The organism is Streptomyces sp. NPDC021356 (genome assembly GCF_040641015.1).
GTDB lineage: Bacteria > Actinomycetota > Actinomycetes > Streptomycetales > Streptomycetaceae > Streptomyces.
Genome location: NZ_JBFACU010000014.1, coordinates 170,238 through 227,908, shown reverse-complemented (window position 1 = coordinate 227,908; position 57,671 = coordinate 170,238). Strand labels below are relative to the sequence as shown.

Genomic DNA, 57,671 nt, shown 5'->3' with positions numbered 1-57,671 from the left:
CCGGAATCCGTACCGGCACCCGAACCGGTACCGGCCTCCGGGCCCCGTCGACCTCGTCCACCGGCGTCTACGCCGACCGGACGCGGGCAGGAGCAGGCGGCAGCGGGAGTGGAGGCGGAAACGGCGGACTCGGTGGAAACGGCGGCAACAGCGGCACTGGTGGAAACCGAACAGGAAACGGAAGAGGAAGCGGAATCGGGGTCGGCCGCGGGAGAGGGCGGGTGCGCCGGAGTGTGCGCGGGAGCGGGAAGGGTACGGGCGCGGGTGCGGCCCTGAGCGCCCTGAGGGCCCTGGGCGGTGGTGCGCGAGGGCTGCGGACGCCGGGCTCCGCAGGCGGCCCCCCTGCCTCTGCCGCGTCCGGCGCGCGGGGGTCCCGGTCCTCGGTGTCCTCGATGCCCTCGGCCTCCGCTTCCTTTGACGATGGCCTTCGCACCTCGGCGGCCGGTCTCCGCGGCCCGCGGACGGCGGCGGCCGACCTCCCGGCCGGCGTGCGCAGCCCCCGGGGCTACGGGGACTACGGGGGATCCGGTGGATACGGGGACTACGGGGGCTTCCGGGACCCCGTCGACGTGCGTCCCACCGGCTCCCGGGGGCGGTACGGCCCCCCGGGGACCCCTCGCCCGTCACTCGGATATCCGCTTCCTCCGCCGCAGCAGAGCGCGTCGTCGCAGGTCAGAGAGGCATTGCGTGTAAGGGATGGATAAGAGTTGAGTCTCATCGGCTCAGGTCTGTTGACCCGGACGCGGCCGTCGTGCACACTTGAGTCCGTTGCACTCAAGTCAGCTGGAGGAATTCACCATGGCACGTGCGGTCGGCATCGACCTGGGCACGACTAACTCCGTCGTCAGCGTTCTGGAGGGCGGCGAGCCCACCGTCATCACCAACGCCGAGGGTGCCAGGACCACGCCGTCCGTCGTCGCCTTCGCCAAGAACGGTGAGGTGCTGGTCGGCGAGGTGGCCAAGCGTCAGGCAGTCACCAACGTCGACAGGACCATCCGGTCGGTCAAGCGCCACATGGGCACCGACTGGAAGATCAACCTGGACGGCAAGGACTTCAACCCGCAGCAGATCAGCGCCTTCGTGCTGCAGAAGCTGAAGCGGGACGCCGAGGCCTACCTGGGCGAGAAGGTGACCGACGCGGTCATCACCGTCCCGGCGTACTTCAACGACGCCGAGCGCCAGGCCACCAAGGAGGCCGGTGAGATCGCCGGTCTGAACGTCCTGCGCATCGTCAACGAGCCGACCGCCGCCGCCCTGGCGTACGGCCTCGACAAGGACGACCAGACCATCCTCGTCTTCGACCTCGGTGGCGGCACCTTCGACGTCTCGCTGCTCGAGATCGGCGACGGCGTCGTCGAGGTGAAGGCCACCAACGGCGACAACCACCTCGGTGGTGACGACTGGGACCAGCGTGTCGTCGACTACCTGGTCAAGCAGTTCCAGTCCGGTCACGGTGTGGACCTGGCCAAGGACAAGATGGCCCTCCAGCGCCTGCGCGAGGCGGCGGAGAAGGCCAAGATCGAGCTGTCCTCGTCCACCGAGACCTCGATCAACCTGCCCTACATCACCGCGTCCGCCGAGGGCCCGCTGCACCTGGACGAGAAGCTCACCCGCGCCCAGTTCCAGCAGCTGACCGCGGACCTGCTGGAGCGCTGCAAGACGCCGTTCCACAACGTCATCAAGGACGCCGGCATCTCGATCAAGGAGATCGACCACGTCGTCCTGGTCGGCGGCTCCACCCGTATGCCCGCCGTCGCCGAGCTGGTCAAGGAGCTGACCGGCGGCAACGAGGCCAACAAGGGCGTGAACCCGGACGAGGTCGTCGCCATCGGCGCCGCTCTCCAGGCCGGTGTCCTCAAGGGCGAGGTCAAGGACGTCCTGCTGCTCGACGTCACCCCGCTGTCCCTCGGTATCGAGACCAAGGGCGGCATCATGACCAAGCTGATCGAGCGCAACACGACCATCCCGACCAAGCGCTCGGAGATCTTCACCACGGCCGAGGACAACCAGCCGTCGGTGCAGATCCAGGTCTACCAGGGCGAGCGTGAGATCGCCGCGTACAACAAGAAGCTCGGCATGTTCGAGCTGACCGGTCTGCCGCCGGCGCCGCGCGGCGTCCCGCAGATCGAGGTCGCCTTCGACATCGACGCCAACGGCATCATGCACGTGACCGCGAAGGACCTGGGCACGGGCAAGGAGCAGAAGATGACCGTCACCGGTGGCTCCTCGCTGCCGAAGGACGAGGTCGACCGCATGCGCCAGGAGGCCGAGAAGTACGCGGAGGAGGACCACGCCCGCCGCGAGGCCGCCGAGACCCGCAACCAGGGCGAGCAGCTCGTCTACCAGACGGAGAAGTTCCTCAAGGACAACGAGGACAAGGTGCCCGGCGAGGTCAAGACCGAGGTCGAGGAGGCCGTCGCCGAGCTGAAGGAGAAGCTCAAGGGCGAGGACACCACCGAGATCCGCACCGCCACGGAGAAGGTCGCCGCCGTCTCCCAGAAGCTCGGCCAGGCGATGTACGCCGACGCCCAGGGCGCCCAGGCCGCGGGCGGTGCCGGTGAGGCCGGTGCCTCCCAGGCGAAGGCCGACGACGACGTGGTGGACGCCGAGATCGTCGACGACGAGCGCAAGGACGGTGCCGCGTGACGGAGGAGACCCCGGGCTTCGACGAGCAGCAGCCCGACGTCCCCTCCGGCGCCACCTCCGACGACGCCGAGCCGAAGGCCGCCTCCTCCGCCAAGGAGGAGGGGGCGGCCCCGGCCGGGGACGCCGCTCAGTCGGCCGGTCTGACGGCCCAGCTGGACCAGGTACGCACCGCGCTCGGTGAGCGCACCGCGGACCTCCAGCGGCTGCAGGCCGAGTACCAGAACTACCGGCGCCGGGTCGAACGGGACCGCGTCGCGGTCAAGGAGATCGCCATCGCGAACCTCCTGACCGAGCTGCTTCCCGTACTCGACGACATCGGGCGGGCACGGGAACACGGCGAACTGGTGGGCGGTTTCAAGTCCGTCGCCGAGTCGATGGAGACCGTGGCGGCCAAGATGGGACTGCAGCAGTTCGGCAAGGAGGGCGAGCCCTTCGACCCGACGATCCACGAAGCCCTGATGCACAGCTACGCGCCGGACGTCACCGAGACGACCTGCGTGGCGATCCTGCAGCCCGGGTACCGGATCGGCGAGCGCACCATCCGCCCCGCGCGGGTGGCGGTGGCCGAGCCGCAGCCGGGCGCGCAGACGGTCAAGGCGGCGGACGAGTCCGGCAAGGACAAGGCCGCCGAGCAGACCGACGACAAGGACAGCGGTGGCCCGGAGGAGGGCTGACGTAATAGGCATCGACGTACGAGAGGAGGGACGTCGGGGATGAGCACCAAGGACTTCATCGAGAAGGACTTCTACAAGGTCCTCGGCGTCCCCAAGGACGCCACCGAAGCCGAGATCAAGAAGGCGTACCGCAAGCTCGCCCGCGAGTACCACCCGGACGCCAACAAGGGCAACGTCAAGGCCGAGGAGCGCTTCAAGGAGATCTCCGAGGCGAACGACGTCCTCGGCGACCCCAAGAAGCGCAAGGAGTACGACGACGCCCGCGCCCTCTTCGGCAACGGCGGCTTCCGTCCCGGTCCCGGGGCGGGCGGCGGCTCCTTCAACTTCGACCTGGGCGACCTCTTCGGCGGGGGCGCCCCGGGGGGCGGCGCGTCGGGCGGCTTCGGCGGCGGGATCGGTGACGTCTTCGGGGGTCTGTTCAACCGGGGCGGCGCCGGGACCGGCACGCGGGCCCAGCCGAGGCGCGGCCAGGACATCGAGTCCGAGGTCACGCTGAGCTTCACGGAGGCCATCGAGGGCGCCACGGTCCCGCTGCGGATGTCGTCGCAGGCGCCGTGCAAGGCCTGTTCCGGCACCGGCGACAAGAACGGCACGCCGCGGGTGTGCCCGACCTGCGTCGGCACCGGGCAGGTGGCGCGCGGCTCCGGCGGCGGTTTCTCGCTGACCGACCCGTGCCCGGACTGCAAGGGCCGCGGTCTGATCGCGGAGAACCCGTGCGAGGTCTGCGCGGGCTCCGGGCGTGCCAAGTCGTCCCGGACGATGCAGGTCCGCATCCCCGCCGGGGTGTCGGACGGGCAGCGGATCCGGCTGCGCGGCAAGGGCACTCCGGGCGAGCGCGGCGGCCCGGCGGGCGACCTGTACGTGGTGGTCCACGTCGGGGACCACCCGGTCTTCGGACGCAAGGGCGACAACCTCACGCTCACCGTGCCGGTCACGTTCGACGAGGCCGCCCTCGGCGGCGAGGTCCGCGTGCCCACGCTCGGCGGGCCGCCGGTGACGCTGAAGCTGCCGCCGGGCACGCCCAACGGCCGGACGATGCGCGCCCGCGGCAAGGGCGCGGTCCGCAAGGACGGCACCCGCGGGGACCTGCTGGTCACCGTCGAGGTGAGTGTTCCCAAGGGCGTGGCGGGGAAGGCTCGTGACGCGCTGGAGGCGTATCGCGAGGCGACCGCGGGCGAGGACCCGCGGGCGGAGCTGTTCGAGGCCGCGAAGGGAGCATGAGGGAGATGGACGGCCGCCGACGCAACCCGTACGAACTGACGGAAGACACCCCGGTGTACGTCATCTCCGTGGCGGCGCAGCTGTCCGGACTGCACCCGCAGACCCTCCGCCAGTACGACCGGCTGGGCCTGGTGTCCCCGGACCGCACCGCGGGCCGGGGCCGGCGCTACTCGGCCCGCGACATCGAACTGCTCCGCCAGGTGCAGCAGTTGTCGCAGGACGAGGGCATCAACCTGGCCGGCATCAAGCGGATCATCGAACTGGAGAACCAGGTCGCGGCGTTGCAGTCCCGGGTCGCCGAACTCCAGGCGGCCCTGGAGGGCGCCGCGGCCACGATGCGCCAGCGCGAGGCCGCCGTCCACGCCTCCTACCGCCGGGATCTCGTCCCGTACCAGGAGGTGCAGCAGACCAGTGCGCTGGTGGTGTGGCGGCCCAAGCGGCAGCAGTCCTCGGACTGATGCGCACGGACACGGCTGACACGCACTGACCCGCACCGGCCCGCCGTTCGCACGGCGGGCCGCCCGCGCACGGCCGACAGGGGCCCGGAGAGATCCGGGCCCCTGTCGCTGTTCGCCGCAGGTCGGACGCGGGCCGCGCGGCGGCGGGAGCCGATCCAGGCGGCGGCGCCGCCGAGCGCGACGAGGACGCCGGCGAGGGCGCTGTAGAGCCCTGTGGAGGAGGCGCCGGTGTGGGCGAGCGAGCCGCCGCCGGCAGCGGTCGTGAGGGTGGTGCCGGCGCCACTGCCCGTGCCGCCGCCGGGGGCACCGGCCGGGGCCGTGGTGGAGGCGGTCGCGGTGGGCTCGGCGGAGGACGAGCCGGAGCCGGAGGGGGTCTTGGCCGGGGAGGCGGAGGGGGCGGGGGTGCTCGTGGCGGGGTTCTCGGGATTGGCCTTCACCTGGACTGCGGCGCCGTTCGTCACCGTTTCGCCACAGCGGGCGGAAGGGCAGGTTCGGCTCTGCCCGCTCAGTCCTCGCCCGCTACCCGGAGACCTTTGCCCTTCGATGGCCCTTCGATGGGCCGATCCTGGACCACCGTGCGCTCCGCACCGGGTGGAGGGTCCGTAAAGGGTGTCGCAAGGGGTTCCGCGAGCTTCCGCAAAGCCTCCACACAGAAAGCGGAGCGTGGTGTTGTCATCTCGTTAAGTGGTTCCGCTTGACGCCGATGGGCGCCGACGCGTTGGCTTTTGAGCCACCTGGGCCACAATGCTGCGCCCGCGTCCGGAAGGCACCAGAAGTGAGCACCTCGATGCGTCGTATCGCCATGGCCGTGGCCGCGTCCACGCTGACCTTCCCGCTGGCCGCCTGCGGGGCGCTCGGGGGGTCGGGGAGCAGCAGCAAGGCGAGCCCGACCAAGGGCAACGACCTGACGGTGGGTCTGCTGCTGCCCGAGACGGCGAACACGCGCTACGACCGCTTCGACGCGCCCGCCCTGAAGAACAAGGTCGCCGAACTGACCCGGAAGCAGGGCAAGGTCGAGTACGCGAACGCCGGGGCGAGTGCGAGCCGGCAGATGAGCCAGATGCAGAAGATGATCGACGACAAGGTCGACGTCATCGTGCTCGACGCCGTCGACGCGCACGGCATCGCCGGGCAGGTGAAGAAGGCCAAGGGCGCGGGCATCCCGGTCATCGCCTACGACCGGCTCGCCGAGGGCCCCATCGACGCGTACATCTCCTTCGACAACGACCTGGTCGGCGAGGTGCAGGGCCGTTCCCTGCTGGAGGCGATGGGTTCGCAGGCGTCCAGCTCCGCCAAGGTCGTCATGATGAACGGCTCGCCCACCGACCCGAACGCCAAGCAGTTCAAGGCGGGCGCCGTCGCCCAGCTGAACGGCAAGGTGACGATCGCCAAGTCCTACGACGTCAAGGACTGGAAGGCGGAGATCGCCCAGGCCGACATGGCCAAGGCGATCGAGTCGATCGGCAAGAGCGACGTCGCCGGCGTCTACGCGGCCAACGACGGCATGGCGGGCGGTGTCATCGCGGCGCTCAAGGACGCGGGCGTGACGAAGCTGCCGCCGGTCACCGGGCAGGACGCCGAACTCGCCGGGGTGCAGCGGATCGTGAGCGGCGAGCAGTACATGAGCGTGTACAAGTCCTACCCGACGGAGGCCGAGAACGCCGCCGAGATGGCCGTCGCCAAGGTCCAGGGCAAGGACATCCAGTTCGACTCGCTGACCCGGGACCGGGTCGACAGCCCGACCACCAGGAACATTCCGTCGCAGATGGTCTCCGTCGTCGCGCTGACCAGGAGCAACATCAAGGAGACCGTCATCGCCGACGGCATCTACAAGGCGTCCGACATCTGCACGGCCAAGTACAGCGCGGACTGCGCGGCGATCGGCCTCAAGTAGCCGCGCAGGCAACGGTGGTACGGGGGTCCCCCGTACGGGTCGCTCCGCGGTCGCACGGTGCCGCAGGCCCTGGTGCGGGCTCCGCGGTCGAGGCCCGTACATACCGGGCGTGAACGGTGTTTTCCGGGGGTCGTGCCGTTGGAAGCCGTGTTGCACAGCCGGTCCGGGCCGCGCATAGTTGCGCTGCGGAACCACGCGGAAACCGGGGGTGTGATGGGCCATGGCCGGGCACGGGGCGCAGGAGCATCCTCACGGCGCCGACCGACTGTGCGAGGCGGGGGACCGCGTGTACTCCCGGGCCGTACGGCGCGGCCGGGTGCCGCGCGGCGACGCCGATCCGGTGCCCTGCCTGCTTGAGCTGGCGCTGCTGCACCCGGACCCCGACGACATGGACTTCCTGGTGCCGACGGCGCCGCAGGAGGTCATGACGCGGCTGCTGCGCGGGATGTACGACGAGGTCAGCGAGAGCCACCGGCGGGTGGGCTCGGCGGTGGCCGCCTTCGAGCGGTACGCGGGCCTCGGCCGTCAGGTACGGGTGCCCGCCGCGGGCGCCGAGGGCAGTGCGATCCGGGTCCTGGACGGGCTGTCGCGCATCCAGGCGGCGATGGACGAGGCGACCCAGGTGTGCACGCGGGAGGTGCTGACCGTGCAGCCCGGCGGGATCCGCCGGGAGCACGAGCTGTCGGAGGGGCTGCCCAGGGCGCTGGCGCTGCGCGCCCGCGGGGTGCGGATGCGCGACCTGTACACGCATGTGGCCCGGCACGGGCAGGGCCTGCTCAACTACATGGAGCTGATGGGCGACGCGGCCGAGGCGCGCACGCTGGACGAGGTGATCGACCGGCTGATCCTCTTCGACCGCACGGTGGCCTTCATCCCCGCCAGCGCCGACCACACGATGGCGCTCGAGCTGCGCCACCCGGCGCTCGTGGAGTACCTGGTGACGGTCTTCGAGCGGCAGTGGCGGCTGGCGATCCCGCTCACCGCGCCGCTGCCGGACACCGGCATCGAGGGCATCTCCCACCGTGAGCAGTCGATCGCGGCGCTGCTGGCGGAGGGCCACCAGGACGCGGTGATCGCCGAGCGGCTGGGCATCAGCGTACGCACCTGCCGGGCCCACATCGCCCGCCTGTCGGAGACGCTGGGCGCGGCCAGCCGCACGCAGTTGGGGGTGCGGATCGCCCAGGCGGGGCTGGACGGGCCGCCGCGCGCGGTCGGCGCGGGCGCGGTCGGCGTTCCCGCGGCGCCGGGCCGGGGGTCCCCGACCGTCCGCTGAGGCGACCGCGCGTCCGACTGTGGTTCAGGGCTCCTGCTTGAGGATCCCGGACTGGGCGATGAGGAAGCCGAGTTGGGCGCGGCTGCCGCTGCCCAGGGCGGTGGCCAGCTTGGCGATGTGGGCGCGGCAGGTGCGGACGTTCATGCCGAGGCGGCGGGCGATGGCCTCGTCGACGTGGCCCTCGACGAGGAGTTTGGCGATGGAGTGCTGGATCTCGGTGATGCCGTCGGGCGCGGTCTCGTAGGGTGTTCCGGCGCTCAGCGGGACGGCGCGGCTCCACATGAACTCGAAGACCTTGATCAGGTAGCGGACCAGGCCGGGGTGGCGCAGTTCCAGCGCGACCTGCTGGTCGTCCCTGGTGGGGATGAAGGCGACCGTCTCGTCGCAGACGATGAGGCGCTCCACCAGTTCGTCGATGGAGCGGTACTCCACCTTGCCGTCGGCGAGCCGGGCGGCGTAGGCGAGCTTCTCCTGACTGTAGCGTGCGGTGTGCTGGTAGAGGGTGCGGATCCTGACGCCGCGCTCGATCAGGGGGCGGTCGCGTTCCAGGCCGCGCAGTACGCTGGCCTCGGAGACGCGATCGCTGGGCTGGACGGTGAGCATCTCGGTACGGCACTGGGCCGTGGCGAGGTTGAGCGCGGTGTTGATCCGCTCGCCGCCCTCCAGGACGGTGATCGAGTCGCCGCCGGAGGTGGCCTGGGCGCTCAGGGCCATGAACGGCTCAAAGACGTCTGCGAGGTCGCCGGCCGCCCGGCGGCGTTCGGTGATCTCCCGCTCGATGGGGTTGAGCCGCTGGGCGAGGGCGAGCGCCGGGGGCACGGGGCGCAGCCAGTCCGGGTCGTCCGGATCGGGATGGAGCAGGGCGAACTCGATCAGACAGGGTGCCGGTTCTATCTCCGTGCGGGCGATACGTCCCGCACGGAGGGCTGCCGCGTAGAGGCGGCTGCCGTCCCCGCACAGCTCGCTCATCGCATGGGGATGTGTCGGATTTATGTGATTCGTAGTCAAATCTCCACCCCCCAGGGTCCTGAACATGCAGGAACATGATGCACCGATTGTGTGGCCATGACGTGCCCGAATGAGCCATCGTCGTACGTGACGGGGGAAAAGGGGACCTTCAAGTGAGGACGAAGCCGATTATGGGTAACAGACTGCTTCGCTCGGTGCTTGTCGCCGCCTTCTCCGCCGTTGTGGCCCTCGGCGCGCTGAGTGGCATCCACGGTGCGAAGAGTGATGTTCAGGCGAACAGCACCTGGCCGTCGGTGGCCGTGAACTCCACCACCTCGGGCAATGGCGCCGCTGCGACAGATGGAGCCGGGAGTTGATGTGACCACACCACCCGACGACCGCTCCTTCCGCCGTGAAATGGCCACCGCCTACCGCTCCGGCTGGCACTTCATCGACCTGATCACCGCCATCCCCCACAGTGGTGACTCGCTGATGGTGACCGTCTTCGGAGAGCCGGTCGTCGTGACGCGGGACGAGGACGGTGACGTACGGGCCTTCCGGTGCCTGCGGCGTCCTCGGGGGGCGCCGCAGCCCGTACGGTGTGCCATCCGATACGGAATGATCTTCGTGAACCTGGACCAGCGGGACCACCGGCAGGTGGCGCCGGAGCCCGCCGGCATCAGGACCATCTCAGCCACCCCCCGCAGTGCCTGACGCGATTCCCCCGTCGTAACAGATCGCTCAGGTGCTTCCCCCCGCAGCGGCGTCACCGTGACCTGAACACGGTGACGCCGCTGCAGTTTTATGGGGATTTCCACGGATGCCGCCGTTTTTCTGCTCTGGCTGGAAAAGGCCGCTGGCCGCGCTCGCGCTCAGCCGCGGCCCAGCGCCCGGGTCAGCTCGATCTCGATCACCACGCGCAGCGGGTTGTGCCGCGGGGCGCGCTGGTAGCGCTCGGTGTAGCGGCGTTCCGCCTCGGCGATCCGCTCCGGTTCCGTGCGGACGCGGGCGCGTCCCTCCAGTGTGGCCCACCGCCGGCCGTCCACCTGGCACACGGCCACCGGGGTGCCGTCCTCCCCGGCCGCCAGCACGTTCCTCGCCTTGGCGCTCGTGCTGCTCGTGATCACCCGCGCCAGCCGCGCCTCGGGGTCGTACGTCACGCCGACCGGCACGACGTGCGGCGTGCCGTCGGGGCGCAGAGTGGTCAGGGTGCACACGTGCCGTTCCCGCCAGAAGGTGAGGTACGGCACGTCGGGAGCCCCCGGATCGAGGGTGTACGTAGTGGTGGCCATGGCAAGAATGTATGCGGCGAGCGCCTTGAGTGGAATAGACTCAACTTTGTGCACGTTGTTTGAGTCAGTACTGGGAGACGTGGCAGACCGCTGACGCCGAGGAGGAGAGAAGCGACCGTGGACGCCGAGCTGACCAACAGGAGCCGGGACGCCATTCAGGCGGCCGGCAACCGGGCCGTGTCCGGGGGACACCCGGACCTGACCCCCGCCCACCTGCTGCTCGCGCTGCTGGAGGGTCAGGACAACGAGAACATCGTCGACCTGTTGTCGGCCGTCGACGCCGACCAGGCGTCCCTGCGCGCGGGCGCCGAACGGGTCCTCGCGTCGCTGCCCAGCGTGACCGGGTCCACCGTCGCGCCGCCGCAGCCCAACCGCGAGCTGCTGGCCGTGATCGCGGACGCGCAGAACCGGGCGCGGGAGTTGGGCGACGACTACCTTTCCACCGAGCACCTGCTGATCGGCATCGCCGCGAAGGGCGGCGCGGTCGGCGAAGTGCTCACCGGTCAGGGCGCGAACGCGAAGAAGCTGCAAGAGGCGTTCCAGAAGGCGAGGGGAGGGCGCCGGGTGACCACACCCGACCCCGAGGGCCAGTACAAGGCCCTGGAGAAGTTCGGCACCGACTTCACCGCTGCGGCGCGTGAGGGCAAGCTGGACCCGGTCATCGGCCGGGACCAGGAGATCCGCCGCGTCGTGCAGGTGCTGTCGCGGCGCACGAAGAACAACCCGGTCCTCATCGGTGAGCCCGGCGTCGGCAAGACAGCCGTCGTGGAAGGGCTCGCCCAGCGGATCGTCAAGGGCGACGTGCCCGAGTCCCTGAAAGAAAAGCGGCTGGTCGCCCTCGACCTCGGGGCGATGGTCGCGGGCGCCAAGTACCGCGGCGAGTTCGAGGAGCGGCTGAAGACCGTCCTGGCCGAGATCAAGGACTCCGACGGTCAGATCATCACCTTCATCGACGAGCTGCACACCGTCGTCGGCGCGGGCGCCGGCGGCGACTCCGCCATGGACGCCGGCAACATGCTCAAGCCGATGCTGGCCCGCGGTGAGCTGCGCATGGTCGGCGCGACGACGCTCGACGAGTACCGCGAGCGGATCGAGAAGGACCCGGCCCTGGAGCGGCGCTTCCAGCAGGTGCTGGTCGCCGAGCCCAGCGTCGAGGACTCCATCGCGATCCTGCGCGGACTCAAGGGCCGCTACGAGGCCCACCACAAGGTGCAGATCAACGACTCCGCGCTGGTGGCCGCCGCGACCCTGTCCGACCGCTACATCACCTCCCGCTTCCTGCCCGACAAGGCCATCGACCTCGTCGACGAGGCCGCCTCCCGGCTCCGTATGGAGATCGACTCCTCGCCCGTGGAGATCGACGAACTCCAGCGCGTCGTCGACCGGCTGCGCATGGAGGAGCTGGCGCTCGACAAGGAGACCGACGCCGCCTCGCGCGACCGGCTGGAGAAGCTGCGCCGCGACCTCGCCGACAAGGAGGAGGAACTGCGCGGCCTGACCGCACGCTGGGAGAAGGAGAAGCAGTCCCTCAACCGGGTCGGCGAGCTGAAGGAGAAGCTGGACGACCTGCGCGGCCAGGCCGAGCGCGCCCAGCGCGACGGCGACTTCGACACCGCCTCCAAGCTGCTGTACGCCGAGATCCCGGAGCTGGAGAAGGAACTGGAGGCCGCCTCGCGCGCCGAGGAGGAGGCCGCCAAGGACACCATGGTCAAGGAGGAGGTCGGCCCCGACGACATCGCCGACGTGGTCGCCTCCTGGACCGGCATCCCGGCCGGCCGCCTGCTGGAGGGCGAGACGCAGAAGCTGCTGCGCATGGAGGACGAGATCGGCAGGCGGCTGATCGGGCAGACCGAGGCCGTGCGGGCCGTCTCCGACGCCGTACGCCGCAGCCGCGCCGGCATCGCCGACCCGGACCGGCCCACCGGCTCGTTCCTCTTCCTCGGCCCGACCGGTGTCGGCAAGACGGAACTGGCCAAGGCGCTCGCCGACTTCCTCTTCGACGACGAGCGGGCGATGGTCCGCATCGACATGTCGGAGTACAGCGAGAAGCACAGCGTGGCCCGGCTGGTCGGCGCCCCGCCCGGATACGTCGGCTACGAGGAGGGCGGCCAGCTCACGGAGGCGGTCCGCCGCCGCCCCTACAGCGTCGTCCTGCTCGACGAGGTGGAGAAGGCCCACCCGGAGGTCTTCGACATCCTCCTCCAGGTGCTCGACGACGGCCGCCTCACCGACGGCCAGGGGCGCACGGTCGACTTCCGCAACGCCATCCTGGTGCTGACCTCGAACCTGGGCAGCCAGTTCCTGGTCGACCCCGTGACGAGCGAGGCGGAGAAGAAGGAGCAGGTCCTGGAGGTGGTCCGCACCTCCTTCAAGCCGGAGTTCCTCAACCGCCTCGACGACCTGGTGGTCTTCTCCGCGCTCACCAAGGAGGAGCTGAGCCGGATCGCGAAGCTCGCCATCGAGCGCCTCGCCAAGCGGCTCTCGGAGCGGCGCCTGACCCTGGACGTCACCCCCGAGGCCCTGGCGTGGCTCGCCGACGAGGGCATGGACCCGGCCTACGGGGCCCGGCCGCTGCGCCGCCTGGTGCAGACCGCCATCGGCGACCGCCTCGCCAAGGAGATCCTGTCCGGCGAGATCAAGGACGGCGACACGGTGCGCGTCGACCGCTTCGGCGAGGGGCTGCTGGTGGGTCCCGCGACCGGCAAGACGCTGTAACCGGCCGACCGCGCGCGACGGCCCGCCACCCGCCCGGTGGCGGGCCGTCGCGCGCCATGCGGGCGTGCCCGTCCGCGTCTGTCCGGGGACGGTCCGGCCCGGAACGGTCCGGCCGGGCGGCCACCCGTCCGGCCGGATCGTGTCAGCCCAGGGCTGACAAGACCGCCGGGGCTTGCCACGCCCCGCCCCGCATGGTGGAGGATGGCAGGATCCGTACGAAGGGAAAAACACGGTGAGCATCGACCCGTCCTCGATTCCGAACTTCGGGGGCCAGCCCGAGCCGCAGTCCCAAGGACCGGCGGGCCCCGTCGTCCCGGATCAGGACCTCGTGAAGCAGCTCCTGGACCAGATGGAACTCAAGCACCTCGTCGACGAGGAGGGTGACCTCGTCGCGCCGTGGGAGCAGTTCCGCACGTACTTCATGTTCCGTGGCGAGGACGACCAGCAGGTCTTCTCGGTGCGGACGTTCTACGACCGGCCGCACAAGATCGACGAGAAGCCCCAGCTGCTGGAGGCCATCGACGACTGGAACCGGCGCACCCTGTGGCCCAAGGTCTACACCCACACCCACGACGACGGCACCGTCCGCCTCATCGGCGAGGCGCAGATGCTGATCGGCATGGGCGTGAGCATCGAGCACTTCGTCTCCTCGACGGTCAGCTGGGTGCGGGCCGCGCTGGAGTTCGACCGCTGGCTCATCGAGCAGCTCGGCCTGGAGGGCGAGGGCGGCGAGGCGGACGGGCCGGAGGACGGCGACGCCGAGGCCTGACAGCCGCCCAACCGCCTACAGCGGTGTGTGCGTGATCGCCAGCAGATACGCACCGTAAGCGAACGAGAGCCCGGTCAGGGCGCAGGCCGGAACGGCCGCGTGCCAGGGCCGGGCTCTCGCCGTGCGCACCAGGACCCGCGCGAGCGGGAGCAGGAGCGGGAAGGCGGGCAGCAGGAAGCGCGGCTTGCACTGGAAGAAGCCCGAGCCGCCGCAGGCCACCACCAGGAGCGCGCCGCTGTAGGCGACCAGGGGCAGGGGCGCGCGGTCCAGCACGAGCAGCGCGTACAGCAGCAGGCCCGCAGCGACGATCGTCAGCGCGCCGAAGAACAGGAACGCCTCCTTGTGCAGCAGCAGGTGCTTGACGAAGCGCAGGGCGCCCATCCCGAAGTCGAAGCGGGAGCCCCACAGCCGCTGCAGCCGCAGGTACCCGCCGAGCGGGTCACCGGTGCGGTGCCCCACCCACAGGACGTAGCCGGTCCAGCCCAGCGGGGCCAGCGCGGCGCCCGTCCACAGCCTGTGGGAAACACGACCCCGGCTTCGGTACACCGCCGCGCCAGCCGCGGCCAGCACCGCTACCGCCACGGCCAGCCCGTTGGGCCGGGCCAGGCCGGCCAGCGCGGCCAGCGCGCCGGCGCGCACCCAGTGCCCGGCGAGCACCGCGTACAGCGCCCAGGCGGCGCAGGCCGTGAGCACCGGCTCGCTGTAGCCCATGGACAGCACGACCGAGTGCGGCAGCAGCCCCCACAGCACGGCGAGGGCGGTGCCGACGGCGCGTCCGTGCAGCCGGGCACCGACCGCGTAGATCCCGCCGGCGGCCACCGCGGCGGCGCACCAGGCCACCACCAGCCCGGCGCCGCCCCCGCTGAGCGGGGTCAGCAGGCGCAGGGAGCGGATCAGCGTCGGGTACAGCGGGAAGAACGCCAGGTCGTCGTGGACGACGCCGGGCCGCGGGCGCTCGACGAAGCCGTAGCCGTGGGCGGCGATCCGCAGGTACCACGGGGAGTCCCAGGACCGGGCGAGCAGGGCGACGGGGTGCCTGCCGTGCGTCCATGCGGTCACGGCGACCACCGCCGCCCCGGCGACCCGGACCGCGGCGAACAGGGCGGCGGCCGTGACGGCGGGCCGGAGCAGGGCCTTCCGTGCGGTGTCCGGCTCGGCGACGGGCGGGAACGGTGGCAGGGTGCTGGCACTGGTCACATCGGCATACTGCGGGACGAAGCGGACGCAGGCTGCGGTTGTTCGGCCGGTCGGCGGAAGCCACCGTCCCCCGGACGTACGAACGCGACCGGGCGACGTGACCTTGACCGGGACGGAACCCGGGTCAGGACGCCAGGCCCTGGAGGCGGGCGGTGGCCTCCTGGAGGACTTCCTCCTTCTTGCAGAAGGCGAAGCGGACCTGGGCGCGGCCGGCGTCCGGGTCGTCGTAGAAGACGGAGTTCGGGATGGCGACCACGCCGCAGCGTTCGGGCAGGGCGCGGCAGAAGGCGTAGGCGTCCTTCTCCCCGAAGGGGGTGATGTCGGTGGTGATGAAGTACGTGCCCTGCGGCTGGTAGACCTGGAAGCCGGCGGCGCGCAGGCCCTCGCCGAGCAGGTCGCGCTTGCGGTGCAGGTCGGCGCGGAAGCCGTCGAAGTAGGAGTCCGGCAGGCGCAGCGCCTCGGCGATCGCGTACTGGAACGGGCCCGCGCTGACGTACGTGAGGAACTGCTTGGCGCTGCGGACGGCGGCGACGAGCGGTGCGGCGGCCGTGACCCAGCCGACCTTCCAGCCGGTGAACGAGAAGGTCTTCCCTGCCGAGGAGATCGAGACGGTGCGCTCGCGCATGCCGGGCAGGGTCGCCAGCGGGTGGTGGGCGCCGTCGTAGACCAGGTGTTCGTACACCTCGTCCGTGATCACCAACAGGTCGCGTTCGACGGCGAGTTCGGCGACGGCCGTCAGCTCCTCGCGGGTGAGGACCGTGCCGGTCGGGTTGTGCGGGGTGTTGATCAGCAGCAGCCGGGTCCGGTCGGTCACGGCCGCGCGCAGCTCGTCGAGGTCCAGCCGGAACGCGCCGTCGTGCGGGCGCAGCGTCACCGGCACCCGGCGTCCGCCCGCCATCGCGATGCAGGCCGCGTAGGAGTCGTAGTACGGCTCCAGGGCGACCACCTCGTCCCCGGGTTCCAGCAGGCCCAGCAGGGCCGCCGCGATGGCCTCGGTGGCACCCGCCGTGACCAGGACCTCCGTGTCCGGGTCCCAGGAGAGGCCGTAACGCCGCTGCTGGTGGTCGGCGACGGCCGTGCGCAGCTCGGGGACGCCTGGGCCCGGCGGGTACTGGTTGCCGCGTCCCTCGCGCAGCGCCCGCACGGCGGCCTCGCGGATCTCCTCGGGGCCGTCGGTGTCGGGGAAGCCCTGTCCCAGGTTGATGGACCCGGTCGAGGCGGCCAGGGCGGACATCTCGGCGAAGATCGTCGTCCCGAACTCGGCGAGCCTGCGGTTGAGGAACGGGCGTGCGCTGGAGGTCATGCGGGACATCCTGCGCTCAAGCTCTGGAGTTCCTCAAGTGTGCTTTGGCCGAGGCGGTGCCCGGGCATCTCCCGGTCACGCAACGAGCGAGACGCCCACGGGGGGCCGTTTCGGGGGACCTCCGGGGGACCGTCCCGGGGGATCGGAAGGAGGGTGACGCCATGGTCTTCGCAGTCCTCATGGCGCTGGTCGCGATGGCGGTGGCCGGCTGCCTGGTCTCCGCCGGGCGCCGCAGGCGCCGGGGCGCGGGCCGGGTCCGGCCGGCCAAGCGCGGTCGGGCGGGGTCGTACAGCGCGGGCGGCGGGAGCGCCGGGGGTGCCGGCTGGTGGGCGTCGTCGGACAGCTCGTCGGGCGGCGGTTCGTCGGGGCACCACTCCGGTGGACACCACTCCGGGGGGCATCACTCCTGCGGGGGGAACTCGTGCGGCGGGGGTTCGTCGTGCGGCGGCGGGTCCTCGTGCGGCGGGGGCTCGTCGTGCGGCGGCGGGTGCGGGGGCGGCTGACCCGGGGCGGCGGCGCCTGGTGGTGAGCGGGATGTGCCGTTCCGGTGGGCGGTCCGGCGCACCGAGACGCGCGCCCCTCTGTGCGCCGTGGCGTACGCCGTGGTTGAACAGTTGAGCAGGTAGGCCCTCTGAGGGATGGAAACCCTACGAAGTTGGGTAAAAAGGCTGTGGCGGCGCCGCCGTTCATGATTCGCTCTACCTCGCCGACGCAGCCCCCAGGACATCCTCCACACCTCTTCCGAACTGGTTCTGAACCGGGTTCCGAACCGGGGTGACGGGCCGTCCTCCCCGTGTCGACCGGGGTGCGCCGGGTCCCGACCCTCCTCTCTTCTGCGTGCTAGCGGAGCCGATCCATGCTCACCACCCTGAACACCTCCTACACCGATACGCGCGCGGCCGACCTCGCCTGGGCCCTGGGGCGCGAGCCGCTGCCCGCCCTGGCCGTGCTCGACCTCGAAATGTCCGGGGTGAAACTCCAGTTGAGACTGCTCGGCGCCTCCCACCAGGTTCTCGTGGAGGAGGAGCGGGGCGCCTGTTCGGAGACGGTCGCATGCATCGCCGGCTCCAGCACACCCCTTCCCCTCGGAGTCGCCAAGCGGGTCGGCGACTGGGAGTACGAGTTCGCCGCGCGCGTCGAGGAACTCACTCCCGGCTCCTTCGCGGGCCGCGCCCAGGAGTTGCTCGCCCTCGTCTCCGACCACCCGCACGGCCTCGCCGGTGTCTTCCCGGGCAGCCCGCACGCGTTCACCGCGATGCTGGCCCAGCGGCAGGACGGCCAGGTGCACTGGCGCACCTGGCACGCCTACCCGCAGGACGGCCAGTTGGTGGCGACCCGCACCCGGGTCGGCGCACGCCGGCCGGCCCCGGCCGCCGTCGACTGAACGCGGCCGAACCCCACCGGGCGGGCAACTCCCGTTTCCACACGTGTGGGTGACGCTGCGTACCGCACCCGTGACGTAACGTCGCAGTCGTGATCGAACCGCACGCCCCGGCCCCGCCCCGCCCGGCCCCGCCCTGTCCGGTGTCGTCCCGGAGCGGCCCCGTCCGGTTGCCCGTCCGGCCGGGGACCGGCCGGTTCCTCGTCCTCGCGGGCGTCTTCGTCTGCGCGGCCTGCGGCCTGGTGTACGAACTCGAACTGGTCGCCCTGGCCTCGTACCTGATCGGCGACTCGGTCACCCAGGCCTCCGTCGTGCTGTCCGTCATGGTGTTCGCCATGGGCATCGGCTCGCTCGCCGCGAAGCGGCTGCGCCGGCACGCCGCCATCGGCTTCGGCGCGATCGAGGCGACCCTCGCCCTCGTCGGCGGCCTGAGCGCCATGGCGCTCTACGCCGTCTTCGCCTGGACCGGCGCCTGGGGCGGCCTGTGGGCGAACGGCCCGCGCTGCCTGCTCGTCGGTTTCTCGCTCGCCATGGGGCTGCTGATCGGCGCCGAGGTGCCGCTGCTCATGGAGCTGATCCAGCGGATCCGCCGCCAGGACGCGGGCGGCGCGGTCGCCGACCTGTTCGCCGCGGACTACGTCGGCGCGCTCGTCGGCGGCCTCGCCTTCCCCTTCCTGCTGCTCCCGCTGCTGGGCCAGCTGACGGGCGCGCTGCTCACCGGTGCGGTCAACGTGGTGGCCGGCGGCAGCCTCGTCCTCGGGCTGTTCCGCCGGGATCTGACCCGGCGCGCCCGCTGGCTGCTGCTCCTCGCCAACCTCGCCGTGCTCGGCCTGCTGGCGTCGGCCGCCGTCATGGTCGGCGACTTCGAACGGGCCGCGCGGCACGCGGTGTACGGCGGCGACGTGCGGGTGGCCGTGCAGACCGGCGTCCAGGAGGTCGTCCTCACCGGCGGCACCCCGGGCCGTCCGCTGGACCTGTTCCTGGACGGGCGGCTGCGGGTCGGTCAGGACGAGCGCCGCTACCACGAGGCGCTCGTCCACCCCGCGATGACCGGCCCGCACGCGCGCGTGCTCATCCTCGGCGGCGGCGACGGCCTCGCCGCGCGCGAGGTGCTGCGCCACCCCGGTGTCCAGCGGGTGGACCTGGTCGAACTCGACCCCGCGGTCGTCCGCCTCGCCCGTACCGACCCGGCGCTGTCCCGGCTGAACGGCCACGTGTACGGCGACCGGCGCGTCCACGTGAGCACCGCCGACGCCTTCGGCTGGCTGCGCCGGGCACCGGCGTCGGCGTACGACGTCGTGATCGAGGACCTGCCGGACCCGGGCATCACGGCGAGCACGAAGCTGTACGCACAGGAGTTCTACGGCCTGGCGCGGCGTGCGCTGGCGCGCGGCGGACGGCTGGCGGTGCACGCGGGGCCGTTCTCCGCGCGCCCGCGCGTGTTCTGGACGGTGGAGGCGACCGTGCGCGCGGCCGGCCTGCGGACGGTTCCCTACCGGGTGAGCGGCCGTGACTCGGGCTTCGCCGCGGGCCCCGACCGCACGACCGGCGCGGCCCGCGCGCCCCGCGACTGGGGCTTCGTCCTGGCCGCCCGCACACCACCTGCCCTGGCCCTGGACCGCCGGGCCCCGCGCCCGCGCACCCTCAGCGCGGCCACCCTCGCGGCGGACGCCCGCGCCGCGGCCCGCACCCGCGTCCCCGGCCTGCCGCCCTCGACCCTCGTCCATCCGCGGTACGCGGGCTGACGCAACGTTCCTGCGCGGCGGGAACGGGAGGCGAGGCGGGAGGGAAGCGGACGGGCGGGGCGCGGGGGCGGGCGGCCGGTCCCCCTCTCCCCCCGGGAGCGGGACCGGCCGCCCGCACCTCCAGGCGTCCCCCGTCGGGCGGCCCCCCGTCCGGTCCCCCGCGCCGCCGTCGCCGCACGAACCTATGGGCGCCCGGAGCGCTGTGGAATCCCGCGGCGGGTGGATCCCGCCGTCAACCTGTGCGGTAGCCGCGCCCGGCCCCTACAACTTTCGCGGTACGGCGAAAGAGGGACGCGGTGGCCAGGGCCCGGGGACTACGCTCCGGCGATGCGGACCCACCCCCGCGCCGTCGGCGGTCTGACGGCCCTGGTGCCGACGGCCGTCGCGTGTCTGCTCGGCGCCGAGGCGGCCGCGCAGGGATGGCCACCGCTCGACCCCCTCGCCTGGACCCTCGTCGCCCTCGCGAACCTGCCGCTGGCCCTGCGCGGCCGGGCCCCCGTCACCGTCCTCCTCCTCGTCCACCTGAGCTGGATCGTCTACGTCGGCCTCGGCCACTGGCCGGTCGTGGACTCGCCCGCCGCCATGGCCGCCCTCTACACGGTGGCCGCCACCCGTCCCACCCGTACCGCCGCCGCCTGCGCCGTCCTGCTGGGCGGGACCTGGGTCTACGCGGGAGTGGTCAGCGGATCCGACACGATGGTGTCGGTCGTCGGCCAGGCCGTCGGCTACCCCCTCGTCCTGTGGCGGTTCGGCCACGTCGCCCGCAGGAGTGCCGAGCTGACCGTGCGGCTGCGCGCCGAACAGGCCCGGCGGGCCCGGCGCGAGGTCGCCGTCGAACGGGTGCGGATCGCGCGCGAACTGCACGACGTGGTCGCCCACCACATGGCCGTCATCAACATCCAGGCCGGCCTGGCCCGCTTCGTCTTCGACACCGACGCCCGCACGGCGCGCGAAGCGCTCACCGCCATCGGCAGCGCGGGCGGCGAGGCGCTGGCGGAGCTGAGACGCATGCTCGGCCTGCTGCGCGCGGACGGTGTGGACGGCACGGAGGAGGACCGCGCCGCCACCGAGCCGGCCCCCGGCCTCGACCGCCTGGAGGAGATGGTGGAGCGGGTCAGGGCCGGTGGCGTCGGGGTCGAGGTGCGGGTGCGCGGCATTCCCAGGGCCCTGTCACCGGGCGTGCAGCTGTGCGTCTACCGCGTGGTCCAGGAGGCCCTGACGAACGTGCTGAAGCACGCCCGGGGCGCGCACGCCGTCGTCGAACTCGGCTACCTCCCGGGCGAGCTGGACGTATCGGTCACCGACGACGGATCGGATCCGGCCACAATCCCCGGACCCGGGGGCCACGGCTTGATCGGTATGCGCGAGCGCGCCAAGCTCTACGGTGGGTCGATCGTCGTCGGCCCGCGACGCGAGGGGGGATACGGCGTGCATCTGACCCTTCCGACGCCGCCGCCGGAACAGAGCGCACGCCGGGGAGACGCCGTCGCCGAATGATCGACGTGCTCGTGGTGGACGACCAGTTCCTCGTACGGAGCGGACTGGCCGCGCTGTTGCGCGCCGCCCCCGGCATGCGGGTCGTCGGGGAGGCCGCCGACGGGGCGGAGGCGGTGGCGGCGACCGCGCGGACCCGGCCGGACGTGGTCCTCATGGACATCCGCATGCCCGGGATGACGGGCATCGAGGCGACCCGGCGGATCCTCGCCGGGGCGCCGGACCCGGCGCCGCGCATCCTGATCCTGACCACCTTCGACCTCGACGAGTACGTGTACGGCGCCCTGCGGGCCGGCGCGGCGGGGTTCCTGCTCAAGGACGCCGGGCCGGAGCGCCTGCTCGCCGCGGTGACCGCCGTGCACGGCGGGGACTCCCTGTTCGCGCCCGTGGTCACCCGGCGGCTGGTGGAGGCGTTCACGGAGCGGACGGACAGCCCGCCCGCGCCCGCCGACACCCCGGCCGGGCTGGGCTCGCTGACCTCCCGGGAGGTCGAGGTCCTCCGGCTGGTCGCCCGCGGCCTGACCAACGCCGAGGCCGCCGAGCGCCTCTTCATCAGCGAGGCCACGGTCAAGACCCACCTCAACCGCACGATGACCAAACTCGGCCTGGCCAGCCGTGCGCAGGCAGTGGTACTGGCCTACGAGACGGGCCTGGTCCGCCCGGGGGACGGGAGCTGACTTCCCGGCGAGGGGCCCGGGGGAGGGTAATCCTGCGCGGCACTGGGTAGTCTCGGCTGACATGGAGCACGAGGTGTTCGTTCCGGTTCCGGCCCGGCGGCTGCGGGCGGCGCTCGCCGACCCCGCGCAGGTGGCCCGGGCGGTCCCCGGCCTCCAGCAGGAGGCGGCCAGCGAGCCCGTCGCCGGACGCCTGAAGGTGCGGATCGGCGGCCACTCCATCACCTACCGCGGCACCCTGCGCGTCCTGGCCCGTGACGACGGCGGTTACGCCGTCGAGGGCGAGGCGGCCGAGGCGCGCGGCACCGGCTCGGTGAAACTCGCGCTCACCCTCCGCCTGCGTGACACCGACGAGGGCACGGCCCTCGTCTTCGGCGGCACCGCGTCGGGCGGGGGCCGGGTCGCCGAGTTGGACGCGCAGGCCGTACGGACGGCGGTGAACCGGCTCCTGAACCGCTTCGCGGAGAACCTGGCGACGGCCACCGCCGAGACGGCGCAGTCCACGGCGCAGTCCCTCGCGACGGAGGACTTCGCCCCGTCTGCCACGGGCGACTTCGAGGCCACCCCGGACGCCGAGGACTCCCCGGCCCCACCACCCGGCCCCGCCGAGGCTCCCGGCACAAAGGCCGCGCGGACGGAGGCCGGCGGCACACAGACCCCGGGCGAAGAGGACGCGGACACGGAGCCCCCGGGCCCCCGCGCCGCCGACGCCCCCGCCCCGCCCCCGGCCGGGCACGCCTCCGTCTTCGACACGGAAATCCCTCCGCCCTCCCTGGACCCGCTCACCGAGGACGAGGACGAGGACGAGGAGGAGGGGGCGGAGGAGAGCGAGGAGGGCGCCGAACCGGCCGGCGAGGCGGGGAGCGGGCGCGCCGCCCCCGCCGCCGAGGGCCCCACCGAGGACTTCACCGAGGCCACCGAGCCTCCGGCCGAGGCGGCGCACGCCCGGCGGACGATGATCGGACGCAGCGCGGAGGAGGTCGACCACGCGCCTCCGCGCGGCCGGTACGCCCCCGTCCCCGCCCCGCTCACCGTCTCCGCGGGCCCCACCCTGCGCTGGGCGGCCCCCGCCGCCGCCCTGGTCGTGGCCTCGGCGATCGTCGTGGGCCGCGCCCTGCGCCGCCGCCGCTGAACCGGGCCGCGCGCGGCGGACCGGACCGGGGCACCCGCCGCGGGTGAGCGGGGCCGCCCCCCCACCACACTCCCGGCCGACCCGCACTGGAGCGCGCCCCCTGATCGGGCACCTGGGCCTGGTCGGACCAGTAGCCTCGTCGCGTGAGTGACGAAGACATCACGCTGACCGCGGGTGACGCGGAAGCGACCGTACGGCCGGGCCACGGGGGCCGCATCGGGGGGCTCCGGGTGGGCGGGCTCGAACTGCTCCGCCAGGGGGACCGGTTCGGGTGTTTCCCGATGGTTCCCTGGTGCGGCCGGATCCGCGAGGGCAGGTTCCGGGACGGTGCCACCGTCCACCAGATGCCGCTCAACTCCCCGCCGCACGCCATTCACGGCACCGCCCGCGACGGCGCCTGGCGCACGGCCCGCACCTCGGCGGACGAGGCGGTGCTGACGTACGACCTCGTCGGCCCCTGGCCCTACCCCGGCCGTGTCACCCAGGTGGTCGCGCTGACCGAGGACGCCCTGACGCTGTCGATGTCCGTGGAGACGTACGACTCCTCCTTCCCGGCGCAGATCGGCTGGCACCCGTGGTTCCGGCGCAACCTGGGCGGGCAGGACGCGCGCCTCGCGTTCGAGCCGGCCTGGCAGGAGGAGCGCGGCGACGACCACCTGCCCACCGGCCGCCGTATCGACCCGCGGCCGGGCCCCTGGGACGACTGCTTCGGCATGCCGGGCGGCGTCGACGTCACCCTCACCTGGCCGGGGCAGCTGGAGCTGAAGGTGACCAGCCCCGAGGAGTGGGTCGTCGTCTACGACGAGCAGGAGGCCGCGGTGTGCGTGGAGCCGCAGACCGGGCCACCCGACGGGCTCAACACCCACCCGCGCCTGGTCACCCCCCTGGAACCGCTGGAGGCCACGACCACCTGGGCCTGGCGCCGCGCTTAAGCTGACTGCCATGAGCGACGTACGCGGCGAGCTGCTGCAGCAGATCAAGGACAAGGCCGTGGTGCACGGCAAGGTGACCCTGTCGTCGGGGAAGGAGGCCGACTACTACGTCGACCTCCGCCGCATCACCCTCGACGGCGTGGCCGCCCCGCTGGTCGGTCAGGTCATGCTCGACCTGACCGCCCACCTCGACTACGAGGCGGTCGGCGGCCTCACCCTGGGCGCCGACCCGGTGGCCACCGCGATGCTGCACGCCTCCGCCGCGCGCGGGAAGACGCTGGACGCGTTCGTCGTGCGCAAGGCGGGCAAGGCGCACGGTCTCCAGCGCCGTATCGAGGGCACCGAGGTCGCGGGCCGCCGCGTGCTCGCCGTCGAGGACACCTCCACCACCGGCGGCTCGGTGCTGACCGCGGTGGAGGCGCTGCGGGAGGCCGGCGCGGAGGTCGTCGCGGTGGCCACGATCGTCGACCGGGCCACGGGCGCGGCCGAGGCGATCGCCGAGCGGGCGGGCGTGCCGTACGTGTTCGCGTACTCGAAGGACGACCTCGGCCTGGACTGAGCCGCGTCCGCCGCCGCGGCGCGGGCGGGGTGCGGGCCGCGCGACCCGGAGTTCACAGGCTGGACAGGGTGTCCGAAGCATTCGGCTCCGTCTGCGAAGATGGGGCCGACGATGACGTCACTCCCTAGGTCAGGGCCGTAAGTACGCAGAACGCACCCCGCACATACAAGGAGCGGACAGATGCCCATCGCAACCCCCGAGGTCTACAACGAGATGCTCGACCGGGCGAAGGCAGGCAAGTTCGCCTACCCGGCCATCAACGTGACGTCCTCGCAGACCCTGAACGCGGCCCTGCGCGGTTTCGCCGAGGCGGAGAGCGACGGCATCGTCCAGATCTCCACGGGTGGTGCCGAGTTCCTGGGCGGCCAGTACAGCAAGGACATGGTCACCGGTGCCGTGGCCCTGGCCGAGTACGCGCACATCATCGCCGAGAAGTACCCGGTCAACGTCGCGCTGCACACCGACCACTGCCCCAAGGACAAGCTCGACGGGTACGTGCGTCCGCTGCTCGCGCTGTCCAAGAAGCGCGTCGAGGCCGGTCTCGACCCGCTGTTCCAGTCCCACATGTGGGACGGTTCCGCGGAGACCCTCGCCGACAACCTGTCGATCGCGCAGGAGCTGCTGGAGCAGGCCCGCGCCGCCAAGATCATCCTTGAGGTCGAGATCACCCCGACCGGCGGCGAGGAGGACGGCGTCTCCCACGAGATCAACGACTCCCTGTACACGACCGTCGACGACGCGATCCGCACCGCCGAGGCGCTGGGCCTGGGCGACAAGGGCCGCTACCTGCTGGCCGCCTCCTTCGGCAACGTCCACGGCGTCTACAAGCCGGGCAACGTCGTCCTCCGCCCCGACCTGCTGAAGGACCTCAACGAAGGCGTCGCGGCGAAGTACGGCCGCCCGGCCGGCAGCCAGCCGTTCGACTTCGTCTTCCACGGCGGCTCCGGCTCCACGGAGGACGAGATCCGCACCGCCCTGGAGAACGGCGTGGTGAAGATGAACATCGACACGGACACCCAGTACGCCTTCACGCGTCCCGTCGTCGACCACATGTTCAAGAACTACGACGGTGTCCTGAAGGTCGACGGCGAGGTCGGCTCCAAGAAGACCTACGACCCGCGCACCTGGGGCAAGCTGGCCGAGGCCGGCATGGCCACGCGCGTGGTCGAGGCCTGCGGCAACCTGCGCTCCACGGGCACCAAGATCAAGTAACCCGCGTTCCACGCGCCGCCGCGTCCTACGCTTTGTCGCGCTCCGCGGCGTGCTGCGTTCCGCGTGCCGAGTACCGAGTGCCGTGACGCACCAGCGAGCCCGCGCCTTTCGGCGACGGGCTCGCTGTGTTGTCGGTGCTTCATCCGGCTCGCGGCGTCAGCGCTTGAGTTCGGCGTACGCCTCCGCGCTGCTGTCCTGAAGGAACTGCCAGCAGCGCGCCGCCTCCTCCTTCTCGTCGATCTCCCCGGCGGCGCGGGCGAGTGCGGCCAGGCAGCGCAGGAACCCGCGGTTGGCCCGGTGGTCCCAGGGGATGGGGCCGTGGCCCTTCCATCCGGCCCGGCGGAGCTGGTCGAGGCCGCGGTGGTAGCCGGTGCGCGCGTACGCGTACGACTCGACCACCCGCCCCTCCTCGAAGGCGTCGTCGGCGAGCATCGCCCAGGCCAGCGAGAACGTCGGGTCCTTGGCGGCGACCTCCGCCGGGGACTTCGACTCCTCGCCCAGCAGGCGGTACGCCTCCTCGTTCTCCGGGAGGCGGGTCGGCTCCGGGCCGCCCAGCAGGTTCTTGTGCGTGGTCATGGAAGCAGTCTGCCACCCGGCGGCCCGCCGCCGGGATGCCACCGCAGAGATGCCGCCGCGGGGTACGGAACCTCCCGTAAGGGACGAATCCGGCCGCACGAAAATGGCCAAAGTCGAGCGGGGCCGCCCGTGACGGACGGGTAGCTTCCTGTGCGACGGGGTGTGACGGCGTGCGACAGCTGCTGACATGTGGGGGAGGCGGGGGCGGTGAGCGGCATCGTGATTCATCTGCCGCCGGGCGGTACGGACGGCGGCCGTGGGCCGGGCGGTGGCGGAGGGCCCGGTGGTGGCGTGCGGCCGGGCGGAGGCGGAGGGCCGGGTGTCCGCGGGTTCGACAGAAGGCTCGACCGGGGGCTCGACCGGGGGTTGACCCTGCGGCTCGGCCCGGGAGAGGTGGCGCGTTTCGGCCGCGGATCGGCGACGGTCCCCGTCGAGCTGCGCCTCGTGGACGCGGCGATCTCGCGGCTGGCCGGGGAGATCCGCGTGACCGACGACCACTGGCAGCTCAGCAACTTCAGTACGACCCACAGTTACCTGGTGGAGAACCCGGAGGGGGCGGGCGAGTACCTGAGGGTGCCGCCCCGGCGGGCGGGGGCGCCCATTCCGTTCGAGTTCGCCCGCATCGTGCTGCCCACCCGCCGCGACACCACCGTGGCCTTCCACGTGTTCGCGCCCGACCACGTCTACCTCGACGCCGACGGCCTGGACGGCCCGGACGGCACAGGGGGCCGGAGCAGCCCCTGGGAGAGCCGTACCGTCATGGCGTACTCGCTGGACGAGACGGCCTCCTACTTCCTGGTGCTGGTCGCCCTGTGCGAACCGCGGCTGCGGGACGAGTCACCGGTCGCCGTGCCGACCACCCCGCAGATCGTCGAACGGCTCAGGGGCCACGCCGCCTGCGCCAGGCTCACCGCGCGCGCGGTCAGCTCGCACATCGACTACCTCGCCGAGGAGAAGATCCGGGTCGGTGTCCCGGACGAGGACGACCCCGCCCGGGTCAACCGACGCAACGGCAAGCGGGAGGCGATCGTCGGCGTCGCGCTGCGGTTCGGGCTCGTACGGGAGGAACACCTCGCGCTCCTGCCGCCCCGCGGCGGGGCCGGCGGACGCCTCCGGCGGACGGCGGGATGACACGGCGGGCGGCGGGCCGCGGTGGCGGCCGCCGGTGCGGCGGGCGCGCACGGTGAGCGGGGCGGACGGCAGTTGGGGGAGCGGCGGCGGTGACGGCGGTGGCGCCGGTACGGATGTGCTGCCGCGCGGCTTCCGGATCGGTGGCTGGGAGGTCGCGGAGCCGATCGGCACGGGCGGCTGGGCCACGGTCTACGCGGGCCGCCCCGCCCTCGGCTCCCGGGATGGCGGCGCGGTCGCCCCGGACGGCGATGCGGCTTCCCGGGACGGTGACGGGGCTGCCCCGGATGGCGATGGGGCTGCCCAGGACGGCGATGGGGGCGCGGAGCGCGGCGCGGGCCAGGTGGGTGGCGGGAGGCAGGAGCGCACCGCGGGTCAGGAGTGGGGCGTGGGCCGGGAGCGTGACGCGGGCCGGGAGCGGGGCGTGGGCCGGGAGCGTGACGCGGGCCGGGAGCGGGGCGGGGGTGACGGAACTGTCGCGCTCAAAGTGCTGCCGACCGCCGGTCTCGCCCCGCGTCAGGCCCGGAAGGTCGCGGAGACGGCCCGCCGAGAGCTGGAACTCGGGCGCCGGGCCGGCCACCCGAGGCTGATCCGCGTACTGGACTGCCTCGTCCTGACCGCGCCGGACCACCCGGCGCTGGACGGAGCGATCGTGCTCGTCATGGAAAGGGCCGAGCGCAGCCTGCGGGACCTGCTCGGCACCGGGCCGGACGAGGCCGAGGCCGCCCGGGTCGTCCGCGAGGTCTGCGAGGGCCTCGCGCACCTGCACGGCGCCGGCTGGGTGCACGGGGACCTCAAGCCGGACAACGTCCTGCTGGGAGCGGACGGTTCGGCCCGGCTCTCCGACTTCGGGCTGGCCACGGAACTGACCGGCGCCCACGGCACCCACGGGTACGCCCCGCCCATGGGCACGCTCGACTACCTCCCGCCGGAGCGGTGGAGGGCCCCGGTCGGCGAACACGGCGTACGGGTCCGGCCGAGCGCCGACGTGTGGGCCCTGGGCATCCTGATCCACGAGGTGTTCGCGCGCGGCGCCTCGCCGTTCCCCGGTGCCACACCCGCGGCGCGCAGTGCCGCCGCGCAGGAGTACGCCGCCGGGCGGGCACCGCTGCGCATGGACAACGCGGTACCGCCGTTCTGGCGCGAACTGGCCGCCGACTGCCTGGCCCCCACTCACGCGGCCCGCGCCGGGCACACCGCGGAGAGCCTGCTGCGGCGCATCGCCGAGCGGCGCCCCGCGCTCCCCCGCTCCGACCGCGGCGGGCGGCGGCGCCCGCGCGGCGTGCTCGCGGCCGTCTCCGTCTCCGTGTGCGTGGCGGTGGCGGTGGGGGTGGGGGTGGCGGTCTGGGCGTTCGCCGGGCGCGACGAGGCAGCCGGGCGGCAGGCCGCGGTGGCGGACCGGCCGGCGGGCAGCGTCCGGGTGTTCAACGTCGACCAGCGCTGCCGGGGCCGGACGGACCGGTCCCCGCAGTGCAGTCTCGGTCTCGCGATCGACCCGCTGCGGCCGTACACCATCGACAACGTCGTCCCGACCCGGGTGTGGAACGGGGACGTCCTCGCCGTCGACTGCCGGCTGGACCGCGGGACGTCCATCATCGACGAGGCGGACGAGCGGTCGGCCCAGTGGTTCCAGGTGCGCCTCCCGCGCGGCTCCACCCGTCCCACGGCATGGCTGCCCGCCGTACGCACCAAGGACCGCCCGGCGGTCCCGGCCTGCCCGCGCCCGACCACCGCGCGGTAGCCGGACCAGGACCGGGCCGGAAGCCGGACCAGGGCCGGGCCGGAAGCCGGACCGGGGGCCGGATCGGGAGCCGGGCGGGGCCGGATCGGAAGCCGGGCCGGGAGCAGGTTCCTGTCACTCCGGATCGTTCCGGATGCCCTCTCCGCCATCCTCGCGGCTACCGTCCGTACCGGCCCGCTCACTTGGTCCCGCGTCGCGCCTGCCCGCCGGTCAACTCGTCCCGCTCGCACCGGCGGTGGGCCACGCGGCCCGATCCGGGCTCTCTCCGACCCGTACCCCCACCGGAGGTCCGACCGATGGCCGACGAGCCACGTCCCCAGCCCAGCAACCAGCACAGCCGTCCCGGCAAGTACAGCGCGTACGGCCGGCCCGGCGCGCCCGAGCCCTCCCGCCGCCGCGCGCTCACCGCCGGCCTGGGGATCGCCCTGGGCGCGGGCCTGGCCGCCGTCCCCGCCACCACCGCCGCCGCCGCGTCCCGCGACGGCGCGCCCCGAGCGCGTACCGGCGCACGGGTCCAGCAGAGCGGCGCCTCCCTGTGCGACCGGCCCGGCGACTCGGCGAGCGCCCAGGGCCTGGGCTCCGGGGACCTGGCGATCCCCTACTACCGCGAACACGACGGCACATGGGGCTACGTCTTCGGCGACTCCTGGGCCGGCATCCAGCAGACGGGTGCCTACCTGGGCTCGCCGCTCATGCTGAACCAGGACCGTTTCGACGCCTCGGGGCAGACGCCGATCTCGTTCACCTGGGCGATGCCCACCGGCGGAGCCGCCCGGCAGCTCTTCGACTACGGCCACCAGCAGGACCACGGGCACGGCTGGGAGTTCAGCCGCATCCCCAACGACTGCATCGAGTTCGGCGGCCGCACCTACCTCCAGTACACCTCCGTGAACACCTGGACCCCGGACGCGGGCCGCGACGGCTCCCTGATGTCGGGCGTCGCCTACTCCGACGACCACGGGGTGACCTGGACCGACTACCCGTACCACTGGGCCGGTGACGTCCAGGGCGTCAACCAGTCCATGTACGGCATGTGGTCGTTCGCGGGCATCGACCCCGACGGCTGGCTGTACGTCTTCTCCAAGCGCTGGAACGGCAGCCACCGCAACACGGCCGACGGGGGCGCGATCCAGCTGTTCCGCATCCAGCCGGGCGACTTCCGCGCCGGCAACTTCGGCGCGCAGCAGAACTGGGCCTACGTGGACGGTGGTTGGCGCTGGACGACGGCGGCCGCCCCCTCGCCGATCCTCACCGGCAACAACATCGGCGAGTTCTCGGTGAAGCGGATCGGGTCGACGTACTGCATGAGCTACTTCGACGTGGACGACTACGCGATCTGCACCCGGACCGCTCCGCGCCCCGATGCGGTGTGGAGCGCGCCGGTGCCGCAGATCGTCGGCAACAACACCTTCCCGCCCGGCCACTGGGGCAGGCCGCAGGTCCCCTTCCTGTACGGCGGATACATCCACCCCGGCAGCGCGAGCGCCACGTCGCTGACGCTGATCGTCTCCCAGTGGAACGGGCAGCAGGGCAGCCCGCCCTACTGGGCCCTCCAGTTCGACGGGATCCGCCCGTGAAGGGCGCGACCCGTCACGGTCACGTGCGGCCCGGGAAGGACGGACCCCGTTCCCGCCATGTGCGGCCCGGGAAGGACGGACCCCGTTCCCGCCATGTGCGGCCCGGGAAGGACGGATCCCGCTCCCGTCACGTGCGGCCCGCGACGGGCGCGGTGAGTGGCGGCCGTGGTGCCGCGCGGCGCGCGAGATCCCTGCTCGTGGCGGCGCTGGTCACGGCCGCCGCCCTGACCGCGCTCGGCGGCGGGACCGCGCAGGCGCGGGGCGGGCACCCGGTGCCCGGCCCCCTGCGGAACGCGGCGCCCGCCGAGGCGTACTGCGACGTCCCCGCCGACCGGGACATCGCCGTGACGCGCAAGGTCTACGAGGTGGGCCAGCGCATGAACGTGTCCGACAAGGTGATGCTCGCCGGTTTCGAGACCGGCTGGGTCGAGTCGCGGATGAACAACCTGGCGTGCGGGGACCGGGACTCCCTCGGCGTCTTCCAGCAGCGGCCCTCGCAGGGCTGGGGGACCCCCGAGCAGATCCTCGACGTCGACTACGCGGCGGGCAAGTTCTTCGAGGTCGCCCAGCAGATGGAACCCGGCATGGAGGGCAGCACCGCCGGGCAGCTCGCCCAGGCCGTACAGCGGTCGGCGTACCCGGACCGCTACGACCAGGCGGAGGACGTCGCCCGGCGGATGCGGGACGAGGCGTTCTGGCCCTACGGCACGATCGGCGCGAAGTACGCGAGCCTGGGCGGCGCGGACGGCGTCGTCGGTCCTCCGCTGCGCGCCGAGGCGGACGCCTCCCTCGGCGGGCGCTTCCAGGAGTTCCGCAACGGCATCATCCTGTGGCACCCGGACGTGGCCTACTGGGTCCACGGCGACATCCTGACCAGTTTCTGGGCGACGGACGCGGAGCGCCGCTGGGGCTTCCCCACGATGGACGAGGCCGACGGCGCGCAGGCGCCCGACGGCACCCGGGGCCGCTACCAGTTCTTCGAACGGGGCCTGTTCCTCTGGTCGCCGCAGACCGGGACGCACATCGTCCACGACGCGATCTACGACGCCTTCCACGCGGCCGGACACGAGGCCGTGCTCGGCTACCCGGTCACCGACGAGGTGGACGAGGACGGTGGCGGCCGGGCCCAGCGGTTCCAGCAGGGCACGATCCACTGGAACCCGACCAAGGGCACCTGGATCACCCACGACTGATCCACGTCTGATCCGCGTCTGACCCACGACTGATCCTCGTCTGACCTGCCACTGATCCACGGCTGAACCACGACTGATCCTCGTCTGACCTGCCACTGATCCACGGCCGTTCCACGGCTGATCCACGGCTGATCCACGAATGACCCGCGACTGACCCGTGGGTGCTTACCGGGGGTGCCTACCGGGGGTGCTTTCCAGGTGTTCTCCGGCACCGGGCCGGCCGGGGCGGGTGCCGCCCCGGCCGGCCTTGCGATCTGTGCCGATGCTGCGGAGGATGCGGGTGGGGACCGGGGCCCCCGTGCCGGCATCGGCAGGGGCGGACCGCTACCCGGAGTACATGCAGGAGACAGCGATGTCCCAACAGGCTCACCCGATGCCCGGGCCCGCCGAGGCAGCTGAGCCCGAGACCCCGCATCTCGACTTCGAAGGCACGACGCCGTACGAGGACTACGTCAGGGCGGACGTGCTCACCCATCTCCAGCACACCCTCTCCGACGATCCCGGAGAGATGGTCTTCCTGGTCACGACCCAGGTCATGGAGCTGTGGTTCACCGTCATCGTCCACGAGTGGGAGACCGCGGCCCGTGCGCTGCGCGCGGACGACGTCCCGACCGCGACCGCCGCGCTCAAGCGGTCCGTACGGGAACTGGAGGCGCTGAACGCCTCCTGGAAGCCACTCGGGCAGCTCACGCCCGCCCAGTTCAACAGCTACCGCAGCGCCCTCGGGGAGGGGTCCGGCTTCCAGTCGGCGATGTACCGGCGCATGGAGTTCCTGCTCGGCGAGAAGTCCGCGTCGATGCTCGTCCCGCACCGCGGCGCGCCCCGCGTCCACGCGGAACTGGAGAAGGCGCTGCACGAGCCGAGCCTCTACGACGAGGTCCTGCGGCTGCTCGCCCGGCGCGGGCACGCCGTCCCGGACGCCGTCCTGCACCGTGACGTGGCGCTGCGCTACAAGCCGTCGGACGAGGTGGAGGCCGTCTGGACGGCGCTCTACGCCGGTGACCCGGCCGACGACCTGGCCCGCCTCGGCGAGGCACTGACGGACGTGGCCGAGCTGGTGTGGCGATGGCGCAACGACCACCTGGTCGCCACCCGGCGCGCGATGGGCTCCAAGCCGGGCACGGGCGGCTCCGCCGGGGTGGCCTGGCTGGAGAAGCGCGCGCAGAACAACGTCTTCCCCGAGCTGTGGACGGCGAGGTCCCATGTCTGAGCTTCTGAGCAGGGCGGAGGCGCTGGACGCCGCGGACGAGCTGGGCGCGTTGCGGGACCGGTTCGTGCTCGACGAGGTCGTCTACCTGGACGGGAACTCGCTGGGCGCGCTTCCGGCGCACGTCGCGGACCGGGTCGCGGACGTCGTGCGCCGCCAGTGGGGCGAGCTGCGCATCCGCTCCTGGGAGGAGAGCGGCTGGTGGACCGCGCCCGAGCGGATTGGCGACCGGATCGCCCCGCTGGTCGGGGCGGCACCGGGCCAGGTCGTGGTGGGCGACTCGACGAGCGTCAACGTCTTCAAGGCGCTGGTGGCGGCGGTGCGGATGGCCCGCGAGCCTGGCGGCGGGGAGGCCGGTGGCCCTCGCGACGAGATCCTGGTCGACGCGACGACGTTCCCCACGGACGGGTACATCGCGGGTTCCGCCGCCCGGATGACCGGTTGCACCCTGCGTCCCGTGGCGCCGGACGAGGTCCCCGGGGCCCTCTCCTCCCGTACCGCCGCGGTCCTGCTGAACCACGTCGACTACCGCACCGGCCGCCTGCACGCCCTGCCGGCCCTGACGGCCGCGGTGCACGGGGCCGGGGCGTACGCCGTCTGGGACCTGTGCCACAGCGCGGGCGCCCTGCCGGTCGGGCTGGACGAGCACGGCGTCGACCTTGCGGTCGGGTGCACGTACAAGTACCTCAACGGCGGCCCCGGGTCACCGGCGTTCCTGTACGTGCGCCGTGGCCTCCAGGACCGCTTCGACTCCCCGCTGCCCGGCTGGAACTCGCACGCCGAGCCCTTCGGTATGCGCCCGGAGTACGAACCGGCGCGGGGCGCCCCGCGGGGCCGTGTCGGCACGCCGGACATCCTCTCGCTGCTCGCCCTGGAGGCCTCCCTCGACGTCTGGGACGGGGTGCCGATCGAGGCGGTGCGGGCCAAGTCCCTGGCGCTGACGGACTTCTTCCTGGAGTGCGTCGCCGCGTACGTCCCCGCCGGACGCGTGGAGTCCGTGACTCCGGCCGCGCACGGGCAGCGGGGCAGCCAGGTGGCCCTGCGGTGCCCGGACGCCAGGGCCGTGATGAAGCGGCTGATCGAACGCGGTGTGGTCGGCGACTTCCGCCACCCGGACGTCCTGCGCTTCGGCTTCACACCGCTCTACGTCGGGTTCGGCGACGTGGAACGGGCGGCGCGGGTGCTGGCGGCGGTGCTCGGCGAGGGGTAGGCGAGGGGTAGGCGAGGGGGTAGGGGGCCGGCGGTAGGCGGCCAGTGCAGGCCAGGTGCGGGCCAGGTGGGGGCCGCTCCGGTCGCCCGGGGCGGAGGCGTGCCCGTCGCCTCCGCCCCGGGACCCGCACCAGAAGGGGTTCACCGAGCGTGACGTCCGCGTGTCGGCGCACGTCACCGGCCTGATACCGTCCCGGCCAACGGCCGAACCGATCCCTCGTCCGTCCAATCTGTCCCGTCAATTCCGTTCCTTCGCTGAGAGGTTGGAGCATGCCGGACGCCGCCGCACCCTGCGCTGCCGCAGAACCGGAGAACCCCGCCGGCGGTGCCGCCGCCGCGCGTGCCGCGGCGGAGGAGGAGGCCGTCCTCTCGCACCCGGCCGTCGATCCGGACGCCACCGCCGCGTACGGCGACCACCCCGACCAGGTGATCGACTTCTACGCCCCGCGCGGGGCCCCGGCGGACCCCGGTCCCGTGCCGCTCGTCGTGGTCCTGCACGGCGGGGCCTGGCGGGCACCGTACGACCGCCGCCACATCACCCCGTTCGCGGGCTTCCTCGCGGGCCGGGGCTTCGCCGTGGCCAACGTGGAGTACCGGCGCGGCGCCTCCTCCGCCTCCTCCCCCTCGTCTGTCGCGGACGGAGGCCAGGAGGGCGTGGCTCCGGTGGCGGGCCGCTGGCCGGAGACCTTCGACGACGTGGCGGCGGCGCTCGACGCGCTGCCCGCGCTCGTACGGGAGGCACTTCCGCGGGCGGACGTCCGGCGCATGGTGCTCACCGGCCACTCGGCGGGCGGCCAGCTGGCCCTGTGGGCGGCGGCGCGCCACGTGCTGCCCGCCGACGCGCCCTGGCGCACCGACCGCCCGGCCCTGCTGCGCGGTGTGGTCGCCCTCGCCCCGATCGCAGACTTCGAGGTCGCGGGGAAGCTGAACGTGTGCGGCCAAGCCGCGCTGCAACTCCTGGGCGGCCCGGCGGAGTTCGAGGCACGCAGGGTATACGCCGACCCGTCTCTGCTGCTGCCGACCGGCATCGCGACGACGGTGGTGCAGGGGCGTGCGGACGTGGACGTCCCGTACGCCGTGGCGGAGTCCTATACGGAGGCGGCGGCGAAGGCCGGGGAGGTGGTGGGTCTGACCCTGCTGGAGGAGGTCGGTCACTTCCCGCTGATCGACCCGGCCGCGGACGCCTGCGCGGTGGTGGCGGAGGAGATCGCACAGCTGGCGTGGTGATCCGGGGAGACGGGAGCGCGTGGGGCGGTCCCGGTCGCTTCGGCCCGGCCGCTCGGGTCGTGTTGCTTCAGTCCGGCCGCTCGGGTCGTCTCGCTTCAGCCTGCCGCTCGCGGGGTGGTCGCTTCAGCCTGCCGCCCGGGTCGTGGTCGCTTCAGCCTGCCACCCGGGTAACTGCCGCTCGGGTGCTGTCGCTGGTGCTGTCGCACGGGTCCTGTCATACCCGTAATACCTGAGAGCTACGGCCGAGAACAGCTCTGCGGCGGGACGCGAACGACGTCCCCGGATCCGTAATTTCCCTTCCAGGCGAGCCCGGCGAGCGGGCCCGACGGAGGGGGACGCGGGCCATGGGGCTTGAGCGGACGAAGGGTGCGACTGCACCACGCGAGGCGGCGAAGGGTGCGACTGCACCACGCGAGGCGGCGAAGGGCCGTCCGGCGCACCGATGGCGTCGCGCCTTCCTCGCCGTCCTCGTCATCGCGGCGGTGGTCGTGCCGCTGTCGGCGGCGGCCCGTCCCTGGACCCCCGCCCCGGCCCCGGCGGTGCTCGCCGCTCCGACGCGGGCCACATTGGCCGCGGCCTACGCGGCCAACCGGGCCAACGCCGCACAGGCCTCCCGCATGGCCGCCGCCCACGGCGACCCGCACCGCGCGGCCGTCGAGCGGGAACTGGCATCGCCCTCCCGGCAGTTGCTCACCTTCGACGGGCGCGGCCCGGGCCGGGCCACCGAGGTCGTCGGCGACCTGGCGCACGCGGACCGCGTCGCGGTCCTGGTCCCCGGGTCCGACACCTCACTCGACACCTACGACCGTTTCCGGGCGGGCGCGCAGGCCCTGTTCCGCGAGCTGACCCGCCAGGCACCGCCCACCGCCCACCCGGCGGTCGTCGCCTGGCTCGGCTACGAGACGCCGGGCACCGTCAGCACCACCGTCCTCACCACCGGCCGCGCCGAGCAGGCGGCCCCGCACCTGAGACAGCTGGTGCACGATCTGCGGGCGGTCGTCGGCGCGGCGCCCGGCCGGTCACCGCACCTCACGCTGGTGTGCCACTCCTACGGTTCGGTGGTCTGCGGCCGGGCCGCCGCCGGCCTGGCCGTGAGCGACATCGCCCTGATCGGCAGCCCCGGCACCGGCGCCGGCTCCGTGGCCGCGCTGCACACGCCGGCCCGCGTGTGGGCGGCCCGCGGCGCCGACGACTGGGTGGCACACGTACCGCACGTGCGGGCCGACCTGTTCGGCACGACCGTCGGCTTCGGCACCGACCCCATGGACCCGGCCTTCGGCGCCCGCGTCTTCCGCGCCGGAAAAGGCGGCCACAGCGCCTACTTCACCCCCGGGTCCCCGTCCCTGACCAACCTGGCCCGGATCGTCCTGGGCACCCCGAAGGAGCTGCGGTGACCGACCGAACCCGTGGCGCGCGGCAGGCGAGAGCCGTGCGCGTCCACGCACCCGCGCTCGCCCGGATACGGGCGGCGGCCCACCGCATCGACGCCGCGACCCCGTCCGGGAGGGACCGGTCGGTGGACGCGCTCCGGGCGTTCGCCATCCTCGGCGTGGTCCTGGGCCACTGGCTGGTGACGGCGCTGGTCGCGGGCGCCCACACCGGCTCCCACGCGACGCTGCACACCGCGAGCCCCCTGCACTTCATGCCCTGGCTGACTCCGGTCTCCTGGGTCTTCCAGACCCTCGCCGTGTTCTTCCTGGTCGGCGGCCATGTGGCCACTCGGAGCTACGCCTCGGCGCAGGCCCGTGGCACCACCTACCGGAGGTGGCTGCGCGCCCGGCTGTCCCGCCTGTTCAAGCCGGCCGCGGCCGTACTGGCCCTCTGGACCACCGCTGCGGTCGCGCTCCTGCTGACCGGCGCGGACCCGAACACGGTTCGCACCCTCGTCAAGCTGGCCCTGTCGCCCATGTGGTTCCTCCTGGTCTTCGCCGCACTGACGGCCGCGACCCCGCTGCTGACCCGGCTCAATCCGCTGTGGCCGCTGGCCGTCGTCCTGCACGTGGACCTCCTTCGATTCGGGCTCGGCGCACCGGGCTGGCTCGGCTGGCTGAACCTGCCGGCCGGCTGGCTCGTGCCGTTCACCCTCGGCGCGGCCTGGACCCGCGGCGAACTGGACCGCCGCCGCGCGGGCTGGCTGCTGCTGACCGGCGGTGCGGCGGCCACGGCCGCGCTGGTCGCCTGGGCCGGGTACCCGGCGTCGATGGTCGGCGTCCCGGGTGAGGCGGTCTCCAACCTCGATCCGCCGACCCTGGCCGTCGTCACCTTCGGCCTGGCGCAGTGCGGCCTGGCCCTCCTGCTGCGGGACCGGCTCGCCCACGCGATGCGCCGCCCGTGGGCCTGGGCGGCGGTGGCCCTGGTCAACCTCTCCGCCATGACGATCTTCCTGTGGCACCAGACCGCGCTGATGGCGACCACTGCCACAGGCCTCCTGGCGGGCCGCCTCCCCGGCCTGCACACCCTCCCCGACGGCCTGGGCTGGGTGGCGGCCCGCCTGGCCTGGCTGCCCGTCTTCGCCCTGGCCCTGGCCGTCTGCTGGGCGGCCTTCCGCGGCTTCGAACACGGCCCGCGCCGCCCCGCGAACCGGCCGTCCCGGGTGGTGCGGGTACACCGGGGCGAGCGCAGGGCGGCACAGCGAAGGCCACACGGTGTCTAGGGTGGGCGGCGTGCTCCGACGCCTCCGTACGACACTCGGCGACCGCCCCTCGCCGCTGTCCCCGCCCCTGTCGAAGTACCGGTGGCTGCGGGGACTGGCCTACCTCGTCGTCCTCTGGCTCGCCGTGTTCCTGCCGCTGGAAGGCGGCCAGGACATCGCCCACAACTACCGGCTCACCGCGCAAGTGGGTCTCGCCGCCGGACTCGCCCAGGCCACGGCGGTCGTCCTGGCGCTGTGGCGGCCGGTTCCCGCCTGGTTGCTGTCGCTGAGCGCCGTGGTGGTCACCGCGTTGCTCGGCCGGGACTCCCTCGGCCTGGCCGGTCAGGGCCTGGCGCATCCGGTCCCGGCTCCTGTCGCAAGCCAGGTGCCGGGGGTGTCGGACGGGCCGAGCTGGCCGTGGACCACACCGGAGATGGCGGTGCACATCGCCGTCCTGGTCCTGCTCGCGCTGCGCGTGCCCGCGAGCCGCGCGGTCGCGGCACTGCTGGTCACCGGCCTGGCGACATACGGGCTGGAAGGCGTCCTCGGCGCCGAGCGCTTCACCGGGACCGGGCTGGCCGCCTTCGCCCTGTTCGCGGTGGCCGTCCTCGTCGGCAGCGTGCTGCGCGGCCTGCGCGAGACGCGCACCCAGCTCGTCGAGCAGACGACGATCACGGCAGAGGAACGGGCCCGCCGCACCCTCCTGGAGGAACGCAGCCGCATCGCCCGGGAACTGCACGACGTGGTCGCCCACCACATGTCGGTCATCTCCATCCAGGCGCAGGTCGCCCCGCACCTGACGCAGGACCCGTCCGACGAGCTGAAGGAGAACCTGGCCGGCATCCGGCAGAACGCCCTGGAGGCGCTCGCCGAACTGCGCCGGGTCCTCGGCGTGCTGCGCTCCGCCCACCCCGACGACTTCCACGGGCTCGGCGAGTCCGGGACCGGTGCCGCGCCGCAGACACCGCAGCCCACTCTGGACCGCCTCGACGCCCTCGTGGAGAACACCCGCACGGCGGGGCTGGCTGTCACCATGGACGTCAAGGACACCCGGCAGACGTCGCAGCCCTACCCGCCGGGCGTGGAGCTGTCGGCGTACCGCATCGTGCAGGAGGGGCTGAGCAACGCCCTCAGACACGCGCCGGGTTCGACGGTCCGGGTCGAGGTCACCCACGTCCCCGACGGCCTGTACCTGAGCGTCGTCAACTCCCGTCCGCAGCGCCCGGTCCTGCCGTCCCCGGGTGCCGGACACGGCCTGCTCGGCATGCGGGAACGGGCGGGGATGCTGGGCGGTCACGTCAGGGCGGCCAGGACCCTGCACGGCGGCTTCGCCGTCTCCGCGTTCCTGCCCCGCGACGGCAAGGCCCCGCTCGCCGCCCCGGTCCCGCCGGGGGCCCCCGCCCTGCCCGTCGTCTACACCGACCCGGCCGCCCTGCCCGTCGTGTACCTCGAGCCACCGGCCCCGCCCGCCACGGCCGAGGACACACCCGCCCCCGGCCCACAACCTGCGACAGGAGAACAGACCCCATGAGCAGCGGCACCATCCGCGTCCTCATCGCCGACGACCAGCAGATGGTCCGGCAGGGCTTCACCGTGCTGCTCAACACCCAGCCGGACATCGAGGTGATCGGCCAGGCCGTGGACGGTCTCGACGCCGTCGCCAAGGTCACCGAACTGGTCCCCGACGTCGTCCTCATGGACATCCGCATGCCCGAGATGAGCGGTATCGAGGCCACCCGCCGCGTCACCGCGGGGACGCCCGGCACGAAGGTGCTGGTGCTGACCACGTTCGATCTCGACGAGTACGTGTACGAGGCGCTGTGCGCCGGCGCGTCCGGGTTCCTGCTGAAGGACGCCTCCGCCGATCAGCTGGCCGAGGCGGTCCGGGTGATCGCGGCCGGTGACGCCCTGCTGGCGCCGGGGATCACCCGTCGGCTGATCGCCGAGTTCTCCCGGATGAACGGCAGACCCCGTACCCCCCTGAAGGCCCGCGTCGGTGTCCTCACCGAGCGGGAGACGGAGGTGCTCGCCCTGATCGCCCAGGGCCTGTCCAACGCGGAGATCGCCGAGCACCTCGTCGTCGCCGAGCAGACGGTGAAGACCCATGTCGGCCGCATCCTGGTGAAACTGGGCCTGAGGGACCGCACCCAGGCGGCGGTGTTCGCCTACGAGTCGGGGTTGGTCCGTCCCTCGGGGTACTGACGTGCGTTCCGATGTGCGTTCCCGCGTGCGTTCCCGCGTGGGGCCGGGCCGTACCCGTAGTACCTGAGGGGGAGGCCGCAGGACCCCTCTCAAAGGGGACGACCGCGACCCGGGCCGGCGCCTACCGTTTTCATCGTGACCGAGACGACCCAGACGCAGACGGCGCCGGACGGCGCGTTCAGCCCGTACAAGCCCCGCAGCCCCGAGTACCGGCTGGCGGCCAACGCGCTGCGCGGGCTGCGCGAGGACCTGTTCCACGGCGCCTCCGTGTACCGCCCGCTGCCTCCCATGAGCACCGAGGGCCCACTGGTCGGCCGGCTCCCGGGCCGGATCCGGGAGTACGTCGCCTGGACGCCGCACGGCCTGGTGGCGGCCGTCGGCGTGCTGACCATGATCGCGGCCTGGCTGGGCGCCCAGGGCAGCGTGACCGCCCCGCTCTACGCGCTCGCGGTCCTGGCCCCGCCGCTGGTGACCCTGAGCCGTCCCGCCCTGGCCTTCTGGCTGGCCCTGGCCGCGACCGCGGGCACGTCGATCGTCTCCGGCAGCTGGGGCCTGTGGCCCTGGCAGCCCGAGAACTTCATCTCCTACCTGACCGTGCTCACGGTCGTGGCGATCCGCACCCGGCCGCGCACGGCGGCGTGGATGTGGCTGATCACCGCCCTCTACTGTTCCGCGGCCGAGGCCGTGCTCGGCTACCACTTCGAGAACAACTCCGGACCGATGCTGCTGGTGTCGGCATTCGTCCTGCTGGGCGTCACCGTCTGGCACATACGCAGGGAGGCCGAGCAGACGGTCAGCGCCCAGCAGACGGTCACCGCGCACGAGAGGTCCCGCCGCACCCTGCTGGAGGAGCGCACCACCATCGCCCGCGAGCTGCACGACGTGGTGGCGCACCACATGTCCGTGGTCGCCATCCAGGCGGAGGCCGCCCCCTACCGGGTCCAGGATCCGCCGCCGGAGCTGGAGAAGGCGTTCGCCACGATCCGGGTGAACGCGGTGGCGGCCCTGACCGAGCTGCGCCGTGTCCTGGGCGTCGTCCGCGCCGAGGACTACGAGGCTCCGGAGGCCCCGCAGCCCACCCTCGCCGACCTGGACACGCTGCTGGCGAACGTGCGGGAGGCGGGCCTGAGCGTGGAGAAGGTGCGGACCGGCGCGGTGCGCGAACTCCCGCCGGGTGTGGAGCTGTCGGCGTACCGGATCGTCCAGGAGGCCCTGAGCAACAGTCTGCGGCACGCGCCGGGCGCGACGGCCCGCGTAGAGGTCTCCTACGTGCTGGGCGGTCTCGGACTGCGGATCGTCAACGGTCCGATGCCGGAGGCGTACCTGGTGAAGCCCTCGCCCGGCGCCGGGCACGGCATCACCGGGATGCGGGAGCGGGTGTCGATGCTGAACGGCGAGATGACGGCCGGGCCGGCGGACGGCGGCGGCTACGAGGTGGCGGTGTTCCTTCCCGTCACCGCACCGACCGGGGACGACGCATGACGGGGCGCACGATCCGTGTACTGATCGCGGACGACCAGATGATGGTGCGCGAGGGCTTCTCCGTCCTGCTCAACGCCATGCCGGACATCGAGGTCGTCGGCGAGGCGGTCAACGGCCGGGAGGCGGTCGCGAAGGTCCGCGAGCTGTCCCCGGACGTCGTCCTGATGGACATCCGCATGCCCGAGCTGAACGGCATCGAGGCGACGAGGGAGATAGTCGCCGGGGACGGCGCGTCGAAGGTGCTGGTGCTGACCACCTTCGACCTCGACGAGTACGTGTACCAGGCGCTGCGGGCGGGAGCGGCCGGGTTCCTCCTCAAGGACGCCTCGGCTCGGCAACTCGCCGACGGTGTGCGGGTGGTGGCGGCCGGCGAGGCGCTGCTGGCCCCCTCGGTCACCCGGCGGCTCATCACGGAGTTCTCCCGGATGTCCGAGCCGCCGCGCCCGCCCTCCGGTGCGCAGTCGGCGTACGGGGACCTGACCGAGCGGGAGACGGAGGTGCTGGTCCTGATCGCGCAGGGCCTGTCGAACGCGGAGATAGCCGAGCGGCTGGTGGTCGCCGAGTCGACGATCAAAACCCATGTGAGCAGGGTCCTGGTGAAGCTGGGTCTGCGGGACCGTACGCAGGCGGCGGTGTTCGCCTACGAGGCGCGGCTGGTGAGACCGGGCTGACCGGTCAGCTCGCACCATACGTACTTGCCACGGTTGCCGAACCTGGAGAGAGGATGCCATCCCCACACGTCCGCACAGGCCCGGACCAGTCCGAGCCCCCGGCCGGCCTCGTCGTCGGCGAGGTCCGCCAACCGCCCGGGTGCGTCGGGTGGTTCGGGGTCCGCGTCCCACGCCCCGATCCGCAACACCGTGCCCGACCAGCGCACCCGCAGAGCGGCAGGCCCCTTGGTGTGCAGCACGGCGTTGGTGATCAGCTCCGTGGCGAGCAGTTCGGCGACGTCGACGAGGCGGATCAGCCCGTGCATGGTGAGGATCAGACGGAGGGTGCGGCGGCTGATGGTGACGGCGCGGGGGTCGTTGGGGATGTAGAGGGAGTACTCCCAGGGTTCGTTTCCGGGCATGCGTGGACTCCGTTCGAAGAGGTGAGGTGAGGAGAGGGGCGGCCGGCCTCCGGGCAGTGGCATTGCCGCACCCGTCCTGGCAGGACGGAGCGGTGCGCTTCCGGTGCCCCGGGGTTCCGCAGGGTGTGCGTCGCGTCACCGACGGTATTTCCTAGTCTTAGGAAAGTGCAACCTGTTGTCGTATTCTGGCGCTCGAACGAGGGAAGCTCGCACAGGAGTTGAAGCAAGGAGGCCCAGGTGCCGCCGAAGAGGCATCTCACCGCTCGACGCGTGAGGCTGGGCGCTGAGCTGCGCAAACTGCGAGAGGCTACGGGCATGACGGCCCGGGAGGCCGCAGAGCTGCTGGAGGCCGACGCCGTCCAGATGAGCCAGATCGAGTCCGGCACCGTGGGTGTGAGCGCCAAACGCGTGCGCCGCCTGGCGGCCAACTACGCCTGTGAGGACTCCGCGTTGATCGAAGCGCTCGTCGCGATGGCGACCGACCGCACGCGGGGATGGTGGGAGGAGTACCGGGACGTACTTCCCCTGGTGTTCCTGGACGGTGCCGAGGCCGAGCACCATGCGGCGTTCCTTCGCGAGGTGGTGATCCACTACGTCCCCGGGTTGCTGCAGACCGCCGACTACTCGCGCTCTGTGTTCACCTACACGCGCCCCGAGCTGGCCGAGAGCGAGGTCGCTCTGCGTGTGGAACACCGGTTGAAACGCCGTGCTGTGATCGAGCGGGAGCCTCCGACTCCGTACGAGACGATCGTGCACGAGTTCGCTCTGCGGGTACATGTGGCTGACCGACGGGCCTCGCTCGCTCAACTGCGGTTCATCCTGGACAAGATCGAGGCGGGCCAGGCCACCGTGCGTGTCATCCCGATCGAGCGCGAAGGCTTCGCAGGCGCCGGGGCCTCCATGCTGTACTTGGGAGGCCCGGTCCCCCAGCTGGACACAGCACTTCGGGATGCTCCGACCGGGGTGGCGTACATCGATGCGCAGCCTCAACTGGAACAACTGCGAAAGCTCTTCAAGAGAGTGCACGCGGCGTCACTGGACCCCACGGCGTCGCGCGACTTGATCCTCCGACTGACCAAGGAGCTGTAATGCACTGGCGCAAGTCCACCTACTCCGGAGGCGGCGACGGCGACGCCTGTGTCGAGATCGCCTCGTTCTCCACCCAGGTAGCCGTCCGCGACTCCAAGGCCCCGGCCCGCGGCGTCCTCTCCGTCCCTGCCCCTTCCTTCGCCGCGTTCGTCGAGGCCGTGAAGCGGAACCCCCGGCCCGCCGGGTGACGCGCGCCCCGGAGGCGGACTCAGCGGGGGCGGGACGCGAGGGTCAGGAGGTCGGCGGCCGGGCCCACCAGTGACCGGCCGGCCGGCCACACCGCGCGCAGGGAGCGGCGCAGTTCCACGCCCTCGACGTGGACGGGGGCGAGGCGGCCGTCGGCGACGTCGGTCCGTACCGCCAGTTCGCTGATCACCGCCGGTCCGGTTCCGGCGATCACCGCGCCGCGTACGGCGGTCGCCGAGCCCAGTTCCAGGACCGGGCGGGCTTCTTCCGCGCCTGCCCGGCGCAGGGCCTGTTCCAGGGCGATCCGGGTGCCCGAACCCCGTTCGCGGACGACGAGGGGGGTGGCGGCCAGTTCGTGCGTGGTCAGGGGGGAGCGGCGCCGGGCCCAGGGGTGGGTGGGCGCGACCACGACGAGCAGCCGGTCGGTGGCCACCGTCCTGCTGTGCAGGCCCCGCGGCACGCGCGGCGACTCGATGAACCCGATCTCGGCCTCACCGCCGTGCAGCAGTTCGGGAACGTGCTCGCTGTTGGTGACGTGAAGGCCGACGTGCAGGTCGGGGTGGGTGGTGCAGAGTTCGCTGATCCACTCGGGGACCAGGTGCTCGGCCACGGTCATGCTCGCGGCGATCCTCAGTGTGGCGTCGAGCCGGCCGCGCTGCGCCTCGACGCTGGTCATCAACGCCGCCAGTTCGTCGAGGACGCGCTGGGCCCGCCCGGCGACCACCTGTCCGTCGGCCGTCAGCCGGGAGCCGCGCCGGGTGCGGTCGACGAGGGGCAGGCCCAGTCTGCGTTCCAGCGCCGACAGCCGCTTGCTGGCGGACGGCTGGGTGATGCCCAGCTCCCCGGCGGCCCGGCCGAGACTGCCCAGCTCTCCGACGAGCACCAGCAGCCGCAGCGACTCGACGTCCGGGGGAGCATTCATGGTCTCAGCATACGGACGGAACCGGTGCCAGTCAGTGGGCCCGGTCATGCCCCACGGCTATGACCTTCCCCTGAACAGTGGGCTACCGGCCTGGTCAGAGGCTGTCCACAGTGAAGATCATGAAAGACGTCAAGTGCGCACCGGGGCTGCTGCTCGCCGTTGCCGTGGCCGGGGCGGCGACCGTGGTGGGCGGTTGGTTGCCCGTCGTCGGAGGTCCGGTCTCCGGCGTGGTCATCGGCGTGCTGGTGGCAGCGGTGCGGCGGCCGGGCGAGCGGTTGCGGCCGGGGATCGCCACCGCGAGCCGGTTCGTCCTGCAACTCGCGGTGGTCATCCTCGGGTGCCAGCTCTCGCTGGCGCGGGTCGTGGAGGTCGGCGGCGGTTCGCTGCCGGTGATGGTGGGTTCGCTCGCCGCCTGCCTGGGGGCCGCGTACCTGGTGGGCCGCAGACTGGGCATCGGCGGTGACCTGCGGACCCTCATCGGGGTGGGCACCGGGATCTGCGGCGCGTCCGCCATCGCCGCGGTCACCCCGGTGATCGGGGCCGCCAGTGCCGAGGTCGCCTACGCGATCTCGACGATCTTCCTGTTCAACATCTCGGCGGTGCTCCTCTTCCCGTTCCTCGGCCATCTGCTGGGCCTGAGCCAGCACGCCTTCGGGCTGTTCGCGGGCACCGCGGTCAACGACATGTCCTCGGTGGTCGCCTCGGCCACCACCTACGGTGACGAGGCCGGCCAGTACGCGGTCGTCGTGAAGCTGACCCGGACGCTGCTCATCATCCCCGTCTGTCTGGGACTGGCCGCGCTGGCCAGGCGCCGCGCCGCGGTCACCGCCGCGGGCACGGCTCACCCTGCGCAGAGGACCAGTGGTGCCCCGCGCCCGAACGTCTTCGCCCTCGTGCCCTGGTTCCTCGTCGGCTTCCTGCTGACCGCCCTGGCCAACACCGTCGGACTCGTCCCGGCCGCGGCGCACCACGGCCTGAACACGCTCTCCGTCTTCCTCATCACGGTGGCCCTCTCCGCGATCGGCCTGTCGACCGACCTCGGCGGCCTGCGCCGCGCCGGTCCCCGGCCCCTGATCCTGGGCGCCGTCCTGTGGGGCGTGGTGACGGTCACCTCCCTCGCCCTGCAGTTCGTCACCGCCTCCTGGTGAGCCGTCGTGCGTCTCCCGTACGGGGGTGGGCACGGGCAGGCGGGACGTCCTATCGTCCGTCCATGACGGCTGCATCCGACCTCGCGTTCGACCCGTGGGACCCGGCGTTCGTCGCCGACCCGTACCCCGCCTACGCCGAGCTGCGCGCCCGGGGCCGGGTGCTCTACTACGAGCCCAGCGACCAGTGGCTGGTCCCGCACCACGCGGACGTGTCGGCGCTGCTGCGGGACAGGCGGCTGGGCCGGACCTACCAGCACCGGTTCACGCACGAGGACTTCGGCCGCACCCCGCCCCCGCCGGAGCACGAGCCGTTCCACGTCCTCAACGACCACGGGATGCTCGACCTGGAACCGCCGGACCACACCAGGATCCGGCGCCTGGTGTCGAAGGCGTTCACCCCGCGGACGGTGGAGCGCCTGAAGCCGTACGTCCACCGGCTGGCGGACGAACTCGTCGCCGGGCTCGTGCAGACGGGCGGCGGCGACCTGCTGGCGGACGTCGCCGAGCCGCTGCCGGTCGCGGTGATCGCGGAGATGCTGGGCATCCCGGAGCGCGACCGCGACCTGCTGCGTCCCTGGTCGGCGGCGATCTGCGGGATGTACGAGCTGAACCCGTCCGAACAGACGGCGGTGAAGGCGGTGCGGGCGTCGGCGGAGTTCTCGCAGTACCTGCGGGAACTGATCGCGGCCCGCCGCGCCGAGCCGGGAGAGGACCTGATCTCCGGGCTGATCGCGGCCCACGACGAGGGCGACCGGCTCACGGAACAGGAGATGGTCTCCACGGCCGTCCTGCTCCTCAACGCCGGTCACGAGGCCACGGTGAACGCGACGGCCAACGGCTGGTGGGCCCTGTTCCGCAACCCCGACCAGTTGGCGGCGCTGCGCGCGGACCACTCCCTGGTCCCGTCCGCCGTCGAGGAACTGATGCGCTACGACACGCCGTTGCAGCTCTTCGAGCGGTGGGTGCTGGACGAGATCGAGATCGACGGCACGACGATCCCGAGGGGAGCGGAGATCGCCCTGCTCTTCGGCTCGGCCAACCACGACCCGGAGGTGTTCAACGCGCCCGACCGTCTGGACCTCACCCGCCGCGACAACCCCCACATCTCCTTCAGCGCGGGCATCCACTACTGCATCGGCGCACCCCTGGCCCGCATCGAGCTGGCCGCCTCCATGACGGCCCTCCTGGAACAGGCCCCGTCCCTGCGCCTGACGGCGGAACCGCGGCGCAGACCGAACTTCGTGATGCGCGGCCTGGAGGGGTTGGGCGTGGAGGTGGGGTGATCACCCGTCCGGCTGATCACGGCGAGGAACCCCCGCGCTGGTGATCGAACGCCCGCCAAGCTGGTGTGCGCCTGCGGAGGGCACCATGACGGTCATGGCAGAGCGCACGTCGCAGAGGTCCCAGATGTCGGTGGAGGAATTCGAGCTGATCGCCCGGTTCGCGGCCACGGAGACCGACGACGCCGTCAGGTTCGAGTTCATCGACGGACGGATCGGGGTCAAGAAGGTGACGAACGGCAGCCACGGTGAGATCGCCATGTGGTTGGCTTTCCGGTGCAAGGAGGCACGGCCCGACCTCACCCTCAACACAACGGGCCAGGGGGTGAAGGTCGAGGCGTACCGGAAGGGGCGTGTCCGGCCCGACGGGGCGCTTGCGCCTGTGGGCTATTTCAACGGACAGGGCGACTGGGCCAACCCGGACGGCGTGCTGATGGCGGTTGAGATCACGTCGTACGACTCGGACACCCCCAGCCGCGACCGGGTGGAGAAGCCCCGGACCTACGGTGAGGCGGGCATCCCGGTTCACCTGCTGATCGACCGTGACAGCCGCTCGGTCCTTGTGCACTCCGAGCCGGACCTCGACCGCGGGTACCGGACGATTCACATGGTTGCGCTCGGCGACAAGGCCGTCCTCCCCGCTCCCGTCGGTATCGAACTCGACACCGAGGACCTGAAGCAGTACATGGACTGACGCGCCCGTCCTCAGCCGGTCAGATCCCGCCGCCGAACCCCCGCCAACCCCCCGCCCACCAGCACCGCCGCCACCCCCAGCAGCACCGCCACCGGGCCCCACCCCGGTTCGCCGCCCGGCAGCTTCGGCAGGTGGCCGTAGGGGGAGAGGTCCAGCACCGCGCGGGGCAGGTCCAGCGCCGGGCCGATCCAGCCGACGAGCCCACGGGTATCAGGGGCGCGTCACCAAGTCGTTCGGCGAGAAGTTGTACATCCCGGAGCCCTTCGGCTGCACGCTGGTCACCGACGGCTTCCACCCGCCCGCCGGGCTCAGGCCTGGCGGGGCACCACCAGCCCCCAAGCCCCCTCCCGCACCGTCCACGTCCGGGTCCGCACCGGGCCGGAGACCACCGCGTCCGCGCGGTAGCGGAAGTGGGCACCCGAGACGGTCACCGCGCGGCCCTCGGCCAGCAGGGGGGAGGCCTCCGCGCCGGGACCCGACAGTGGCCGGACCTCCACCTCGGCGAGGCCGCGGGCGCCCGGGACGACCGACACCGCCTCCACCGGCTGGTCCAGGTCCACCACGGCCACCCCGTCGACCTCCACGCGGAGCCGGGAGGGTGCGGGGACGGTGTCGGCTGCCGTCCGGGGCGGGCGGGCCACCAGCGTCCGTACGAGCGACTGGCAGGTCCGCAGCCAGTCGCGGCCCGCCCCCGCGCCCGCCGCCGCCCCCGCGCCGAGCGCCGGCGCATCCGCCGGAGCCTCCCGCAGCCCCAGGGGCGGGATGTGCAGCGCGCCCAGCACCACCCCGTCGCTGTCGTCGGCGAGCAGGTCGAGGCGGCGTACGGCACCGTCGAGCACCGCCCGCGCCGCCGCCACCGTCCCCGTCGGCACGCCCAGCGAGCGGGCCAGGTGCACGACACCCCCGACCGGCACGACCGACAGCACGCATCCGGCCAGCTCCCGCCGCTGGTGCAGCACGGTCACCGCCCGCAGCAGCGCGCGGTCGTCACCGACCACCACCGGCCGCCGGGAGCCGCGCCGCGCCAGCGCGCGGGCGAATTCCTCCGGCCCGTCCGGCAGGCACACCTTCGTGGCGGCACCCGCGCTGAGCACGTCTTTCGCGATCCGTACGGACTCCCCGTCGGTCCGCCGGGCGACCGGGTCGATGACCACGAGCAGCGGATCGGACGTCGGATAGGTCGCCACCTCGGTCCTGCCTCGCTTCCTCGGGTAGCATCTTTGTGCAAGAGCCCCTTGCGCTATTGCGCCAGGGGCTTCGTCTATTCCGGGGCATCCGGTCCGACGGTTGCGCGGCCGAAGACGGTCGCACGGTGCACGCGGCGGTGAACCCGCGTACGCCCCTGACCTTGGACATGCCCCGCCCGGAAGGGGTGTACGCGCGTGCCCGCACTTGTGCTGCTCGGTGCTCAGTGGGGTGACGAGGGCAAGGGAAAGGCCACCGACCTGCTCGGTGGCTCCGTGGACTATGTGGTGCGTTACCAGGGCGGCAACAATGCCGGCCACACGGTCGTCGTCGGCGACCAGAAGTATGCACTGCACCTCCTCCCTTCCGGAATCCTGTCGCCCGGTTGTACGCCCGTCATCGGAAACGGCGTCGTCGTCGACCCGTCGGTCCTGCTCTCCGAGCTGAGCGGTCTGAACGAGCGCGGCGTTGACACGTCGAAGCTCCTGATCAGCGGAAACGCGCACATCATCACGCCGTACAACGTGACCGTCGACAAGGTGACGGAACGCTTCCTCGGCAAGCGCAAGATCGGCACCACCGGCCGCGGTATCGGCCCGACCTACGCCGACAAGATCAACCGCGTCGGCATCCGGGTCCAGGACCTGTACGACCAGTCGATCCTGACCCAGAAGGTCGAGGCGGCCCTCGACGCCAAGAACCAGATCCTCACCAAGCTCTACAACCGGCGCGCGATCGCCGTGGACCAGGTGGTCGAGGAGCTGCTGGGCTACGCGGAGCAGATCAAGCCGTACGTCGCCGACACGGTGCTGGTCCTCAACCAGGCGCTGGAGGACGACAAGGTGGTCCTCTTCGAGGGCGGCCAGGGCACGCTGCTGGACATCGACCACGGCACGTACCCCTTCGTCACCTCCTCCAACCCGACCGCGGGCGGCGCCTGCACCGGCGCCGGCGTCGGCCCGACGAAGATCAGCCGGGTCATCGGCATCCTCAAGGCCTACACGACCCGCGTCGGCTCCGGCCCGTTCCCGACCGAGCTGCTCGACGAGGACGGCGAGGCGCTGCGCCGCATCGGCGGCGAACGCGGCGTGACCACCGGCCGCGACCGCCGCTGCGGCTGGTTCGACGCGGTGATCGCCCGCTACGCCACGCGCGTCAACGGCCTCACCGACTTCTTCCTCACCAAGCTCGACGTCCTCACCGGCTGGGAGCGGATCCCGGTCTGCGTCGCCTACGAGATCGACGGCAAGCGCGTCGAGGAGCTGCCCTACTCCCAGACCGACTTCCACCACGCGAAGCCGGTGTACGAGTACCTCCCCGGCTGGCAGGAGGACATCACGAAGGCCAAGACCTTCGCCGACCTCCCGAAGAACGCACAGGCCTACGTCAAGGCCCTGGAGGAGATGTCCGGAGCCCCGATCTCCGCGATCGGCGTGGGCCCGGGCCGGGACGAGACGATCGAGATCAACTCGTTCATCTGACCGCTCGCCCGGCCGTTCGTCGGGCCGTTCGTCGGGCCGTTCCCCCTGCGGCGGCCGTCGTCCTCGTGCGACGGCCGCCCCAGGCGCGAGGGCGCAGGCACGAGGGGGCCGGCACGAAGTCCTAGCTGAAGACGATCATCGCTCCCTGCGCCAGGCTCCGCGTCGCCGCCGCGTGCAGGCCCAGCCAGACGTGGCGTTCGCGGGCGAAGGGGCTCGGGTCGTAGGGGGCCGGGGCCGCGGGCTGTTCGAGTTCCGTGGGGCCCGGCGGCGGGGCCGGGGGCGCCGGGGGGTTGGCCGGGTCGATGCCGAGGGACGGGGCGACGTGCTCCAGTTCGCGCAGCAGCGCCTGGGAGGAGCCCAGCGGGCCGCCGCCGGCGAGGAGTTCGTCGTTGGACAGGGGGTGCGGGAAGTCCACGGGGACGTAGGCGCCCGCGTGGTCGTAGTGCCAGACCAGGTGGGACTGCTGGGCCGTCGACTCGAACATCTCCAGCAACTGCTCGTAGTCACCGCCCAGTTCGTCGACCGGCGCGAGCGGCAGGCCGCAGAGCTGGAGCAGGTGGGCGCGGCGCAGGAAGTGCAGCGCGTCGTAGTCGAAGCCGGCCACCGGCGCGACGTCCCCCGACAGGCCCGGCATGTACTGGTACACCGGCACCGGCGGGAGCCCGTTCTCCGCGAGCGCCTTGTTGTACTGCGCGAGTTCCTCGGCGAACGGGTTGTCGGGGGTGTGGCACAACACGTCGACGAGCGGTACCAGCCACAGGTCGCAGGCCAAAGAGGGCTCCTCACTCAGCGCTCGGGCGATGCGCGGCGCTCGGGTGCCGCACAGCGGTCAGGGAAGCGTAGTCGGTGCGGCGAGGGTCTGTTCGGTTCGTGCCGGAAGGCTTCGTTCGTGCAGGTCCCATACCCACACCCCGCCGGTCCACTTCCCGGGGCGGCCCACCAGCCGGGTGACGGCCGTGCGCAGGGCGCCGTCGTTGGGCTGCGGGGCGAGGACGAGGACGCCCGCGTGCCAGTACGCGAAGTCCTGCCGCGCCTGGGCCCGCCGGTCGCCGTCGATGGCGGGGACGACCCCCGTGTAGCGCACGTCGCGCAGCAGGTCGGACGTGTTGCGCGGTGAGGCGCCGTAGATGCCGATGCGGTCCGGGCCCCAGGGGCCGTTGAAGTAGCCGCCGGGCAGCTTGAAGCCGAGGTGGGCGGCGGTCTGCCAGTGCAGGGCCTCGGCCGCGCCGGGATCGGGCAGGGGCACCGGGACGAGGGTCTCGCCGTCGTGGACGTACGGCTTCCACAGCCCGGCCGCGATGAACTCCGGCACCGGAACGCGGTCCACCGCCTTCAGCGGGGCGGGCACCAGCGGCAGCAGGGCCAGGGCGACGGCCAGCAGGCCCGTGTAGAAGGTGCCCAGGCTGCGGCTCTTCGCCAGGCGGGCCAGGGCGAGGGCGAGCAGCATGCCCAGCGCGGGCGCGCAGATCATCGCCACCCTGCCCTCGATGACCGACTCGAACAGCGGCAGCCGGGCGAGCAGCGCCCACGGGCCGGGGTAGACCCAGTCGGTCAGCGGCAGGCGGATCTTCTGCCCCAGGGACAGCACCGCCGCGCCGGCCGCCGTCACCGCCAGCGCCTTGACGAGGGCGTGCTCCCAGAGCCGTACGACGATGCCGAGGGCCAGCAGGAGCAGGGGCCAGCCGTAGAAGGCGTTCTGCTCGGTGGGGTTCAGGGACAGGGCGCCGGCCCGCTGCGCGTCCCCCGCGAACAGGGAGCGCTCGGCGAAGGCGAGCAGCGCCAGCGGGCTGTTGCCCGCGTTGTCGCCGTGCAGCACGCTGCCGTAGCTCTGCGCGCCCGCGAACTGCCAGTACAGCGGGTAGGCGACGAGCGGCAGGCACACCGCGGCGCCGATCAGCAGACCGCGCAAGAGCGGCCGCCAGGCCGCCTTCGCCACGTCCCGGCGCACCAGCGCGTACGCGGCGGCGAACAGCACCAGGCCGAGCGAGGCGAGCAGCAGCGGCTCCTCGCCGAGGAAGACCTGGTACGCCGTCAGCAGCCCGAGCACGATGCCGTCGCGCCGCACCCGCACGCCCTCGCACAGGCGCAGCACCCGGTCGATGATCAGCGGGATCACGAACAGGATCACGAAGTTCGGGTGGGCGTTGGCGTGGCTGACCATCGGCGGGGCGAACGCGGCCAGCGCCGCGCCGGTGAAGGCCGCGCCGCGGTGGCGTACGACGCGCTTGACGATCAGCCAGTACCAGGCGGCCGCGGTCGCGGCCAGGCCCAGCGTCATGCACAGGCTGAGCGCGGCGGCGGGGCCGAACGCCAGCGTGACGGGCGCGAAGGGCGCCGACAGGCCCAGCATGACCGTGTTGGCCATGAGGTTCACGCCGTCCGGGAAGCCCTGGAGGTCGGTGAAGAGCGGGTTGTGGAGGTGGGCGACGCTGTCGGCGGCGACCGCGAAGAACCACTCCCACTGGTTCTGGTCCTGCATGGAGTCGGGCAGGTAGCGGTGGGCGGGGTCGAAGAAGCGGCCGGAGTACAGCGCCACCGCCATCAGCAGGAACGCGGCGCCGGCCAGCAGGTCGGCGGGGCGCGCAGAGCGGGCCTTGAGCCGGGCCAGTTCGGCGAGGACACGGCCGTAGTCCAGCGGGCCGACCTTGGAGCCGGACCGGTGCGACCAGCGGACCGGGACCTCGGCGACGGGCCGGCCGGCGCGGTGGAAGTGCTGGAGGACCTCGACGTCGATGCCCCAGCCGTTGAGCCGGGAGGCGGCGAAGGCGCTGCGCGCGCTGTCCCCGTCGAAGAGTTTGAAGCCGCACTGGGTGTCGCGGATGCCGGGCACGGCGACCCGGCGTATGAGGAGGTTCCCGGCGCGGCCCAGCAGTTCGCGCACCCGGTGCTGGTGGCTGCCGATCGAGGCGCCGGGCACCGCGCGGGACCCGATCGCGGCGGCTTCGCCCTCGCCGATCGCCTCGTCGAGCCGGTCCAGTTCCTCGATGGGGGTGGCGAGGTCGGCGTCGGTGACCAGGACGCGCCGGCCGCGGGTGGCCAGCACGCCCAGGCGCAGGGCGTGGCCCTTGCCGCGGTTGCGGTCGGCGGCGACGAGCCGGATCCGCCGGTCGTGGCGGGCGGTGACGAGGGCGCCGGTGCCGTCGGTGGAGCCGTCGTCGGCGACGACGACCTCCCAGGCGCCGAAGCGGGCCTCGTTCTCGTCCAGGTAGGCGGTGACGGCGTCCAGGGTGGGGCCGAGCCGGCGCTCCTCGTTGTAGGCGGGGATGACGACCGACAGCGCGACCGGCGCTCCGGGCGGTTCGGCGGCGGACGGGCCGGCGGCGGGCACGGCGGCGTCGTCGCTCATGCGCCGGCCAGCCGGTCGACCAGGGCGAGGGAGTGCGCGTGGTAGGCGGCGACGATCGCGCGGGCCGCGGCGGTGTCACGGCCGGCCAGCGCGTCGACGAGTTCGGTGTGGCCGGTCCACAGCAGGCCGCGCAGGTCGCCCAGGCGGCGCAGCGGCTGCACCGCGCACACCCAGGACTGCACGCGTATTCGGTGCAGGAAGTCGGCGAGGTAGGGGTTGCCGAACAGACCGCTCAGCTCGCGCCAGAACCGCAGGTCGTAGCCGATCAGCACGGTCAGGTCGCCTGCGGTGGCGGCCCGCTGGGCCTCCTCGCCGCGCCGGCGCACCCCGGCGAGCGCGGCCGTCAGGCGCGCCTCCCAGAGGTCGTGCGGGGGGTGCGGGGGGTGCGGCTCGTGCGGGGGGCGCGGGGCGGGCAGGGGGGCCCGGCCGTCGAGGAGGGCCTGGAACATGCCGTCGGTGACCAGGCCGCGGGCCTCGATCATCTCCCGGTGGTCGGCCGTCGAGTACTCCCGCACCCGGAAGCCGCGGTGCTGGTCGGACTCCAGCAGGCCCTGCGCGGACAGGTCGACGAGCGCTTCGCGCACCGGGGTGGCGGACACCCCGTACTGCTCGGCGATCTCCTTCACCGTGAACTCCTGCCCCGGCTGGAGCCGCCCGGCCAGCACCTCGTCCCGGAGCGCGTCCGCGATCTGCTGCCGCAGGGTGTTGCGGGTCACGGCGCCGGTGCCGCTGATGCCGGCCATGGTCGGGGCGTCTCCCTTGCGCGTGCGGTGGCGTACTCGCCCGTGTGTCCTGCCCGTCCACGGACGTGGACGCCCACCGGGTGTGCGTCCACGTCCGTGTACGTCTACAAGCACGCCACCTTACGCGTTCGGGTTCCCCCGGCCGCCCGGTGAACCGGGCGGCCTCACCGTCGTACGACGGCCTGTCACCCGGTGTGCTCGTCGGCCGCGGACAGCGCCGCGTCCAGAGCCGCCAGGCCCTCCTTCAGCTCGGCCTCGGTCACGGTGCACGGCGGGACGACGTGGGTGCGGTTCATGTTGATGAAGGGCCACAGGCCGTGCGCCTTGGCGGTGGCGCCGAAGGCCGCCATCGGCGCGTTCGCCTCGCCGGCCGCGTTGTACGGCACCAGCGGTTCGCGACTCTCGCGGTTCTTCACCAGCTCCAGCGCCCAGAACATGCCGACGCCGCGCACGTCGCCGACGCTCGGGTGCCGCTCGGCCAGCTCGCGCAGCCCCGGCTCCACGACCTCGGTGCCGAGCCGCTTCGCGTTCTCGACGATCCCCTCCTCGGCCATCACGTTGATCGTCGCGACGGCCGCCGCGCACGCCAGCGGATGCCCGGAGTACGTCAGACCGCCGGGATAGGGGCGCTTGCCGAACGTCTGTGCGATCTCGCCGGAGATCGCCACACCGCCCAGCGGCACGTACCCCGAGTTCACACCCTTGGCGAAGGTCATCAGGTCCGGTACGACGCCCGACAGGTCCGCCGCGAACCACTCACCGGTCCGCCCGAACCCCGCCATGACCTCGTCCAGGACGAACACGATCCCGTACTTGTCGCACAGCTCGCGCACCCCGGCCAGGTATCCCGGCGGCGGCATCATGATCCCGGCCGTGCCCGGGACGGTCTCCAGGATGATCGCGGCGACGGTCGAGGGCCCCTCGAAGGCGATCGTCGTCTCCAGGTGCTCGAGCGCCCGCGCGCACTCCTGCTCCTCCGTCTCGGCGTAGAAGCGGGAGCGGTAGAGGAACGGCGCCCAGAAGCGCACGACCCCGGCCGCGCCGCTGTCGGAGGCCCAGCGGCGCGGGTCACCGGTGATGTTGATGGCCTGCTGCGTGCCGCCGTGGTACGAGCGGTACGCCGCGAGCACCTTCGGCCGGCCGGTGTGCAGCCGCGCCATCCGCACCGCGTGCTCGACCGCGTCGGCGCCGCCGTTGGTGAAGAAGATCTTGTCCAGGTCGCCGGGGGTCCGCTCGGCGATCAGCCGCGCCGCCTCCGAGCGGGCCTCGACGGCGAAGGCGGGAGCGAAGGTGGCCATGCTCGCGGCCTGCTCCTGGATCGCCGCGACGACCTTGGGGTGCTGGTAGCCGATGTTGGTGAAGACGAGCCCGCTGGCGAAGTCGAGGTAGCGCCTGCCGTCGTAGTCCCAGAAGTACGACCCTTCGGCACCGGCCACCGCCGGCGGGTCGATCAGGTCCTGCGCGGACCAGGAGTGGAACACGTGCGCGCGGTCGGCCGCCTTCACGGCGGCGCCGGCCTCGGGGTTCGGCTGGGGGGTCCGGTGGGCGGGGGAGGGCTGAGGGGTCATACGGCGAGCGTAGAGGGGCCCGCGGCGGAGCCGGTATCGGCGCCCTGTCTGCGGGAGGGGGGATTTGACGACAGGTTGTCGACGGCGGGCGGCCGGGCGCGGATCCGGTCGCACGCTGTTACGGAACCGTAGAGGGCGGCCCGCTCCGCGCCCCGTGGCTCGCACTATCCTCGGGCTGACGCACAGGGGCGTCGGGGACGTGTCGGGGGATACCGGGGAGGCGGTTGGGCCATGGAGAGACTCGCGCCCGGCGATCCGCGGGAGATCGGCGCGTACCGGCTGCTGGCGCGGCTCGGCACCGGGGGAATGGGCCAGGTGTACCTGGCACGCTCGGACCGCGGCCGTACTGTCGCCGTCAAGCTGGTGCGGCGGGAGCTTGCCCGGCGGGAGGAGTTCCGGGCCCGCTTCCGGCAGGAGGTCGGGGCGGCCCGGCGGGTCGGCGGTCACTGGACGGCACCCGTGCTGGACGCGGACACCGAGGCCGCCGTGCCCTGGGTCGCCACCGGGTACGTCGCCGGGCCCAGCCTCCAGCAGGTCGTCGGCCACGACCACGGGCCGCTGCCCGAGCGGTCGGTGCGCATCCTCGCCGCCGGTCTCGCCGGGGCGCTGCGGGACATCCATGCGGCCGGCCTCGTCCACCGCGACCTCAAACCGTCCAACGTGCTCGTCACGATCGACGGACCGCGGGTCATCGACTTCGGCATCGCACGGGCGCTGGAGACCGTCACGGACGGCGGGGTCACCCGGGCCGGGGCGCTGGTCGGCTCACCCGGCTTCATGGCGCCCGAGCAGGTGCGCGGTGACCGGGTCACACCCGCGTGCGACGTCTTCTGCCTCGGTTCCCTGCTCGCCTACGCGGCGACCGGCGCCCTGCCCTTCGGCACCGCCGACAGCGGGGTGCACGCGCTGATGTTCCGCATCGCCCGGGAGGAACCCGACCTGGAGGGCGTCCCGGAGGGCGTCGCCGGCCTGGTCCGCGCCTGCCTGCGCAAGGACCCGGCGGCACGCCCCTCGGTGGAGGGGATCATCGAGAGCACCGGCGCCGAGGACACGGTCGTCGACGGCCGCTTCCGCGACCCGTGGCTGCCGAGCGCCCTGGTGGCCCAGCTCGGCCGGCACGCGGTGCGGCTGCTGGAGACGGAGGACCCCGAGGGGCCGCGGGGCGGGGCGCGGGCGGAACCGGCCCCGGCGCCCGCACCGGGACCGGCACCGGCGCAGAGCCCGCAGGAGAGGCCGGGGCCCGCCGGGGAACGCACCCCCGCCC

General features: G+C 72.8%; 49 protein-coding genes and 1 pseudogene (1 of these 50 only partly in view). 37 read left to right on the top strand and 13 right to left on the bottom strand.

Annotated features, from left to right (window positions below; genetic code table 11):
- Window positions 1-798: 798 nt before the first annotated feature.
- From dnaK to AB0G56_RS21020, 6 genes are all read left to right on the top strand, one after another.
- Window positions 799-2,646, top strand: coding sequence for a molecular chaperone DnaK (gene dnaK, locus AB0G56_RS21045; RefSeq protein ID WP_360971371.1), 1,848 nt, complete (start codon window positions 799-801; stop codon window positions 2,644-2,646).
- Window positions 2,643-3,320, top strand: coding sequence for a nucleotide exchange factor GrpE (gene grpE, locus AB0G56_RS21040; protein ID WP_360971368.1), 678 nt, complete (start codon window positions 2,643-2,645; stop codon window positions 3,318-3,320). The genes dnaK and grpE overlap by 4 nt, the downstream gene beginning before the upstream one ends.
- A gap of 39 nt (window positions 3,321-3,359) precedes the next feature.
- Window positions 3,360-4,541 (top strand): molecular chaperone DnaJ, encoded by a 1,182-nt coding sequence (dnaJ, locus tag AB0G56_RS21035; protein ID WP_360971365.1) that lies wholly within the window; start codon window positions 3,360-3,362, stop codon window positions 4,539-4,541.
- A 5-nt stretch (window positions 4,542-4,546) separates the two neighbouring features.
- Window positions 4,547-4,999: a helix-turn-helix domain-containing protein gene (locus tag AB0G56_RS21030; protein ID WP_360971451.1), complete on the top strand. Its 453-nt coding sequence runs from the start codon at window positions 4,547-4,549 to the stop codon at window positions 4,997-4,999.
- A gap of 787 nt (window positions 5,000-5,786) precedes the next feature.
- On the top strand, window positions 5,787-6,893 hold the full coding sequence (locus AB0G56_RS21025; RefSeq protein ID WP_360971448.1) for a substrate-binding domain-containing protein: 1,107 nt from the start codon (window positions 5,787-5,789) through the stop codon (window positions 6,891-6,893).
- Window positions 6,894-7,113: 220 nt separating this feature from the next.
- Window positions 7,114-8,166: a LuxR C-terminal-related transcriptional regulator gene (locus AB0G56_RS21020; RefSeq protein WP_360971362.1), complete on the top strand. Its 1,053-nt coding sequence runs from the start codon at window positions 7,114-7,116 to the stop codon at window positions 8,164-8,166.
- 24 nt (window positions 8,167-8,190) lie between these two features.
- Here the strand turns inward: AB0G56_RS21020 and AB0G56_RS21015 are convergent, their stop codons facing one another.
- Entirely contained in the window at window positions 8,191-9,135 is a 945-nt protein-coding gene (locus tag AB0G56_RS21015) for a helix-turn-helix transcriptional regulator (RefSeq protein WP_360971359.1), read from the bottom strand.
- A 357-nt stretch (window positions 9,136-9,492) separates the two neighbouring features.
- Here AB0G56_RS21015 and AB0G56_RS21010 point away from each other — a divergent pair, with 357 nt between their 5' ends.
- On the top strand, window positions 9,493-9,828 hold the full coding sequence (locus AB0G56_RS21010; RefSeq protein ID WP_360971356.1) for a hypothetical protein: 336 nt from the start codon (window positions 9,493-9,495) through the stop codon (window positions 9,826-9,828).
- 158 nt (window positions 9,829-9,986) lie between these two features.
- Here AB0G56_RS21010 and AB0G56_RS21005 read toward each other — a convergent pair whose 3' ends face one another.
- Window positions 9,987-10,406 carry a TIGR03618 family F420-dependent PPOX class oxidoreductase gene (locus tag AB0G56_RS21005; protein WP_360971353.1) on the bottom strand — a complete coding sequence of 140 codons (420 nt, stop codon included), beginning with the start codon at window positions 10,404-10,406 and terminating at the stop codon, window positions 9,987-9,989.
- A 117-nt stretch (window positions 10,407-10,523) separates the two neighbouring features.
- On the opposite strand from AB0G56_RS21005, the gene clpB reads away from it, so the two are divergent.
- Both clpB and AB0G56_RS20995 read left to right on the top strand, forming a co-directional pair.
- Window positions 10,524-13,121, top strand: a complete 2,598-nt coding sequence (gene clpB / locus AB0G56_RS21000) for an ATP-dependent chaperone ClpB (RefSeq protein ID WP_360971350.1) — start codon at window positions 10,524-10,526, stop codon at window positions 13,119-13,121.
- 232 nt (window positions 13,122-13,353) lie between these two features.
- Window positions 13,354-13,890, top strand: a complete 537-nt coding sequence (locus tag AB0G56_RS20995; RefSeq protein WP_360971347.1) for a YbjN domain-containing protein — start codon at window positions 13,354-13,356, stop codon at window positions 13,888-13,890.
- Between the two features lie 15 nt (window positions 13,891-13,905).
- Here the strand turns inward: AB0G56_RS20995 and AB0G56_RS20990 are convergent, their stop codons facing one another.
- Together AB0G56_RS20990 and AB0G56_RS20985 are read right to left on the bottom strand one after the other, a co-directional pair.
- Entirely contained in the window at window positions 13,906-15,087 is a 1,182-nt protein-coding gene (locus tag AB0G56_RS20990) for a hypothetical protein (protein ID WP_360971344.1), read from the bottom strand.
- Window positions 15,088-15,211: 124 nt separating this feature from the next.
- Window positions 15,212-16,399, bottom strand: coding sequence for a pyridoxal phosphate-dependent aminotransferase (locus AB0G56_RS20985; protein WP_360971342.1), 1,188 nt, complete (start codon window positions 16,397-16,399; stop codon window positions 15,212-15,214).
- A gap of 847 nt (window positions 16,400-17,246) precedes the next feature.
- On the opposite strand from AB0G56_RS20985, the gene AB0G56_RS20980 reads away from it, so the two are divergent.
- From AB0G56_RS20980 to fbaA, 8 genes are all read left to right on the top strand, one after another.
- Window positions 17,247-17,774, top strand: coding sequence for a DUF2617 family protein (locus AB0G56_RS20980; protein WP_360971339.1), 528 nt, complete (start codon window positions 17,247-17,249; stop codon window positions 17,772-17,774).
- Between the two features lie 89 nt (window positions 17,775-17,863).
- The gene (locus AB0G56_RS20975; protein ID WP_360971336.1) at window positions 17,864-19,516 is read left to right on the top strand and encodes a polyamine aminopropyltransferase; all 1,653 of its coding nucleotides are present in this window, start codon (window positions 17,864-17,866) and stop codon (window positions 19,514-19,516) included.
- A 327-nt stretch (window positions 19,517-19,843) separates the two neighbouring features.
- Window positions 19,844-21,013 (top strand): histidine kinase, encoded by a 1,170-nt coding sequence (locus tag AB0G56_RS20970; protein WP_360971333.1) that lies wholly within the window; start codon window positions 19,844-19,846, stop codon window positions 21,011-21,013.
- Window positions 21,010-21,687: a response regulator transcription factor gene (locus AB0G56_RS20965; protein ID WP_360971330.1), complete on the top strand. Its 678-nt coding sequence runs from the start codon at window positions 21,010-21,012 to the stop codon at window positions 21,685-21,687. The genes AB0G56_RS20970 and AB0G56_RS20965 overlap by 4 nt, the downstream gene beginning before the upstream one ends.
- Before the next feature lie 61 nt (window positions 21,688-21,748).
- Complete coding sequence (locus AB0G56_RS20960; protein ID WP_360971328.1) at window positions 21,749-22,816, top strand: SRPBCC domain-containing protein; 1,068 nt, start codon at window positions 21,749-21,751, stop codon at window positions 22,814-22,816.
- Window positions 22,817-22,959: 143 nt separating this feature from the next.
- Complete coding sequence (locus tag AB0G56_RS20955; RefSeq protein WP_360971325.1) at window positions 22,960-23,748, top strand: aldose 1-epimerase; 789 nt, start codon at window positions 22,960-22,962, stop codon at window positions 23,746-23,748.
- 10 nt (window positions 23,749-23,758) lie between these two features.
- Window positions 23,759-24,307: an orotate phosphoribosyltransferase gene (pyrE, locus tag AB0G56_RS20950; protein ID WP_360971322.1), complete on the top strand. Its 549-nt coding sequence runs from the start codon at window positions 23,759-23,761 to the stop codon at window positions 24,305-24,307.
- A gap of 180 nt (window positions 24,308-24,487) precedes the next feature.
- Window positions 24,488-25,519 carry a class II fructose-bisphosphate aldolase gene (fbaA, locus tag AB0G56_RS20945; RefSeq protein WP_360971319.1) on the top strand — a complete coding sequence of 344 codons (1,032 nt, stop codon included), beginning with the start codon at window positions 24,488-24,490 and terminating at the stop codon, window positions 25,517-25,519.
- A 156-nt stretch (window positions 25,520-25,675) separates the two neighbouring features.
- Here fbaA and AB0G56_RS20940 read toward each other — a convergent pair whose 3' ends face one another.
- Entirely contained in the window at window positions 25,676-26,095 is a 420-nt protein-coding gene (locus tag AB0G56_RS20940; protein ID WP_360971316.1) for a DUF3151 domain-containing protein, read from the bottom strand.
- 366 nt (window positions 26,096-26,461) lie between these two features.
- Here AB0G56_RS20940 and AB0G56_RS20935 point away from each other — a divergent pair, with 366 nt between their 5' ends.
- The 13 genes from AB0G56_RS20935 to AB0G56_RS20875 all read left to right on the top strand — a co-directional run bounded on the left by AB0G56_RS20935 (window position 26,462) and on the right by AB0G56_RS20875 (window position 42,364).
- Window positions 26,462-27,226 carry a serine/threonine protein kinase gene (locus AB0G56_RS20935; protein WP_360971445.1) on the top strand — a complete coding sequence of 255 codons (765 nt, stop codon included), beginning with the start codon at window positions 26,462-26,464 and terminating at the stop codon, window positions 27,224-27,226.
- A 52-nt stretch (window positions 27,227-27,278) separates the two neighbouring features.
- Window positions 27,279-28,964 carry a protein kinase gene (locus AB0G56_RS20930; protein ID WP_360971313.1) on the top strand — a complete coding sequence of 562 codons (1,686 nt, stop codon included), beginning with the start codon at window positions 27,279-27,281 and terminating at the stop codon, window positions 28,962-28,964.
- A gap of 296 nt (window positions 28,965-29,260) precedes the next feature.
- Window positions 29,261-30,541, top strand: coding sequence for a DUF4185 domain-containing protein (locus tag AB0G56_RS20925; protein WP_360971310.1), 1,281 nt, complete (start codon window positions 29,261-29,263; stop codon window positions 30,539-30,541).
- Between the two features lie 224 nt (window positions 30,542-30,765).
- A complete protein-coding gene (locus AB0G56_RS20920; protein WP_360971442.1) occupies window positions 30,766-31,734 on the top strand; it encodes a hypothetical protein in 969 nt (322 codons plus the stop codon).
- A 352-nt stretch (window positions 31,735-32,086) separates the two neighbouring features.
- Entirely contained in the window at window positions 32,087-32,944 is an 858-nt protein-coding gene (locus tag AB0G56_RS20915; RefSeq protein WP_360971307.1) for a tryptophan 2,3-dioxygenase family protein, read from the top strand.
- Window positions 32,937-34,151 carry a kynureninase gene (gene kynU, locus AB0G56_RS20910; protein WP_360971304.1) on the top strand — a complete coding sequence of 405 codons (1,215 nt, stop codon included), beginning with the start codon at window positions 32,937-32,939 and terminating at the stop codon, window positions 34,149-34,151. Before AB0G56_RS20915 ends, kynU begins: the two co-directional genes overlap by 8 nt.
- Before the next feature lie 269 nt (window positions 34,152-34,420).
- Window positions 34,421-35,377, top strand: a complete 957-nt coding sequence (locus AB0G56_RS20905; RefSeq protein ID WP_360971301.1) for an alpha/beta hydrolase — start codon at window positions 34,421-34,423, stop codon at window positions 35,375-35,377.
- A 344-nt stretch (window positions 35,378-35,721) separates the two neighbouring features.
- Complete coding sequence (locus AB0G56_RS20900; protein ID WP_360971298.1) at window positions 35,722-36,771, top strand: alpha/beta hydrolase; 1,050 nt, start codon at window positions 35,722-35,724, stop codon at window positions 36,769-36,771.
- Between the two features lie 35 nt (window positions 36,772-36,806).
- Window positions 36,807-38,030 carry an acyltransferase gene (locus AB0G56_RS20895; protein WP_360971439.1) on the top strand — a complete coding sequence of 408 codons (1,224 nt, stop codon included), beginning with the start codon at window positions 36,807-36,809 and terminating at the stop codon, window positions 38,028-38,030.
- 10 nt (window positions 38,031-38,040) lie between these two features.
- Complete coding sequence (locus AB0G56_RS20890) at window positions 38,041-39,540, top strand: histidine kinase (protein ID WP_360971295.1); 1,500 nt, start codon at window positions 38,041-38,043, stop codon at window positions 39,538-39,540.
- Window positions 39,537-40,211, top strand: coding sequence for a response regulator transcription factor (locus AB0G56_RS20885; protein WP_360971292.1), 675 nt, complete (start codon window positions 39,537-39,539; stop codon window positions 40,209-40,211). Before AB0G56_RS20890 ends, AB0G56_RS20885 begins: the two co-directional genes overlap by 4 nt.
- Before the next feature lie 135 nt (window positions 40,212-40,346).
- A complete protein-coding gene (locus AB0G56_RS20880; protein ID WP_360971289.1) occupies window positions 40,347-41,693 on the top strand; it encodes a histidine kinase in 1,347 nt (448 codons plus the stop codon).
- A complete protein-coding gene (locus AB0G56_RS20875) occupies window positions 41,690-42,364 on the top strand; it encodes a response regulator transcription factor (RefSeq protein WP_360971287.1) in 675 nt (224 codons plus the stop codon). The genes AB0G56_RS20880 and AB0G56_RS20875 overlap by 4 nt, the downstream gene beginning before the upstream one ends.
- Here AB0G56_RS20875 and AB0G56_RS20870 read toward each other — a convergent pair.
- On the bottom strand, window positions 42,334-42,765 hold the full coding sequence (locus AB0G56_RS20870; RefSeq protein WP_360971284.1) for an ATP-binding protein: 432 nt from the start codon (window positions 42,763-42,765) through the stop codon (window positions 42,334-42,336). The two genes, AB0G56_RS20875 and AB0G56_RS20870, sit on opposite strands and share 31 nt — an antisense overlap.
- A gap of 237 nt (window positions 42,766-43,002) precedes the next feature.
- Here AB0G56_RS20870 and AB0G56_RS20865 point away from each other — a divergent pair, with 237 nt between their 5' ends.
- Window positions 43,003-43,854, top strand: a complete 852-nt coding sequence (locus AB0G56_RS20865; protein ID WP_360971282.1) for a helix-turn-helix transcriptional regulator — start codon at window positions 43,003-43,005, stop codon at window positions 43,852-43,854.
- A complete protein-coding gene (locus AB0G56_RS20860) occupies window positions 43,854-44,042 on the top strand; it encodes a DUF397 domain-containing protein (RefSeq protein ID WP_360971279.1) in 189 nt (62 codons plus the stop codon). Before AB0G56_RS20865 ends, AB0G56_RS20860 begins: the two co-directional genes overlap by 1 nt.
- Window positions 44,043-44,062: 20 nt before the next feature.
- Here AB0G56_RS20860 and AB0G56_RS20855 read toward each other — a convergent pair whose 3' ends face one another.
- Window positions 44,063-44,962 (bottom strand): LysR family transcriptional regulator, encoded by a 900-nt coding sequence (locus AB0G56_RS20855; RefSeq protein ID WP_360971277.1) that lies wholly within the window; start codon window positions 44,960-44,962, stop codon window positions 44,063-44,065.
- Window positions 44,963-45,081: 119 nt separating this feature from the next.
- Between AB0G56_RS20855 and AB0G56_RS20850 the strand changes: the two genes are divergently transcribed.
- The 3 genes from AB0G56_RS20850 (at window position 45,082) to AB0G56_RS20840 (ending at window position 48,084) form a co-directional block, all read left to right on the top strand.
- Window positions 45,082-46,110, top strand: a complete 1,029-nt coding sequence (locus tag AB0G56_RS20850) for a putative sulfate exporter family transporter (protein WP_360971274.1) — start codon at window positions 45,082-45,084, stop codon at window positions 46,108-46,110.
- A gap of 62 nt (window positions 46,111-46,172) precedes the next feature.
- Window positions 46,173-47,393 carry a cytochrome P450 gene (locus AB0G56_RS20845; RefSeq protein ID WP_360971272.1) on the top strand — a complete coding sequence of 407 codons (1,221 nt, stop codon included), beginning with the start codon at window positions 46,173-46,175 and terminating at the stop codon, window positions 47,391-47,393.
- An 85-nt stretch (window positions 47,394-47,478) separates the two neighbouring features.
- On the top strand, window positions 47,479-48,084 hold the full coding sequence (locus AB0G56_RS20840) for a Uma2 family endonuclease (protein WP_360971269.1): 606 nt from the start codon (window positions 47,479-47,481) through the stop codon (window positions 48,082-48,084).
- Between the two features lie 11 nt (window positions 48,085-48,095).
- Here AB0G56_RS20840 and AB0G56_RS20835 read toward each other — a convergent pair.
- Window positions 48,096-48,284 (bottom strand): annotated as a pseudogene (locus AB0G56_RS20835) (ABC transporter permease); the annotation flags it as partial.
- A gap of 108 nt (window positions 48,285-48,392) precedes the next feature.
- Window positions 48,393-49,271, bottom strand: a complete 879-nt coding sequence (locus AB0G56_RS20830) for a diacylglycerol kinase family protein (RefSeq protein WP_360971266.1) — start codon at window positions 49,269-49,271, stop codon at window positions 48,393-48,395.
- Between the two features lie 195 nt (window positions 49,272-49,466).
- Between AB0G56_RS20830 and AB0G56_RS20825 the strand changes: the two genes are divergently transcribed.
- A complete protein-coding gene (locus AB0G56_RS20825; protein WP_360971263.1) occupies window positions 49,467-50,750 on the top strand; it encodes an adenylosuccinate synthase in 1,284 nt (427 codons plus the stop codon).
- Window positions 50,751-50,871: 121 nt separating this feature from the next.
- On the opposite strand, the gene AB0G56_RS20820 is transcribed toward AB0G56_RS20825, so the two are convergent.
- The 4 genes from AB0G56_RS20820 to AB0G56_RS20805 form a co-directional block, all read right to left on the bottom strand.
- Window positions 50,872-51,522, bottom strand: coding sequence for a hypothetical protein (locus AB0G56_RS20820; RefSeq protein WP_360971260.1), 651 nt, complete (start codon window positions 51,520-51,522; stop codon window positions 50,872-50,874).
- A gap of 57 nt (window positions 51,523-51,579) precedes the next feature.
- Complete coding sequence (locus tag AB0G56_RS20815) at window positions 51,580-54,096, bottom strand: dolichyl-phosphate beta-glucosyltransferase (RefSeq protein ID WP_360971257.1); 2,517 nt, start codon at window positions 54,094-54,096, stop codon at window positions 51,580-51,582.
- Window positions 54,093-54,839, bottom strand: a complete 747-nt coding sequence (locus AB0G56_RS20810; protein WP_360971254.1) for a GntR family transcriptional regulator — start codon at window positions 54,837-54,839, stop codon at window positions 54,093-54,095. Before AB0G56_RS20810 ends, AB0G56_RS20815 begins: the two co-directional genes overlap by 4 nt.
- Before the next feature lie 185 nt (window positions 54,840-55,024).
- Window positions 55,025-56,407 (bottom strand): aspartate aminotransferase family protein, encoded by a 1,383-nt coding sequence (locus AB0G56_RS20805; protein ID WP_360971251.1) that lies wholly within the window; start codon window positions 56,405-56,407, stop codon window positions 55,025-55,027.
- Between the two features lie 231 nt (window positions 56,408-56,638).
- Between AB0G56_RS20805 and AB0G56_RS20800 the strand changes: the two genes are divergently transcribed.
- Window positions 56,639-57,671 carry the beginning of a protein kinase gene (locus AB0G56_RS20800; RefSeq protein ID WP_360971248.1) on the top strand. Its footprint extends 1,496 nt past the window's final position, so only the first 1,033 of its 2,529 coding nucleotides appear in the window; the start codon lies at window positions 56,639-56,641; the stop codon falls past the right edge of the window.

Excerpts from the sequence above, each read along its gene's own strand:
- AB0G56_RS20810 (WP_360971254.1), bottom strand. The coding sequence starts at position 54,839 with ATGGCCGGCATCAGCGGCACCGGCGCCGTGACCCGCAACACCCTGCGG.
- AB0G56_RS20850 (WP_360971274.1), top strand. The coding sequence starts at position 45,082 with ATGAAAGACGTCAAGTGCGCACCGGGGCTGCTGCTCGCCGTTGCCGTG.
- AB0G56_RS20840 (WP_360971269.1), top strand. The coding sequence starts at position 47,479 with ATGACGGTCATGGCAGAGCGCACGTCGCAGAGGTCCCAGATGTCGGTG.
- AB0G56_RS20965 (WP_360971330.1), top strand. The coding sequence starts at position 21,010 with ATGATCGACGTGCTCGTGGTGGACGACCAGTTCCTCGTACGGAGCGGA.
- AB0G56_RS21015 (WP_360971359.1), bottom strand. The coding sequence starts at position 9,135 with ATGAGCGAGCTGTGCGGGGACGGCAGCCGCCTCTACGCGGCAGCCCTC.
- AB0G56_RS20905 (WP_360971301.1), top strand. The coding sequence starts at position 34,421 with ATGCCGGACGCCGCCGCACCCTGCGCTGCCGCAGAACCGGAGAACCCC.
- AB0G56_RS20970 (WP_360971333.1), top strand. The coding sequence starts at position 19,844 with ATGCGGACCCACCCCCGCGCCGTCGGCGGTCTGACGGCCCTGGTGCCG.
- AB0G56_RS20870 (WP_360971284.1), bottom strand. The coding sequence starts at position 42,765 with ATGCCCGGAAACGAACCCTGGGAGTACTCCCTCTACATCCCCAACGAC.
- AB0G56_RS21025 (WP_360971448.1), top strand. The coding sequence starts at position 5,787 with ATGCGTCGTATCGCCATGGCCGTGGCCGCGTCCACGCTGACCTTCCCG.
- AB0G56_RS20885 (WP_360971292.1), top strand. The coding sequence starts at position 39,537 with ATGAGCAGCGGCACCATCCGCGTCCTCATCGCCGACGACCAGCAGATG.
- AB0G56_RS20855 (WP_360971277.1), bottom strand. The coding sequence starts at position 44,962 with ATGAATGCTCCCCCGGACGTCGAGTCGCTGCGGCTGCTGGTGCTCGTC.
- dnaK (WP_360971371.1), top strand. The coding sequence starts at position 799 with ATGGCACGTGCGGTCGGCATCGACCTGGGCACGACTAACTCCGTCGTC.
- AB0G56_RS20805 (WP_360971251.1), bottom strand. The coding sequence starts at position 56,407 with ATGACCCCTCAGCCCTCCCCCGCCCACCGGACCCCCCAGCCGAACCCC.
- pyrE (WP_360971322.1), top strand. The coding sequence starts at position 23,759 with ATGAGCGACGTACGCGGCGAGCTGCTGCAGCAGATCAAGGACAAGGCC.
- AB0G56_RS21005 (WP_360971353.1), bottom strand. The coding sequence starts at position 10,406 with ATGGCCACCACTACGTACACCCTCGATCCGGGGGCTCCCGACGTGCCG.
- AB0G56_RS21030 (WP_360971451.1), top strand. The coding sequence starts at position 4,547 with ATGGACGGCCGCCGACGCAACCCGTACGAACTGACGGAAGACACCCCG.
- AB0G56_RS21020 (WP_360971362.1), top strand. The coding sequence starts at position 7,114 with ATGGCCGGGCACGGGGCGCAGGAGCATCCTCACGGCGCCGACCGACTG.
- AB0G56_RS20960 (WP_360971328.1), top strand. The coding sequence starts at position 21,749 with ATGGAGCACGAGGTGTTCGTTCCGGTTCCGGCCCGGCGGCTGCGGGCG.
- dnaJ (WP_360971365.1), top strand. The coding sequence starts at position 3,360 with ATGAGCACCAAGGACTTCATCGAGAAGGACTTCTACAAGGTCCTCGGC.
- AB0G56_RS20845 (WP_360971272.1), top strand. The coding sequence starts at position 46,173 with ATGACGGCTGCATCCGACCTCGCGTTCGACCCGTGGGACCCGGCGTTC.
- AB0G56_RS20875 (WP_360971287.1), top strand. The coding sequence starts at position 41,690 with ATGACGGGGCGCACGATCCGTGTACTGATCGCGGACGACCAGATGATG.
- AB0G56_RS20925 (WP_360971310.1), top strand. The coding sequence starts at position 29,261 with ATGGCCGACGAGCCACGTCCCCAGCCCAGCAACCAGCACAGCCGTCCC.
- AB0G56_RS20940 (WP_360971316.1), bottom strand. The coding sequence starts at position 26,095 with ATGACCACGCACAAGAACCTGCTGGGCGGCCCGGAGCCGACCCGCCTC.
- AB0G56_RS20900 (WP_360971298.1), top strand. The coding sequence starts at position 35,722 with ATGGGGCTTGAGCGGACGAAGGGTGCGACTGCACCACGCGAGGCGGCG.
- AB0G56_RS20860 (WP_360971279.1), top strand. The coding sequence starts at position 43,854 with ATGCACTGGCGCAAGTCCACCTACTCCGGAGGCGGCGACGGCGACGCC.
- AB0G56_RS20815 (WP_360971257.1), bottom strand. The coding sequence starts at position 54,096 with ATGAGCGACGACGCCGCCGTGCCCGCCGCCGGCCCGTCCGCCGCCGAA.
- AB0G56_RS20985 (WP_360971342.1), bottom strand. The coding sequence starts at position 16,399 with ATGTCCCGCATGACCTCCAGCGCACGCCCGTTCCTCAACCGCAGGCTC.
- fbaA (WP_360971319.1), top strand. The coding sequence starts at position 24,488 with ATGCCCATCGCAACCCCCGAGGTCTACAACGAGATGCTCGACCGGGCG.
- AB0G56_RS20915 (WP_360971307.1), top strand. The coding sequence starts at position 32,087 with ATGTCCCAACAGGCTCACCCGATGCCCGGGCCCGCCGAGGCAGCTGAG.
- kynU (WP_360971304.1), top strand. The coding sequence starts at position 32,937 with ATGTCTGAGCTTCTGAGCAGGGCGGAGGCGCTGGACGCCGCGGACGAG.
- AB0G56_RS20980 (WP_360971339.1), top strand. The coding sequence starts at position 17,247 with ATGCTCACCACCCTGAACACCTCCTACACCGATACGCGCGCGGCCGAC.